The 55,010-nt window shown below is 70.9% G+C and carries 57 protein-coding genes; 28 read left to right on the forward strand and 29 right to left on the reverse strand.

Annotated elements, in window-relative coordinates:
- Positions 1-463, reverse strand: a 463-nt coding sequence (locus tag OKJ99_RS31640; RefSeq protein WP_326021390.1) for an AraC family ligand binding domain-containing protein, incomplete at its 3' end; no start/stop codon positions are given.
- Between the two features lie 146 nt (positions 464-609).
- On the opposite strand from OKJ99_RS31640, the gene OKJ99_RS31645 reads away from it, so the two are divergent.
- The gene (locus tag OKJ99_RS31645; RefSeq protein WP_407700806.1) at positions 610-1,428 is read left to right on the forward strand and encodes a phytanoyl-CoA dioxygenase family protein; all 819 of its coding nucleotides are present in this window, start codon (positions 610-612) and stop codon (positions 1,426-1,428) included.
- A gap of 37 nt (positions 1,429-1,465) precedes the next feature.
- On the opposite strand, the gene OKJ99_RS31650 is transcribed toward OKJ99_RS31645, so the two are convergent.
- A complete protein-coding gene (locus OKJ99_RS31650; protein WP_326021391.1) occupies positions 1,466-1,792 on the reverse strand; it encodes a hypothetical protein in 327 nt (108 codons plus the stop codon).
- A 185-nt stretch (positions 1,793-1,977) separates the two neighbouring features.
- Here OKJ99_RS31650 and OKJ99_RS31655 point away from each other — a divergent pair, with 185 nt between their 5' ends.
- Positions 1,978-2,613: a GNAT family N-acetyltransferase gene (locus OKJ99_RS31655; RefSeq protein ID WP_326021392.1), complete on the forward strand. Its 636-nt coding sequence runs from the start codon at positions 1,978-1,980 to the stop codon at positions 2,611-2,613.
- Positions 2,614-2,688: 75 nt separating this feature from the next.
- On the opposite strand, the gene OKJ99_RS43810 is transcribed toward OKJ99_RS31655, so the two are convergent.
- Positions 2,689-2,766: a 50S ribosomal protein bL37 gene (locus OKJ99_RS43810; protein WP_370443954.1), complete on the reverse strand. Its 78-nt coding sequence runs from the start codon at positions 2,764-2,766 to the stop codon at positions 2,689-2,691.
- Positions 2,767-2,853: 87 nt separating this feature from the next.
- Complete coding sequence (gene cynR / locus OKJ99_RS31660) at positions 2,854-3,795, reverse strand: transcriptional regulator CynR (protein ID WP_326021393.1); 942 nt, start codon at positions 3,793-3,795, stop codon at positions 2,854-2,856.
- Between the two features lie 161 nt (positions 3,796-3,956).
- On the opposite strand from cynR, the gene OKJ99_RS31665 reads away from it, so the two are divergent.
- From OKJ99_RS31665 to OKJ99_RS31680, 4 genes are all read left to right on the forward strand, one after another.
- Complete coding sequence (locus OKJ99_RS31665; protein WP_326021394.1) at positions 3,957-4,466, forward strand: nucleoside deaminase; 510 nt, start codon at positions 3,957-3,959, stop codon at positions 4,464-4,466.
- 67 nt (positions 4,467-4,533) lie between these two features.
- Entirely contained in the window at positions 4,534-5,973 is a 1,440-nt protein-coding gene (locus tag OKJ99_RS31670; RefSeq protein ID WP_326021395.1) for an MFS transporter, read from the forward strand.
- 100 nt (positions 5,974-6,073) lie between these two features.
- Positions 6,074-6,919: a PP2C family protein-serine/threonine phosphatase gene (locus OKJ99_RS31675; protein WP_326021397.1), complete on the forward strand. Its 846-nt coding sequence runs from the start codon at positions 6,074-6,076 to the stop codon at positions 6,917-6,919.
- 102 nt (positions 6,920-7,021) lie between these two features.
- Positions 7,022-8,008: an MASE1 domain-containing protein gene (locus OKJ99_RS31680; protein ID WP_326021398.1), complete on the forward strand. Its 987-nt coding sequence runs from the start codon at positions 7,022-7,024 to the stop codon at positions 8,006-8,008.
- Between the two features lie 7 nt (positions 8,009-8,015).
- Here OKJ99_RS31680 and OKJ99_RS31685 read toward each other — a convergent pair whose 3' ends face one another.
- From OKJ99_RS31685 to OKJ99_RS31700, 4 genes are all read right to left on the reverse strand, one after another.
- The gene (locus tag OKJ99_RS31685; RefSeq protein WP_326021399.1) at positions 8,016-8,774 is read right to left on the reverse strand and encodes a class I SAM-dependent methyltransferase; all 759 of its coding nucleotides are present in this window, start codon (positions 8,772-8,774) and stop codon (positions 8,016-8,018) included.
- A 139-nt stretch (positions 8,775-8,913) separates the two neighbouring features.
- Positions 8,914-9,363 (reverse strand): Fur family transcriptional regulator, encoded by a 450-nt coding sequence (locus tag OKJ99_RS31690; RefSeq protein WP_326021400.1) that lies wholly within the window; start codon positions 9,361-9,363, stop codon positions 8,914-8,916.
- Positions 9,363-9,569: a DUF2180 family protein gene (locus OKJ99_RS31695; protein ID WP_326021401.1), complete on the reverse strand. Its 207-nt coding sequence runs from the start codon at positions 9,567-9,569 to the stop codon at positions 9,363-9,365. The genes OKJ99_RS31690 and OKJ99_RS31695 overlap by 1 nt, the downstream gene beginning before the upstream one ends.
- A 109-nt stretch (positions 9,570-9,678) precedes the next feature.
- Positions 9,679-11,010: a family 43 glycosylhydrolase gene (locus tag OKJ99_RS31700; protein ID WP_326021402.1), complete on the reverse strand. Its 1,332-nt coding sequence runs from the start codon at positions 11,008-11,010 to the stop codon at positions 9,679-9,681.
- Positions 11,011-11,310: 300 nt separating this feature from the next.
- Between OKJ99_RS31700 and OKJ99_RS31705 the strand changes: the two genes are divergently transcribed.
- From OKJ99_RS31705 to OKJ99_RS31725, 5 genes are read left to right on the forward strand one after another with little or no spacing between them, the layout of a single operon-like run.
- A complete protein-coding gene (locus OKJ99_RS31705; protein ID WP_326021403.1) occupies positions 11,311-12,558 on the forward strand; it encodes an ROK family transcriptional regulator in 1,248 nt (415 codons plus the stop codon).
- 19 nt (positions 12,559-12,577) lie between these two features.
- On the forward strand, positions 12,578-13,390 hold the full coding sequence (locus OKJ99_RS31710) for an ABC transporter permease (protein WP_326021404.1): 813 nt from the start codon (positions 12,578-12,580) through the stop codon (positions 13,388-13,390).
- Positions 13,391-13,419: 29 nt separating this feature from the next.
- Complete coding sequence (locus tag OKJ99_RS31715) at positions 13,420-14,199, forward strand: ABC transporter ATP-binding protein (protein ID WP_326021456.1); 780 nt, start codon at positions 13,420-13,422, stop codon at positions 14,197-14,199.
- A 56-nt stretch (positions 14,200-14,255) separates the two neighbouring features.
- The gene (locus OKJ99_RS31720; RefSeq protein ID WP_326021405.1) at positions 14,256-15,242 is read left to right on the forward strand and encodes an aliphatic sulfonate ABC transporter substrate-binding protein; all 987 of its coding nucleotides are present in this window, start codon (positions 14,256-14,258) and stop codon (positions 15,240-15,242) included.
- A 29-nt stretch (positions 15,243-15,271) separates the two neighbouring features.
- A complete protein-coding gene (locus tag OKJ99_RS31725; RefSeq protein ID WP_326021406.1) occupies positions 15,272-16,084 on the forward strand; it encodes an MOSC domain-containing protein in 813 nt (270 codons plus the stop codon).
- A gap of 22 nt (positions 16,085-16,106) precedes the next feature.
- Here the strand turns inward: OKJ99_RS31725 and OKJ99_RS31730 are convergent, their stop codons facing one another.
- The gene (locus OKJ99_RS31730) at positions 16,107-17,084 is read right to left on the reverse strand and encodes a LacI family DNA-binding transcriptional regulator (protein ID WP_326021407.1); all 978 of its coding nucleotides are present in this window, start codon (positions 17,082-17,084) and stop codon (positions 16,107-16,109) included.
- Positions 17,085-17,326: 242 nt separating this feature from the next.
- On the opposite strand from OKJ99_RS31730, the gene OKJ99_RS31735 reads away from it, so the two are divergent.
- The 3 genes from OKJ99_RS31735 (at position 17,327) to OKJ99_RS31745 (ending at position 20,931) form a co-directional block, all read left to right on the forward strand.
- Complete coding sequence (locus tag OKJ99_RS31735; protein WP_326021408.1) at positions 17,327-18,688, forward strand: NCS2 family permease; 1,362 nt, start codon at positions 17,327-17,329, stop codon at positions 18,686-18,688.
- Between the two features lie 47 nt (positions 18,689-18,735).
- A complete protein-coding gene (locus tag OKJ99_RS31740; protein ID WP_326021409.1) occupies positions 18,736-20,454 on the forward strand; it encodes an adenine deaminase C-terminal domain-containing protein in 1,719 nt (572 codons plus the stop codon).
- 165 nt (positions 20,455-20,619) lie between these two features.
- A complete protein-coding gene (locus tag OKJ99_RS31745) occupies positions 20,620-20,931 on the forward strand; it encodes a WhiB family transcriptional regulator (RefSeq protein WP_326021410.1) in 312 nt (103 codons plus the stop codon).
- A 30-nt stretch (positions 20,932-20,961) separates the two neighbouring features.
- Here the strand turns inward: OKJ99_RS31745 and OKJ99_RS31750 are convergent, their stop codons facing one another.
- The 5 genes from OKJ99_RS31750 to OKJ99_RS31770 are packed head-to-tail and all read right to left on the reverse strand — an operon-like array spanning position 20,962 to position 26,912.
- Positions 20,962-22,308 carry a DUF3100 domain-containing protein gene (locus OKJ99_RS31750; protein WP_326021411.1) on the reverse strand — a complete coding sequence of 449 codons (1,347 nt, stop codon included), beginning with the start codon at positions 22,306-22,308 and terminating at the stop codon, positions 20,962-20,964.
- 4 nt (positions 22,309-22,312) lie between these two features.
- Positions 22,313-23,530 (reverse strand): M20 family metallopeptidase, encoded by a 1,218-nt coding sequence (locus OKJ99_RS31755; protein ID WP_326021412.1) that lies wholly within the window; start codon positions 23,528-23,530, stop codon positions 22,313-22,315.
- A gap of 10 nt (positions 23,531-23,540) precedes the next feature.
- Positions 23,541-25,097 carry an aldehyde dehydrogenase family protein gene (locus OKJ99_RS31760; RefSeq protein WP_326021413.1) on the reverse strand — a complete coding sequence of 519 codons (1,557 nt, stop codon included), beginning with the start codon at positions 25,095-25,097 and terminating at the stop codon, positions 23,541-23,543.
- A gap of 13 nt (positions 25,098-25,110) precedes the next feature.
- Entirely contained in the window at positions 25,111-25,980 is an 870-nt protein-coding gene (locus OKJ99_RS31765; RefSeq protein WP_326021414.1) for an NAD(P)-dependent oxidoreductase, read from the reverse strand.
- A gap of 59 nt (positions 25,981-26,039) precedes the next feature.
- Positions 26,040-26,912: a MurR/RpiR family transcriptional regulator gene (locus OKJ99_RS31770; RefSeq protein WP_326021415.1), complete on the reverse strand. Its 873-nt coding sequence runs from the start codon at positions 26,910-26,912 to the stop codon at positions 26,040-26,042.
- Between the two features lie 157 nt (positions 26,913-27,069).
- Here OKJ99_RS31770 and OKJ99_RS31775 point away from each other — a divergent pair, with 157 nt between their 5' ends.
- Positions 27,070-28,116, forward strand: coding sequence for an enoyl-CoA hydratase/isomerase family protein (locus OKJ99_RS31775; RefSeq protein ID WP_326021416.1), 1,047 nt, complete (start codon positions 27,070-27,072; stop codon positions 28,114-28,116).
- Positions 28,117-28,143: 27 nt separating this feature from the next.
- Here the strand turns inward: OKJ99_RS31775 and OKJ99_RS31780 are convergent, their stop codons facing one another.
- From OKJ99_RS31780 to OKJ99_RS31795, 4 genes are all read right to left on the reverse strand, one after another.
- The gene (locus OKJ99_RS31780) at positions 28,144-28,620 is read right to left on the reverse strand and encodes a nucleoside deaminase (RefSeq protein ID WP_326021417.1); all 477 of its coding nucleotides are present in this window, start codon (positions 28,618-28,620) and stop codon (positions 28,144-28,146) included.
- A gap of 64 nt (positions 28,621-28,684) precedes the next feature.
- Complete coding sequence (locus OKJ99_RS31785; RefSeq protein WP_326021418.1) at positions 28,685-29,470, reverse strand: SAM-dependent methyltransferase; 786 nt, start codon at positions 29,468-29,470, stop codon at positions 28,685-28,687.
- A 48-nt stretch (positions 29,471-29,518) separates the two neighbouring features.
- Positions 29,519-31,075, reverse strand: a complete 1,557-nt coding sequence (locus OKJ99_RS31790) for a purine-cytosine permease family protein (RefSeq protein WP_326021419.1) — start codon at positions 31,073-31,075, stop codon at positions 29,519-29,521.
- 30 nt (positions 31,076-31,105) lie between these two features.
- Positions 31,106-32,314 (reverse strand): ROK family transcriptional regulator, encoded by a 1,209-nt coding sequence (locus tag OKJ99_RS31795; RefSeq protein WP_326021420.1) that lies wholly within the window; start codon positions 32,312-32,314, stop codon positions 31,106-31,108.
- 166 nt (positions 32,315-32,480) lie between these two features.
- On the opposite strand from OKJ99_RS31795, the gene OKJ99_RS31800 reads away from it, so the two are divergent.
- The 4 genes from OKJ99_RS31800 to OKJ99_RS31815 are packed head-to-tail and all read left to right on the forward strand — an operon-like array spanning position 32,481 to position 36,948.
- Positions 32,481-33,422 carry a carbohydrate ABC transporter permease gene (locus OKJ99_RS31800; protein WP_326021421.1) on the forward strand — a complete coding sequence of 314 codons (942 nt, stop codon included), beginning with the start codon at positions 32,481-32,483 and terminating at the stop codon, positions 33,420-33,422.
- 16 nt (positions 33,423-33,438) lie between these two features.
- A complete protein-coding gene (locus OKJ99_RS31805; RefSeq protein ID WP_326021422.1) occupies positions 33,439-34,362 on the forward strand; it encodes a carbohydrate ABC transporter permease in 924 nt (307 codons plus the stop codon).
- Between the two features lie 10 nt (positions 34,363-34,372).
- The gene (locus OKJ99_RS31810; protein ID WP_326021423.1) at positions 34,373-35,713 is read left to right on the forward strand and encodes an ABC transporter substrate-binding protein; all 1,341 of its coding nucleotides are present in this window, start codon (positions 34,373-34,375) and stop codon (positions 35,711-35,713) included.
- 32 nt (positions 35,714-35,745) lie between these two features.
- Positions 35,746-36,948 carry a Gfo/Idh/MocA family protein gene (locus OKJ99_RS31815; protein WP_326021424.1) on the forward strand — a complete coding sequence of 401 codons (1,203 nt, stop codon included), beginning with the start codon at positions 35,746-35,748 and terminating at the stop codon, positions 36,946-36,948.
- 18 nt (positions 36,949-36,966) lie between these two features.
- On the opposite strand, the gene OKJ99_RS31820 is transcribed toward OKJ99_RS31815, so the two are convergent.
- Positions 36,967-37,710: a VOC family protein gene (locus OKJ99_RS31820; RefSeq protein WP_326021426.1), complete on the reverse strand. Its 744-nt coding sequence runs from the start codon at positions 37,708-37,710 to the stop codon at positions 36,967-36,969.
- 21 nt (positions 37,711-37,731) lie between these two features.
- Positions 37,732-39,138, reverse strand: a complete 1,407-nt coding sequence (locus OKJ99_RS31825; protein ID WP_326021427.1) for a twin-arginine translocation signal domain-containing protein — start codon at positions 39,136-39,138, stop codon at positions 37,732-37,734.
- 304 nt (positions 39,139-39,442) lie between these two features.
- Here OKJ99_RS31825 and OKJ99_RS31830 point away from each other — a divergent pair, with 304 nt between their 5' ends.
- From OKJ99_RS31830 to OKJ99_RS31845, 5 genes are all read left to right on the forward strand, one after another.
- On the forward strand, positions 39,443-39,859 hold the full coding sequence (locus OKJ99_RS31830; protein ID WP_326021428.1) for an STAS domain-containing protein: 417 nt from the start codon (positions 39,443-39,445) through the stop codon (positions 39,857-39,859).
- A gap of 52 nt (positions 39,860-39,911) precedes the next feature.
- Positions 39,912-40,472 (forward strand): hypothetical protein, encoded by a 561-nt coding sequence (locus tag OKJ99_RS43815; RefSeq protein WP_407700808.1) that lies wholly within the window; start codon positions 39,912-39,914, stop codon positions 40,470-40,472.
- Positions 40,358-40,885 carry a DUF4037 domain-containing protein gene (locus OKJ99_RS43820; RefSeq protein WP_407700809.1) on the forward strand — a complete coding sequence of 176 codons (528 nt, stop codon included), beginning with the start codon at positions 40,358-40,360 and terminating at the stop codon, positions 40,883-40,885. Before OKJ99_RS43815 ends, OKJ99_RS43820 begins: the two co-directional genes overlap by 115 nt.
- 113 nt (positions 40,886-40,998) lie before the next feature.
- Positions 40,999-41,460: a hypothetical protein gene (locus OKJ99_RS31840; protein ID WP_326021429.1), complete on the forward strand. Its 462-nt coding sequence runs from the start codon at positions 40,999-41,001 to the stop codon at positions 41,458-41,460.
- 198 nt (positions 41,461-41,658) lie between these two features.
- Positions 41,659-43,080 carry an MFS transporter gene (locus tag OKJ99_RS31845; protein ID WP_326021430.1) on the forward strand — a complete coding sequence of 474 codons (1,422 nt, stop codon included), beginning with the start codon at positions 41,659-41,661 and terminating at the stop codon, positions 43,078-43,080.
- A 3-nt stretch (positions 43,081-43,083) separates the two neighbouring features.
- On the opposite strand, the gene OKJ99_RS31850 is transcribed toward OKJ99_RS31845, so the two are convergent.
- Positions 43,084-43,398: a hypothetical protein gene (locus OKJ99_RS31850; protein ID WP_326021431.1), complete on the reverse strand. Its 315-nt coding sequence runs from the start codon at positions 43,396-43,398 to the stop codon at positions 43,084-43,086.
- Between the two features lie 328 nt (positions 43,399-43,726).
- Here OKJ99_RS31850 and OKJ99_RS31855 point away from each other — a divergent pair, with 328 nt between their 5' ends.
- Positions 43,727-44,620 carry an LmeA family phospholipid-binding protein gene (locus OKJ99_RS31855; protein WP_326021432.1) on the forward strand — a complete coding sequence of 298 codons (894 nt, stop codon included), beginning with the start codon at positions 43,727-43,729 and terminating at the stop codon, positions 44,618-44,620.
- 4 nt (positions 44,621-44,624) lie between these two features.
- Here OKJ99_RS31855 and OKJ99_RS31860 read toward each other — a convergent pair whose 3' ends face one another.
- The 4 genes from OKJ99_RS31860 to OKJ99_RS31875 form a co-directional block, all read right to left on the reverse strand.
- Complete coding sequence (locus OKJ99_RS31860) at positions 44,625-45,269, reverse strand: Rv1733c family protein (protein ID WP_326021433.1); 645 nt, start codon at positions 45,267-45,269, stop codon at positions 44,625-44,627.
- A gap of 85 nt (positions 45,270-45,354) precedes the next feature.
- Positions 45,355-46,149, reverse strand: coding sequence for a rod shape-determining protein (locus OKJ99_RS31865; protein ID WP_326021434.1), 795 nt, complete (start codon positions 46,147-46,149; stop codon positions 45,355-45,357).
- Positions 46,146-46,517 carry a TraR/DksA family transcriptional regulator gene (locus OKJ99_RS31870; protein WP_326021436.1) on the reverse strand — a complete coding sequence of 124 codons (372 nt, stop codon included), beginning with the start codon at positions 46,515-46,517 and terminating at the stop codon, positions 46,146-46,148. Before OKJ99_RS31870 ends, OKJ99_RS31865 begins: the two co-directional genes overlap by 4 nt.
- A gap of 60 nt (positions 46,518-46,577) precedes the next feature.
- Entirely contained in the window at positions 46,578-46,904 is a 327-nt protein-coding gene (locus OKJ99_RS31875; protein ID WP_326021437.1) for a TraR/DksA family transcriptional regulator, read from the reverse strand.
- Between the two features lie 353 nt (positions 46,905-47,257).
- Between OKJ99_RS31875 and OKJ99_RS31880 the strand changes: the two genes are divergently transcribed.
- Both OKJ99_RS31880 and OKJ99_RS31885 read left to right on the forward strand, forming a co-directional pair.
- On the forward strand, positions 47,258-48,211 hold the full coding sequence (locus OKJ99_RS31880) for a sensor histidine kinase (RefSeq protein WP_326021439.1): 954 nt from the start codon (positions 47,258-47,260) through the stop codon (positions 48,209-48,211).
- 2 nt (positions 48,212-48,213) lie between these two features.
- On the forward strand, positions 48,214-48,990 hold the full coding sequence (locus tag OKJ99_RS31885; RefSeq protein WP_326021457.1) for a response regulator transcription factor: 777 nt from the start codon (positions 48,214-48,216) through the stop codon (positions 48,988-48,990).
- A 123-nt stretch (positions 48,991-49,113) separates the two neighbouring features.
- On the opposite strand, the gene OKJ99_RS31890 is transcribed toward OKJ99_RS31885, so the two are convergent.
- On the reverse strand, positions 49,114-49,410 hold the full coding sequence (locus OKJ99_RS31890; RefSeq protein WP_326021440.1) for a hypothetical protein: 297 nt from the start codon (positions 49,408-49,410) through the stop codon (positions 49,114-49,116).
- Positions 49,411-49,560: 150 nt separating this feature from the next.
- The gene (locus tag OKJ99_RS31895; RefSeq protein ID WP_326021441.1) at positions 49,561-51,129 is read right to left on the reverse strand and encodes an amidase family protein; all 1,569 of its coding nucleotides are present in this window, start codon (positions 51,127-51,129) and stop codon (positions 49,561-49,563) included.
- A 362-nt stretch (positions 51,130-51,491) separates the two neighbouring features.
- Here OKJ99_RS31895 and OKJ99_RS31900 point away from each other — a divergent pair, with 362 nt between their 5' ends.
- On the forward strand, positions 51,492-52,112 hold the full coding sequence (locus OKJ99_RS31900) for a hypothetical protein (RefSeq protein WP_326021442.1): 621 nt from the start codon (positions 51,492-51,494) through the stop codon (positions 52,110-52,112).
- 642 nt (positions 52,113-52,754) lie between these two features.
- Here the strand turns inward: OKJ99_RS31900 and OKJ99_RS31905 are convergent.
- Positions 52,755-53,837, reverse strand: a complete 1,083-nt coding sequence (locus tag OKJ99_RS31905) for a hypothetical protein (RefSeq protein WP_326021443.1) — start codon at positions 53,835-53,837, stop codon at positions 52,755-52,757.
- Positions 53,837-54,445 (reverse strand): RNA polymerase sigma factor, encoded by a 609-nt coding sequence (locus tag OKJ99_RS31910; RefSeq protein WP_326021444.1) that lies wholly within the window; start codon positions 54,443-54,445, stop codon positions 53,837-53,839. Before OKJ99_RS31910 ends, OKJ99_RS31905 begins: the two co-directional genes overlap by 1 nt.
- Positions 54,446-55,010 lie beyond the last annotated feature (565 nt).

A 55,010-nucleotide genomic window follows, 5' to 3' on the forward strand; every position in this document is an offset into this window, starting at 1 on the left:
AGGCGATCGCGATGCCCGCCGGGTCCTGGGCGGGCGGGGCCTCCCCTTCGGCCCAGCGCGCGTCGGCGTGCAGCCGTCGAAAGGCCGCGTCGACCCGGCCGCGCGCCGCTGCCGGCACGCCCGCGACGCAGTACACCCCGCCGTTCCGGCCGTGCTCGCGCAGCCAGGCGGGCCAGGCCGCGCGCGGCTGGAAGTGCACCCACCAGCCGCCCCAGGAACGTACGGAGGGGTCCGTGCGGTAGGCATGGCGGCGGTGGGCGGGGAGCACGGCGAGGTCACCGGGCCGCTGGGCGACCCAGGGGCCGCTTCCCCGCACCTGGCCACGCCCCTCAGCAGTCCACATGAGCAGCCAGTTGGCGGCGCCCGCGGCGCGCGTCACCCGGTAGTCGGCGGGCTGCGAGAACCGCGAGGCGACGAGCAGTTGCGCCGGAGGGGAAGGAGTGTCCGCAGCAGTTTCAGGCATGTGCGCGCTGGTGCCCGTCATTCGGTGTCCGCCGCCCCGGCCGTAGTTTCGGAGCAGTCCGCTTCCGCGCGGACCGCGAGTGCCAGCAGTCCAGCACACGGTCCGCGTGTGCTCAAGAGTTGCCCGCCGGCCGAGAGGAACACCCCGTGCAGACCCGCGAGTTCGACGCCCCCGACTCCATCGCCTTCCAGGAACGGTTCCGTACCCGTGGCTACGCGATCGCCGCCGGCCTCTTCGACGCCGCCGAGACCCGCGAACTCACCGACGAGTTCATGCGCTTGCAGGCCACGGGCCCCGTGCCCGGTCACTTCGAGCCCAGGCCGCAGCCGCCCGGCGCCGCCCTCGACCCCCTCCGCGCGTACCCGCGCGTGATGCAGCCGCACCACTTCAACGCCCTGGCGCGGCGCCGGCTGCTCGACCCGCGCCTCGCGGGCATCCTGGCGGGCCTGTTCGGCGAGGAGCCGCTGGCCGCGCAGAGCATGTTCTACTTCAAGCCGCCCGGCGCCCGCGGCCAGGCCCTGCACCAGGACAACTTCTATCTGCGGGTGGAACCCGGAACCTGCATCGCCGCGTGGGTCGCCCTCGACCACATCGACCGGGACAACGGCGGACTCGAAGTGGTGCCCGGCACCCACCTGATGGACCTGTTCTGCCCGGAGGAGGCGGACGCGAGCGTGTCCTTCGCGCGCGAGTACGTGCCGCCACCCCCGGGCCTCGTCCCCGAGCCCGTCGACATGGAGCCCGGCGACGTCCTGTTCTTCAACGGCACGCTGGTTCACGGCTCAGGACCCAACCGCACGGCGGACCGCTTCCGGCGCTCGTTCATCTGCCACTACGTCGGCCGGTCCACCGAGCGCATCGCCGGCTACTACGGCCTGCGGACGATGGACGGGCAGGTGGTGGAGGCGCAGGAGAGCACCGGCGGCGGCCCGTGCGGGACCGAGTTCACCCCGGCCCCGCACTAGTTCGCCCCGGGCCCGCACTGGCCAACCTGCTCATCGGTCACGCCGTTTCCTGGCCCGGCCTGCCGTTGATCTTGTCGATGGCCTGGCGGGCCTGCTCGCCAGGGGCGCGCCCGTTCGGGGCGGACACGGGAAGGGCCGTGGCGCCCGCCGCCTGGGGCGGCTTCGCGTGGGAGGCGGGCGGGCGGGAGCGCAACCGGTGGCTCACCGCCTCGTCCAGTGTCACGGCCCGCTGTGCCCGCTCGGCGAGCCTGCTCGCCTCCTGCCCGATCGCGGCGACGTCCTCCCACGTCAACCGCAACACCACGGCGAGTTCCGCCTCGCCGTCCGGCAGTGCGTGCAGCGGTGGTTGGCCGGATTCCGACATCTCTACGGTCCTCCTCCACGCCTCACAGCGCGTAGTGAGCAGTGCGTCGCACAGAGATACGCGCGCCCCACCGGGCCCGTTCAGCGTCCACGGCACGCGGTGGGCGGGAAAAGGAGGTGAGCGGCGGCGAGGGCCCCGATAGCGTCACTGCCCCAAAGTCGCGCCGTCGAGAGGAGCTTGATGCCATGCGTCCCTGGCTGGAGATACCCGTCCTCAAGGGAACGCTGGTCGGGCTCGAACCGCTGTCGGCCGCGCACGCCGACGATCTGGCACGGGCGGGCGAAGAGGACCGCGGCAGCTACGACTTCACGCTGGTGCCTCGCGCGGACCAGGTCGGTTCCTACATCGAGGGCCAGTTCGCCCGTATCGAGCAGGGGCTCGTCCCGTTCGCGCAGATCCGGCGCGGCGACGGGCGCGCGGTGGGGTGCACGGCGTACTGGGACCCGCGGTTCTGGCCCGGGCGGGAGAGGAATCCGCGCGCCGTCGAGATCGGCTTCACCTGGCTCGGCGCGTCCGCGCAGGGGACCGGCCTCAACGCCGAGGCCAAACTCCTCCTGATGACTCACGCCTTCGAGGAGCTCGGGGTGGCGCGGGTCGATCTCAAGACCGATGCCCGCAACGAGCGTTCACGACGTGCCCTGCAGGCCCTGGGCGCCACCTTCGAGGGCGTCCTGCGGAACTGGTCGATGTCGTGGGCCCCGGGGGAGGAGGGGCGGCTGCGGGACTCGGCGATGTACTCCGTCGTCGCCGAGGAGTGGTCGAGGGTCAAGGCCCGGCTGGCCGCACGCGTCGCCGGCCACGCGGACGGTCATCCCGCCTGAGAACCTGAGAACCTGAGACACGAAAGCGGGGCGGCAGATCGCTCCGCCGCCCCGCTCTCTCGCTGCCGTCAGTCCTCAGGACTGCGGACGGCTGCCGTGGTTGGCGCCGTTCTTGCGACGGGCCTTCTTCTTACGACGTCGCTTCGAGGACATCGATACCTCCCAGGGTGTGGTGTTTCTTGTCGTTCTCCCTGGATCTGTCCAGGCAACGTGCGTGCTCATACCCGTGATCATGCGCGCTTAATGTGTGTTCTGGATCACACGAGTTTGAGGCTCGGGCGGCCGGAACGGATGGGCCTCGACGTGCTCGCGGACGAGCCCGGCGAAGGCGTCGGCCGCGGCGCTCCGGTAGCCGTCCGCGCGGCTGAGGAGGGCGGCCGTACGTGAGGGCAGGGGAGGGTCGACCGGGAGCGGGGTCAGGTGCGGATGGCCGTGGGTGACCGGGTCCGGGAGGACGGTGGCCAGGCCGGTGCGCTGCACGATGTCGATGAGGGTCTGCAGGGAGTTGGCCTCGACTGCGATCAGGGGCCGCACCCGGTGCTCGGCGAAGTACGCGTCGATCCGGCCGCGGGTGGCGAAGTCCTGGCCGAGCAGCGCCAGATGCAGCCGGTCCAGGTCGGCCGCCGTCCACGGCCCATCCGTCGCGCGGGCGGAATCGGCCCCGTCGCCCGTGACCAGACTCAGGTCCTCCGTGAACAGCGGCTCCACCGCGATCCCCGCCAACTGGCCGCCCTGAAAGGCGATCCCCAGGTCGCACGCGTCCGCGAGCAGCTCGGCCTCCAACAGGTCCTGCGTCAGTTCCCGCACGGCGATCGTGATGCCCGGATGCCTCTCCCGCAGCGCGGCGATGAGCGGCCCGACCAGATACGCGGTGAACGTCGGCGTCACCCCCAGACGCAGATGCCCGCGCGACAGATCCCGTACGTCGTGGATCGCACGCTCCCCGGCGGCCAGGTCCCGCAGCGCGCGCCGCGCGTGGTCCAGATACGCGCGCCCCGCGTCGGTCGGCCGCACGGTGCGCCCGCTGCGATCGAGGAGCTGCACGCCCAGATTCCGCTCCAGCTGTCTGACCTGCTGGGACAGGGTCGGCTGGGAGATCCGCAGCGCCTCGGCGGCGCGGGTGAACCCCGCGTGCTCGACCACGGCCATGAAGTAGCGCACCTGACGCAGCTCGACGGACATACCTCCAGCGTAGAGGCATGTATAGAGAAGGCCAATACAACTCATGCCCATTGAGTCTTTGACGCTATAGACCCTGCTGATGCACGGTGAATCCATCGGCCCACTCCTCCGGGAATCATCCGGGAGCGGCTGGTTCGGAACGGCACGAGAAGGAGCTCTCCATGGACGTCAAGGACTTCGCCCAGCGCACCATCGACATCGCCCGCGACAATGTCGCCGACGGAGGGCGCCCCTTCGCCACCGTCATCGTCCGGGACGGCGAGATCATCGCGGAGAGCCCCAACCAGGTCGCGCAGACCAACGACCCCACCGCCCACGCCGAGATCCTCGCCATCCGCGAGGCCTGCACCAAGCTGGGCACCGAGCACCTCACCGACGCCACGATCTACGTCCTCGCCCACCCGTGCCCGATGTGCCTGGCCGCGCTCTACTACTGCAGCCCCGCCGAGGTCGTCTTCGTCACGACCCGCGACGCCTACGCCCCGCACTACGTCGACGACCGCAAGTACTTCGAACTCGACACGTTCTACGGCGAGTTCGCCAAGAACTGGGACGAGCGCCGGCTGCCGATGACCTACGCGCCGCACGCCGACGCCGTCGAGGTCTACCGCGAGTGGCAGCGGCGCAACGGCGGCGAGCGCCGCGTCCCGGGCGCCCCCACCGGCGCCTGACCCCCTGGCGGGGTGCGAAGATCATCCCGCCCTCTCCGGAACCGGACACCACGGACAACCACACAAGATGACACAGGACTGCGCCGCGACCGCGGCCACCGTTGCCCCGGCACAGCCCGCCCCGCCCCGCCGCTGGTGGGGCCTGGCGGTGCTCGGGCTCGCCCAGCTGATGATCCTGCTGGACGCGACCATCGTGAACGTCGCGCTGCCCTCCATGCAGCGCGACCTCGCCATGAGCGACGCGGCCCGCCCCTGGGCCATCACCTCGTACACCCTCGCTTTCGGCGGACTGCTCCTGCTGGCGGGCCGGATCGCCGACCTCGTCGGCCGCAAGCGGGTCTTCCTGACCGGCCTGGCCGGCTTCGCCGTCGCCTCCGCGGCCGGTGGCATGGCCCCGGGATCCGGGACGCTGTTCGCGGCGCGCGCCCTACAGGGGGTGTTCGCCGCGCTGCTGGCCGCGAGCGCCCTCGCCCTGATCACGACGACCTTCCCTGACCTGCGCGAACGCCGCCGCGCCATCGCGATCTTCGGCGCGCTCGGCGGCGCGGGCGGCGCCCTCGGAGTCACCCTCGGCGGCGTGCTGACCCAGACCGCGGGCTGGCGCTGGTGCCTCTACGTCAACGTCCTCTTCGCCGGGGCGGCCCTCGCCGGCAGCGTGCTGATGCCCCCCGACACGGCGCCGCGCACCCGCGGCCGCCTCGACGTGCCGGGCGCGCTGCTCGCCTGCGGCGGACTGACCCTGCTGGTCTACGGGTTCAGCGCGGCCGAGAACAGCGGCTGGACGGGCCGTCCCGTGGTCGCGGCACTGTCGGTGGGCCTGGTGCTGCTGCTGATCTTCGCCGGCTGGCTGCGCAAGGCCCGCACCCCGCTCCTTCCGCCGCACCTGCTGCGCGACCCGGCCCGGGTGGCGGCGCTCGTGGCGGGGGCCTGCCTGATGGCGGCGCAGCTGTCCCTCTCGCTCTTCCTCACCTTCCATCTGCAGACCGTCCTTGGCTGGTCGGCGGCCCGCACCGGCCTCGGCTTCCTGCCGCTGAGCCTGATCACCACGCTGACCGCGACACAGCTCGGCACCCGTCTGCTGCCCCGGCTCGGCGCGCGCGTGATGATGGCGAGCGGGCTGTGCGTCGCTGCGTCGGGCCTGTGGTGGCTCAGCCGCCTGACGGTCGGCGCCGATTACGTGACGGGCATCCTGCCCGGACTGGCCCTGTTCGGCATCGGCATGGGCGCCACCTTCCTGGCCCTGATGACCACCGCCACGTCCAACCTTCCGCCGGAGGACTCCGGCATCGCCGCGGCCGCCCTCAACTCGGCCCAACAGGTGGGAGGCTCGATCGGCTCCGCCGTCTTCAACACGGTGGCCGCGGGTGCGGCCGCCGCCTTCGTGGGACCGCACCGCACCGCACTGCTGCACGGTTTCACCACCGCGGTGCGCTGGCCGCTGGTCGGCCTGCTCCTGGCCGCGCTCGGCGCCGCGGTGCTGGCCCGGCCACGGCGTACCGGGAGGTAGCGCGGGCACGGAACGCCGTACCGCTCGCGCGGGCCGTTGACGTGCGACCGGGGCGGTCCGCGGGCACAGTGGGGGAAAATCTCCTGGAACGGGGCGAACGATGTTCCGCAGCGAGTCCCTCGAGGACGGTCAGCAACTGCTGACCAAGCTCGGTGCGCTCACCGCCCGCGCGCGGGAGCTGGCGCAACTGCAGCGCTCACGGGTCGAACTGGCGGTGGCACTGCAGCGCGGCATGCTGCCCCGCGACCTGCCCCACCCGGAAGGCGTGCACCTCGCCGTGGGCTACATGCCCGCCAACCACGGGCTCAACGTCGGCGGCGACTGGTACGACGCCTTCACCATGGCCGACGGCTGCATCGGCCTGTCCATCGGCGACGTCCAGGGGCACAACATCCAGGCGGCCGCGTACATGGGACAGGTCCGGGTCGTGCTGCGCGCGCTGGCCTCCGTCACCGGGGACCCGGGGGAACTGCTCGGCCGCACCAACGACCTCCTGGTCTCCCTGGACACGGACCTGTTCGCCACCTGCACCTTCCTGCGGCTCGACCCGGCCAGCGGCACCCTGGAGTGCGCGCGGGCCGGTCACATCCCGCACATCTGGGCCACCGCCGACGGCCGGTCCGGTATCGACGAAGAGGAGGGCGGGCCCCCGCTCGGCGTCCTGGAGGGCGCGTCCTTCCCCGTCGCCTGCCATCGGCTCACCACCGGTGGTGTCTTCGTGCTGCCGACCGACGGCGTGGTCGAGGGTCCCTCCCTCGACCTCGACGAGGGTCTCGGCAAGGTGCGCCGGCTCGCCGAGGTCACCGCCGCGGCCGGCCTCGGCGTCGACACACTCGCCGGGGGTGTCATGAAACTGGCGGATTCGGTGGGCCACGAGGACGACGCCGCCGTCCTCGTCGTCGGCCACGACGTCGGCTCCGCGGGGCGGCGCCCGCCGACCGGCTGAGGGGTCCGCGCACGCACACCGGCGGGCGGTTTCGCGTGGCCGAGGAGACCCGGGCGGTGTCTGATGGCTGCTGTGGTGGTTTCTCGGCGGTTCCGGCCGGTCATGGAGATGGCCCTGAAGGCACTTGCCGTGGCTGCCTGCTATTACGCGGCAGGGCGCCTCGGCCTGCTGGGCCGGGTCGGCGTCGAGGGCGTGGTGGTCACCCCCATCTGGCCGCCGACCGGCGTCGCTGTCGCCGCCCTGCTGGTGTTCGGCGTGGGGGTCTGGCCCGGTATCGCCCTCGGCTCCTTCCTCGTCATCACCTCCCTCACCACCCCCGACCTCACCTCGATCGTCACCGTCGCGGGCAACACCGCGGCGCCGCTCTGCGCCCTGCTGCTGCTTCGAGCGGTCGGATTCCGGCCCGATGTGTCACGGCTGCGCGACGGGACCAGCCTGGTCTTCCTCGGCGGGCTCGGCGCCATGCTGATCAGCGCGACGGCCGGCGTCGCGCCCCAGGTGTGGACGGGGTCGCTGGCCACCGGGGACTTCCTGCCCGTGTGGCTGGCCTGGTGGGTGGGCGACGCCATGGGTGTGCTGCTCGTGACCCCGATGCTGCTCGTGCTGTGCCGGGGCACGCTTCTGCCGCGGCGGCACACGGCGGGGCGGATACCCGTCCGGCGCTGGGTGGAGGCCGGGTGCCTGGGGATCGCGGCCGTGCTGCTCGTGCCGTACGCCGTGTTCAGCTCGCCGAGCATGCTCTTCCTCAACTTTCCGCTGCTGATCTGGGCGGCGCTGCGCTTCGAGCTGGCGGGGAGCATGCTCTGCGCGCTGTTCGCGTCGGTGCTCACCACGTTCGCGGCGCACGAGGGCCGGGGCTCGTTCCTCGACCTGTCCAACATCGAGGTCATGACCAAGCTCCAGGCCTTCAACGGAGCCGCCGCCCTGACGGCCCTCCTGCTGTCCGCGCTCGTCACGGAGCAGCGCGCCACCCGGCACTCGGTGCAGCACGCCTGCAACGAGCTCGCCGAGCTGCTGGAACACCTCGCCGCGGGCGAGGACCCGACGGAGTCCTCCGGCCGACGCGCGCCCGAGGCCCCCGACGAGTGACCCGGGCTCAGGGCCGCCGGGCGGTCAGCAGCTCGAAGGGCGGATTGGCCTCGTAGTCGTCCCAGAACCCCGCGGGGAACGCCGCGCGGCCCTCGGCCGAGACGGCCAGCGGCGACCAGGCGACGTCGGTGAAACCGGCCCGCGTCAGGGCCTCGGCGTAGACCTCGCGGCGCGGGAGACTGGCGACGAAGGAGACGGGCTCGGGGTCCACAAACGCGGTGACGCGCACCCGCGGACCCACCTCGACACGGCTGCCCTCGAGCTCGCAGTGGAAGCCGTACGGGCGCGGGCTCGGACCGTCGAAGTCGTAGTCGGGGCTCTGGCTGAGGGCGTAGAGGGTGCCGCCGGGGCGGACGGCGGCGTGGATGGTGCGGCACATGGCCGTCATCGCGTCGAGCGTCTCGGAGTAGTTGAGCAGATTGACGGCGGTGGCGATGTCGTAGCCGCGCCCGCCGTGCGCGTCGGTGGTGGCGACGTCGCCGACGGCGTACCGCACGCCGAGCGGGTCGGCGCTCTCGATGCGGCGGGCGACGTCGACCATCTCGCCGGAGACGTCGATGCCGCACACGTCGGTGGCGCCGCGCCGCTTGAACAGGCGGCTGTAGAAGCCGGTGCCGCACGCGAGGTCGACGACGGACCTGCCCCTCACCTCTCCGACGAAGTCCAGAAAGCTGGGCACCTCCACATAGCGGGCCAGATGGAGGGCCTTGAAGCCCTCGAACGCCTCGCCGATCCGGTCGTACTGCTGCTCCGCGCTCGTGCTCACGCTGCCTCCCCGTATGGGTTCGGTGATGTCTGGGAGCAGTCATATCGCGGGACACCGCCGGGGCCGACTGTCAGGAGCCACAAAGATCGCGGCGTCGGCTCGGGCGCGGGCACAAGGCCCGCGCTCCGGATCCCGGGTGTCAGACGGGTCGCTCCGAGGCCCGGCGGCAGTCCGCGCACCGGCCCCACCAGGTGACCTCGGCCTCGTCCACGGTGAAGCCGCTGTCCTGGACCGGGTCGAGGCAGGGGGCCGCGCCGACGGCGCAGTCCACGTCCTCGATCCGGCCGCAGGTGCGGCAGACCAGGTGATGGTGGTTGTCGCCCACGCGCAGTTCGAACCGGGTGGGGGAGCCCGCAGGCTCGATGCGGCGCACGAGGTGGACCCGGGTGAGGTCTTCCAGGACGTTGTAGAGCCCCTGGCGGGACAGGCCCGCGGAGGACCCCTCGGGCCCGGACCGTGCGATCCGCTCCTCCAGGTCGGCCGCGGACGCGTGCGGCCGGCCCCGGAGCGCGGCCAGCACCGCGCGCCGCTGCGCCGTGCTGCGCAGGCCCGTGCGCCTGAGCAGCTCGCCCACGTCCTGGCCGGTCACTACGCGGCCTCGGCGGCCAGGCAGGTGCGGCAGACGACGCGCCGTCCGGCGAGGCGGCTGGTCGAGCGGCTCATGCCGTTGGCCCGCTGGACGTGGGTGGCGAGCACGCGCGCGTGGTCGTGGCAGGTGGCCAGGCCGCAGCGGGTGCAGATGCCGATGCCGGTCGAGTCGGGACGGTTTTCCTGGATGCAGTCGTAGCAAGCCATGTGGGGGCCTCCGTGGGGATTTGTCACCAGAGGTGGCAGGCGTCACTGGCTGCGCTGATATGTACCTCGGTTCCTCTTAAGGTACGTCCCAGTTTGGATCGAGTCCAATCTAGGTCCGCTTCACGTACAGGCGGTTGCCCTGCGGCCCGGTCCACTCCAGGCGTACGACACCGGCCACCGCGGCGTCGCCCGAGCGGGACGGGTCGGCCCAGTAGCCGAAGGCGGGATTGCGGAAGAACGTCGCCCACAGGCCGCCGTGGTGGTCCTCGAAGAAGTTGTTGTGCCCGGCGCCGACGCCCGCGGTCCAGCGCTTGGAGTACGGACCCTCGAGGCGGTCGGCGACGGCGACGACCGCGTCGTACTGGTACTGCGTGCGGCCGGTGCCCGCCGGATCGTAGGCGTGGCGCGTGCCACCGTCGGGACCCGTCGAGGAGCGGTCCCACGCGGCGTGCACCAGGAAATACTTGCCGCCGTACTTGAAGACGTACGCGCCCTCCAGATACGGCTCGGGCGCGTACGGGGTCTGCTGGAACGCCGGGAGGTTCGTCGTCGGGACGATGTCCTCCATGTCGTCGCGGAACTTCGCGTAGACGTGGTTGTGCAGCACCAGCCAGGCGTCGGGCCCCTCGCTGTAGAGGCCGCCGTCGATGTGGTGGTACGCGCCGGGCTCGATGAAGGCGGGCCCGCCGGGCACGACGTCGCCGAACGGCTTGTCGAGATTGCCGTCGACGAGCCGGTAGGGACCCTCCACCCCGCCCTCGCTCACGAGCATGAAGGAGCCGACCTTCTTGGAGTGGTCGCCCATGCACGCGACGAGGTACCACTTGCCGCGGAAGCGGTGCAGCTCGGGCGCCCAGGCGTTGGCCCGCTTGCCGAACTGCTCGTCGTGCCAGTACTCCTGCCACGGCGCGACCACCGTGCGCCCCGGCCGGTTCTCGTCCACGAACTCCGGCGACCACACCTTGCCGCGCTCGGCGCCGGGCCGGATGCCGGTGGTGTCGGCGAGGCGCCACGGGCCGTGCAGTGACGGAGCGGTCCACACGAAGATGCCGTCGTTCCAGGGCCCGGCCGCCGAGAGTCCCGGCACCCGGGTGGTGCCGGTGGCCACGTAGAGCGGGCGGCCGTCGACGGTGAAGCAGTTGACGTAGGTGTCGCGCATCCATACGCGCCCCAACTCCTCGTCCCGAGGCCGCAGTTCGAGCGGCAGGATGAAGGAGTTGTCCTCGCGCGGCCAGAGATCCTCGCGGGTGTCCGCGAGCCCGTACGGTTCGAGGGCGGGCCAGTTGGGCGGATACGGCCGCCCCGCCGGGGGCCGGGCTGGCTGTGCTGGCTGTGCGAACGCGGGGCCCGCGGGGAGTGCCACCGCCCCCATGGTTCCGGCGATGCCGGCCAGCACTCCGCGGCGGCCGATGTGTGCTGCGTTGATCTCTTCCCGGGTCATCAGGCGTGGCTCCTCGGCTGGTCGGTCTCGGGTGTGCAGCATGCTTCAGCGTGGCCACGAATTAAGTCAAGAGCACCTACATAAATGAGTGCGAGAGTGGCAGACCGGGGGCCGCGAGGGTGCTGGTCAGCGGCGAGTGTTGCAGTCGTGTGGCGTTCCCCGAACGTGCTGCGGCCCGGTCACATGTGGTGCCCTGCTGTGTCGTCGCAGGTCAAGTCCGGTGTGGGGGAGTTGTGTTGGGGGTAGGGGGCGTCGCGAGTATTTCGTTCCGACTCATTGACGAAAATCGTCGGCCCTCACATGCTGTCCGGCATGCACGAACACGACGGCCCGCTGACGCGGCTCCGGCGCGGCCACGAGCAGTCCGTCCTCGAGCTGCTGCGCAAGCAGGGCCCCCTGAGCCGCGCCGAGTTGAGAATCCGCAGCGGGCTCTCCCGCACCACGCTCCACGACATCGTCGCCGGTCTGGTGGGCAGTGGTGCCGTGGTCGCGAGCACGCCGCAGGTCGAGACGCGCAAGCGCGGCCGCCCGGTGGAGAAGCTCAGCCTCAACCCGGCCGCGGGCGAGGCGGTCGGCATCGACTTCGCGCGCCGCGCCGTGCACGTCGCGGCCGTCAACTTCGCCCATGAAGTGGTCGGTTCGGCGAGCGAGTCACACGCCCCGGACCTCTCCTGGCCCGAACGCGTCGCGCTCGCGGAACGGCTCCTCGACGCCCTGGCCACCGGCCCGCCCGATGCCGATGCGGGCGATGCCGATGGTCAGGGCCGGCCCCTCGGCGTGCACCTCGACGCGCTCACCGCCATCGGGGTCGGCGTCGTCGGGCCGATCGCCGACCCCGGCAGCGAACACGCCCACGCCCAGGGCATCGACGGCCTGCCCGACCTGCTGCGCAAACGGTTCGGAGCGCCGGTCCTGCTGGACAATAACACCCGGCTCGCCGCCCTCGCCGAAGCGGTCTGGGGCGCGGCCGCCGACAGTAGCGACGTGCTCTACCTGCGCCTCTCGCACGGCGTCGGCGGCGGCCTGGTCGTGGGCGGCGCCCTGCACCGCGGCCGGTACGGCCTGTCCGGCGAGTTCGGACACATCACCGTGGACCCGATGGGCCGCACCTGCGAATGCGGCGGCACCGGCTGCCTGGAGACCCGCGCCTCCCTCGACGCGGTGCTGTACCGCTACCGCGAATCCGGCGGCCGGGCCCAGGACCTCGCCGCCTTCCTCGAAGCCGTCGCCGCGGCCGAACCGACCGCGCTTCAGGTGCTCGAACGCGTCGGCAGCGACGTCGGCGGTGTACTCGCCGCGGTCTGTCACGTCGTCGGCGCGGGCGTCATCGTCGTCGGCGGCGAACTCACCGAGGCGGGCCCCGCCCTCCTCGACCCGGTCGAACGCGCCCTGCGCCGGCACCTGATGCCGATGGCCCACCACCACGTGGACCTGCGCCGCGCGACGCTCGGCGAGGCCGGCAGCGCACTCGGCGGCATCGCCCTCGTCCTCCACGAATCCCCCCTGCTCACCCAGTACCCCCGGCCCGTCCCCGAGGAGCACGCGTGAAGCCATCAGCGAGGAAACCATGGCTGTGATCACCCCCGCTCAGAAGACCACCGCCGAGCCCCGGCGGCAGCAACCGCGCCGCGGCCGCGGCCGACCCCTGCTCCTGAACGTCGTCGCCGTGGCGGCGGGAATCGCCGTATGGGCCGTCGTGGCCGCCCTGGGCTGGGTCGAGAACCTGCCCACGCCTGCGGCCGTGGCCGAGAAGGCCGGCACCATGATCTCCGACGGCACCCTGGCCGACGACGTCTTCGCCAGCCTGCGCCGGGTCCTGTTCGGCTACGCCCTCGGCGTGCTCGCGGCGGTGCCGGTCGGCTTCCTCATGGGCTGGTACCCCACGGTGCGCGCCCTGGTCGAGCCGTACATCCAGTTCTTCCGCACCATCCCGCCGCTCGCGCTGATTCCGCTGGCCGTGGTGCTCCTCGGCATCGGCGAGGTGCCGAAGATCGCCGTGATCTTCCTGGCCTCGTTCATGGCCTGCGTCGTCTCCTCCTTCCAGGGGGTCGTCGACGTCGACAAGACACTGATCAACGCGGCCCGGGTGCTCGGCGCATCGGACCGCACCATCTTCGCCAAGGTGGTCGTCCCGGCCTCCACCCCGTTCATCCTCGTCGGCATGCGCATCGGTCTCGGCGCGTCCTGGGCGACCGTGGTCGCCGCCGAACTCATCGGCGCGCAGGAGGGGTTGGGCTACCGGATGCAGAAGGCTTCCACCTGGTTCGAAATGGACACGATCTTCGTGTCCCTGATCTCCATCGGTGTGCTCGGACTCGTCATGGACCGGCTCCTGCTGCTGGCCGAACGGCGGCTCACCGGCTGGCAGGAGCGTCGATGAACGACTACGCAGCGCACGACGGGACGACGATGGACAGCAAGATCAGCTTCCGGGACGTGGTGAAGACCTTCCCGCTCAAGAGCGCCACCTTCACCGCGCTGGACGGGATCAGCCTGGACATCGCCGACCAGGAGTTCGTCACCGTCGTCGGCCCCTCGGGCTGCGGCAAGTCCACCCTGCTGAGCATGGCCGCCGGACTCCAGGAACCCGACTCGGGCGCCGTCCTCGTCGACGGCACACCCGTGTCAGGTCCTGGGCCCGACCGGGGCGTGATCTTCCAGCAGTACGCGCTGTTCCCGTGGCTGACGGTCCGCCAGAACGTAGAGTTCGGGCTCAAGTTGGCCTCCGTGCCCACCGCGGAGCGCCGCCGCCGCGCCGCGGCGGCCATCACCCTCGTCGGCCTCGACGAGTTCGCCGACGCGCTGCCCAAGACGCTGTCCGGCGGCATGAAGCAGCGCTGCGCCATCGCCCGCGCCTACGCGGTCGACCCCCAAGTCCTTTTGATGGACGAGCCGTTCGGCGCGCTCGACGCCCTGACCCGGGTACAGCTGCAGGACCAGCTCCTCACGACCTGGAGCCAGGAGAAGCGCACCGTCCTGTTCATCACCCACGACGTGGACGAGGCGGTCTACCTCGCCAGCCGCGTCGTCGTGATGGCCGCGAGGCCCGGCCGCATCCACCGCGTCATCGACGTCGACCTGCCCTACCCGCGCACCGAAGAGATCCGGCTCTCGCCCGAGTTCCGGCGCATCCGCAACGAGGTGTGGACCTCGGTCTACCACCAGGACGCGCCGGCCGACGCCGCCTGACACACCGTCACCCCCCCGCCCCTAACCCCGCGTACCACCCCGAGAGGACGTCCAGCATGCCCAGAAGCAGGATCAGGCGCACCACTCTGACGGCGCTGCCCGCCGCCCTGATGCTCTCGCTCTCCGTCACGGCCTGCTCCGGCAGCGCCTCGGAGGACGACAACACGGTCCGCTTCGGCTACATCGCCGACTACAACGGCGCCAGCCTGCTCGCGATCGCCGAGAAGCAGGGCCTGTGGAAGAAGGCGGACCTGACGGCGAAGGTGAAGTCGTTCAACAACGGCCCCGTGCAGATCCAGGCGCTCAGCGCCGACAGCCTCGACTACGGCTACATCGGCCCCGGCGCCATGTGGCTGCCCGCCTCAGGCAAGTCCAAGGTCATCGCGATCGACACCCTCACGTATGCCGACCGTGTCATCGGGCAGCCCGGCATGAAGTCCATGAAGGACCTCAAGGGCAAGCGGGTCGGCGTGCCCGAGGGCACCTCCGGGGACATGATCCTCAACATCGCGCTGGCGAAGGCCGGGATGACGACCAAGGACATCACCAAGGTCAACATGGACCCGTCCACCATCGTCTCCGCCTTCTCCTCCGGAAAGATCGACGGCGCCGGCTTCTTCTACCCCGCCATCGACACCATCAAGAAGAAGGTCCCGGGCCTGCACGAGATAGCGAGCACGAAGGACACCAAGGACTCCTTCCCCACCGCGTTCGTCGCCGGCAACAAGGTGCCCGAGGCCAAGAACAAGAAGGTCATCAAGGTGCTCCAGCAGGCCAACGACTGGCGCCAGGAACACCCCGAGGAGACCATCGCCCTCACCGCCAAGATGCTCCAGGTCACCGAGGCCCAGGCCAAGGCCGACGCCTCCCACGTCGAGACCCTCTCCACCAAGGACCTCGTCGACAAGACCAGGAGCGGCGAGGTGGACACGTGGCTGAAGGAACTTGGCGACTTCTTCGTCCGCAACAAGCAACTGGACGACAACACCGACCCGGGGAAGTATTACGTGGCCGATCTGTACTCGGAGACGTACGCCAAGTAGGCAAGTAGGCAAGTAGGGGAGCCCGACGCATGACACCCGTTCCAGCACTCCAGGTCACCTCGCTCACGACCACCGCCATCAAGGGACTGGGTGTCGTGCCGCGCGACGAGGTCGAACTGACGAGAACGGGGGTCGTGGGTGACCGGGCCTTTCTCCTGGTGGACGCGGAGGGCAACCTGCTGTCCATGACCCGCACGGGAGCCTGGGCCGGACACACCGCCCACTACGCGTCCGAGTCCGGGACCCTGACCGTGACCTGCCCGGACGGCACCGCGGTCACCGACGAAGTACGCCTCGGTGCCGCGCTGGAGGTCGACTTCTTCCGGCACCACACGGTGCCCGGGCGCGTGGTCGAGGGGCCGTGGGCCGGGCTCTTCTCGGACCGCGTGGGACAACCGGTGCGGCTGGTGCGCCCCGACGCCGACAACGGCGGCGTGGACCTGCGCCCCGTCACGCTCCTCGGCGACGCCTCCGTCGCCGAACTGGCCCGCAGGTCCGACCTCGACGCGGTCGACGCGCGGCGCTTCCGCATGACGCTCGGCTTCTCCGGCGGCGCACCCCATGCCGAGGACACGTGGGAGGGGCGGACGGTGCGCGTCGGCGGAGCGGTGCTGCGCGTCGAGGGCCCGGTGAAGCGGTGCGGCGCGGTGAACCGCGACCCGGTCGACGGCTCCGGGGGAGTGCGGGCGCTGTCCTTGATCAAGGGCTACCGGGGCCTGGGCCAGAGCACGTTGGGCCGCGGCGTCCTCTTCGGTGTGTACGCGGACGTCCTGGCACCGGGCCGGATCGCGGTCGGCGACACACTGGAACTGGACGCGGAACCGGCGGCGTTGAGCCATTGAGCGGGCCCGCCGAGGCCACCCTTCAGGACACCCGCGGCGGCGCCGTCGACGCGCGGAGCACCGGCGCCGCGGGCACCCGGGACGTCACCGTGCGCCGCTGCCCGTCGAGCAGCTCGTGGAGGCGGGTCACGGCAAGCCTTCCGACCTGCTGCAACGGCACGTCGAGCGCGGTCACCGGCGGAGTCGTCGCACCGAGCGTGCTCAGGTCGTCGGCCGCCGCCAGGCTGATGTCCTCGGGAACGCGCCGCCCGGTCGTGCCGAGCCCGTGCAGCAGCCCCAGCGCGAGATAGCTGTTGTACGCCAGGACGGCCGTGGCGGCGGCGGGCAGGGAGCGCGAGGCCTCGATGCCCGCGTCGAACGTGGGCGGCAGCGGGCCCAGCACATGGACATGGGCGCCCGCCTCCGAGGCCTGCGCGGTGAGCGCCGCGCGCCGCTGCGCGTCCGCCCAGGAGCCCGCGGGCCCGGACACGTAGGCGATCTCGCGGTGGCCCAGGTCCAGCAGCCGGCCGAGGAGTTCGGCCAGGCCCGCCGCGGTGTCGGCCACGACGGCGGGCAGTCGGCCCACCTGACGGTCGACGAGCACCAGCGGCTGGCGCCGGAAGCGCTCGCGCAGGGCCGCGTCCGTGCCCACCGGAGTCACCATGATGAGCCCGTCGGCCTGCTCGGACAGCCGGTCGGCGAGGGCGGCCTCGCGCTCCGCGTCGTACTCGGACACGGCGATGAGCAGATGGCTCTCGGTGTCCTCCGCCGCCTGCTGCGCGCCGATGACCAGGGGAGCGAAGAAGGGGTTGGAGAGCGTCGGCACGATCAGACCGACCAGGCCCGTGCGGCCGGTGGTCAGGGCGCGGGCCGCGGCGTTGAGCTGGAAGCCGAGCCGGTCCGCGGCCTCCCGCACCCGCAGCCGGGTGCCCTCCGCGACCATGTCGGGGCGGTGCAACGCCCGCGAGGCGGTGGCCTTCGACACCCCCGCCGCGTGCGCCACGTCCATGAGCGTCGCCACTGCTGCCCCCTGCTCGCCGTCCCGATCGGTGGTCCCGACCCGGGGCCGGTGTCCCGAGGTTTCGCCCGGGCCGCTGTTCACTTTCCCTTTATGCCGTGCCATGATACCTGCAACCGGTCTCTGCAACCGGTTGCAGAGACCGTACCCAGCCGGGTGCCCGCACGCCCCGCGCCCTCGCGCCCCCCCTCGCGCCGACGTCGCCGCAGACCGCCCTGCCCACCCCTCATCACGCCGAGGTCCCCATGTCCACCACCGCTCCGCCCTCCGGCGAGCAGGCCGAGGCCGCTCCCGAGCCCGCGTCGCTCGTCGAGCGGCTCTTCCGCGTCCGAGGCCGCGGCAGCAGCCCCCGCACGGAACTCGTCGCAGGCGCCTCGATGTTCATGGCCGCCGCCTACGCCGTCGTCGTGGTCCCCGGCCAACTGGCGGGCGCGGGCGTGCCGCACGGCGCCGCGACCACCGCCGTCATCATCGCCATCGCGCTGGCGACCCTGGCCATGGGCCTCATCGCCAACCTGCCGTTCGTCGTCGCGCCCGGCCTCGGCGGGGTGGCACTGATCGCCTTCACCATCGTCGGCCAGGACCACGTCCCGTGGGACACGGCGCTCGGCATGGTGTTCTGGTCCGGCGTCGCCTTCCTGGTGCTGACCCTGCTCGGCATCCGTGACCTCGTCACGCGCCTGATGCCGATGAACCTCAAGTACGCCATCAGCGGCGGCCTCGGCCTCTACATCGCGCTCATCGGCTTCCGCGACGCCGGCCTCGTCGTCGGCAACGCCGACAAGGCCGCCCTCGCCGTCGGCGACCTGTCGAAGCCCGCTGGACTGCTCGCCCTGGGCGGCCTGCTGCTGCTCACCGCGCTCGCCGCGCGCAAGGTGCCCGGTGCGTTCCTCATCACCATCGCGGCGGTCACGGTCGTCGGCATCCCGCTCGGGGTCACGGACGTCCCCGACAGCCTCTTCTCCGCCCCCGCCTCGCCCGGGCCGCTGCTGTTCCACATCGACATCCTCGGCGCGCTCAAGCCGGAGTACTTCCCGTACATCTTCGCGTTCTTCGTGTCCGAGTTCTTCTCCATGACCGGCACGCTCCTCGCCGTCTCGGGGCGCGCGGGGCTGCTCGACAAGGACGGCAACATCCCCGGCTCCCGCCGCCCCTTCCTCGTCGACTCGGTCTCCGTGATGGGCGGTTCGGCCGTCGGCGCCCCGTCGATGACGGCCTACCTGGAGTCGTCGGCCGCCGCCGACGCGGGCGGCAAGACCGGCCTCGCCTCCGTGTGGGCGGCGTGCGGCTTCGCGCTGCTGCTGCTCGTCACACCGTTCGCGACGCTGATCCCCTCCGCGGCCACCGCGCCCGTGCTGATCTACATCGGCCTGAACATGCTCGGCGCCCTCAAGAACGTCGACTTCAAGGACCCGACCAACGCGATCCCGGCGGCCCTCACCGTCGCGACCACGCTGTTCTTCGGCAACTTCGGGACCGGCATCGCGGTCGGGCTCGCGGCCCACGTCCTGGTCAAGACGGTCAGCGGCCGGGTCCGCGAGGTGCCCTGGCCGCTGTGGATCGTCATGGTCCCGCTGGGCTACTACTTCTACACACTCGTCCCGTGACGGCGCCCCGCCCGTGTGACGACACCCTTCCGAAGGAGCACGACCCCATGAGTGAGCAGCACGACCTCCGGATCAGCGGCGGGCGCGTGGTGTCCACCTTCACCGGCGAGGAGTTCGCCGCGGACGTCCTCGTACGCGGCGAGACGATCAGCGCCGTGCTGCCCCCGGGTACCCCGGCCGACGCCCGCGAGGAGATCGACGCGAGCGGCATGCTGGTCGTGCCCGGCTTCGTCGACGCGCACATGCACATCGAGAGCGCGTTCCTGACGCCGCAGGAGTTCGCCGCGGTGACGCTGGCGCGCGGCACGACGACCGTGCTCGCCGACCCGCACGAGATCGTCAACGTCGCGGGGCGCGACGCCATGCGCTGGATGATCGACGCGGGGCGGGAGACGGACCAGACCCAGCTGTGGGGCGTCCCCTCGTGCGTGCCCGCCCTGGAGGGCCTGGAGCACGCCGGGGCCGCGCTGTCCGCCGACGACATCGCGGAGATGCTGCGCTGGCCCGGCGTGATCGCGCTCGGCGAGGTCATGGACTACCGGGCCGTCGTCGCGGGCGACCGCAGGATGCACGAGATCACCGCCGCCGCCCGCGCGCAGGACGTCATCCTCGACGGCCACTGCCCGAACCTGACCGGCGCCGAACTCAGCGCCTACCTGGCCACCGGCGTGGACTCCGACCACACCAAGAACCGCACCGAGGTGGTCCTGGAGAAGGCCCGCCTCGGCATGACGATGATGCTGCAGGAGAAGTGCCTCACCGAGGAGGTGGCCGAGGCGCTCCTCGCCCTGCCGCAGCTCCCGCCGCTGTGCCTGGTGACCGACGACCTCGCCGCCGACCACATCGTCGACAAGGGCCACCTCGACCACATCGCACGGGTGGCCGTGGCCGCCGGATTCCCCGCGCACGTCGTCCTGAAGGCACTGACGTGGACGCCGGCCCAGCGCCTGCGCCTCCACGACCGCGGCGTCGTCTCGCCGGGCAAGCGCGCCGACCTGGTGCTGCTGCGCGGTGAACTCGCCTCGTTCGACCCGGCGTTGGTGCTGTCCGGCGGCCGGGTCGTGGGCCGGGACGGCGCGCCCGCACGCTCGGCCGAGGGCGCCGGGACACCGGCCGTCGCGCCCCTCGACAGCCGCGTCGACGTCGAACCGCAGGACGCCGACACGTTCCGCTGGACCGTCGACCTGCCCGACGGTGTGCACACCTTCCGTGCCATGCGGGTCAACGAGCGGGACACCTACACCGAGGCGGCGGAGGTCCAACTCCCGGTCCGCGGCGGCGAGGTGCAGTGGGAGGGCCGCGCCGTCGTCGTGCGCGTGCGCAATCGCTACGGACGTGAGGGCGCGGTCTTCGCACCCCTCCTCGGCCGCGAACTGACCGACGGCGCGGTGGCCTCGACGTATGCCCACGACAGCCACAACCTCCTGACCATCGGCACCTCCCGCGCCGCCATGGCCACCGCCGCGGCGACCGTCGTCGCCAACGGGGGAGGCGTCGCCGTCGTCAGCGGATCCGAGGGCGAGTCGATCGCGGCGCGCATGCCGCTGCCGGTGGGCGGTGTGCTGTCGGCGCGCCCGGCCGGGGACGTCGCCGACCAGGCGGCAGCGGTGCGGGGCGCGTTGGAGAACTGGGGCTGGCGGCACCTCAACCCGTTCATGAGTGTGTCGACCCTGACGCTCGCCGTCTCACCCGCCCTCAAGATCACCGACCGTTCCCTGATCGACGTCGTGCGCCGCGAGGCCGTGGGGGCGACGCCGGGAAACTGACCCGCGCCGGCCGGCCCCGAACGGCCCGCAACTGCGCGCCTTTTGTCCGCTTCAGATCGTCAATTGACCGTGTGTTCAGAGGGGGTGGGGTGCGCGAGCTGCACGTATGGCCTAAAGTGACGACTTGACTACACTGTGAGGCGACACGAACAGGGGGCGGGAGCAGTGCGCGACGAGCAGGTTTCCAGGTGGGAACGGGCGGCATGCCGGACAGCGGACCCCGACGAGTTGTTCGTCGAGGGAGCCGCGCAGAGCAGCGCCAAGCGCATCTGCGGCGGCTGCGTGATCAAGACCGAATGCCTGGCCCACGCGCTGGATCAGCGGATCCAGCACGGGGTCTGGGGCGGGATGACCGAGCGCGAGCGGCGCGCGCTGCTGCGCCGGCGGCCGACCGTCACCTCGTGGCGGCGGCTGCTCGAGGCCGCCCGCGCCGAGCACGAGCGGCCTGTCCGAGCGGAGCACGCGGGGGTGTCGTGAGGGGCGTTTTCGGGGCCTGATCCGAACGACCTAGCCCCACGCCCCGAGCGTGAACTCGGCGATGACGACCGAGAGCAGGAACGACGCGGTGATGGCCACGAGCCCGACCGGGACGATCTTCCAGCCGATGCGGCGCAGCAGCGGCAGATCCTTTCCGAGGGAGAGCCCCGCCAGCGTCAGCATGATCGTCGCGATGGACAGGAAGTCCACCGACGCCACAAGGCGGTTCAGCGTGTCCGAGGCGAAGAACCACGGACTGGACACGTACGCGCCGACGGTGGTGATCCACACGATCGCCGAGACCTTCCGGCTGACCTTGGCCAGCACCAGCCCGACCAGCACCAGGGCCAACAGCACGGCGTAACCGCCGATGATGTCCAGGCCGACGTGCCCCGCCGCGACGGACGCGGTGCCGATGCCGAGCACCGTCAGCACACCGAGCGACAGCCACAGCGGGAGCTTGATCTCGCCCGCGGACGAAGCCACCTGCTCGCGGAAGGCGCGGTTCTCCGCCGCGCTCCGCTCGACCTCGTCCGGTGTCGTCTGCGCGGCCTCCGTCGCCTCCGAGCGCCCATGGCGCGTCAGGAAGCGGTAGAAGCGGTCGGCCAGCGGCAGCGCGAGATAGATGCCGACGTACACACCGAGGATCGTCGTGATCAGGTTGGAGACCGCGGCCATGCCCAGGATGGCCTGCTCGTCGCCGGGATAGGCGGCCACGATGCTGGCCGACGACGCGGCCATCATCGACCCGGAGCCGACACCGGCGCCCATCGCCAGGGCCAGCGGGTCGAAGATGTTCCAGTTCGACACCAGCGAGGTCAGCAGCGTGATGAAGACCGCTCCGAACATCGTGCCGAACACATACATGGCGAGGACGCCGCGGTACTGATCGGAGTCGGGACCGTACTTCTCCGAGACCATCGCGAACGACGGCTCGCGGTCCAGCGAGAACGTGGCGCCCACTGTGGCCTTGCCCATCCGCAGCAGCACGGCGAGCGGCAGCGCGATGGCGACGGTGCCGAGGAGATGCCCGATCTCCTGGAGCAGCAGCGCGGGGCCGGCGTCGGCGAGCGTCGGCAGGCTGGGGCCGATGTTGAACGCCAGCCGGGCCACCAGGATCATCACGGCGACACCGACGAGCGCCGCCGCCACCTTCTGCAGGTCGATGCCCAGCGGCCGGAACTTCTGGATCGACACCAACAGGCCCAGCAACAGGCCCCACACCATGGGGAAGATGATGATGGAGCCGATGCCCAGGTCGATGTCGAGCTCGCCGATGAACTGCACGACCAGCGCGATCACCAGGGCGAGCCCGGCGATGGGCAGCGTCTGACGGGTCCGCGTGCCGCGGTCGTTCGGCTTGACGAGGGTGGACATGTCGTCACCCGGCCCTTCTGATGTCACGGTGGTAGGCGGCGCCCTCGAACCGGGCACGCTGCTCGGGATCGCCCGCCGCGTCGACGACGGTCCACGCGAGCGCGCGGGCCGCTTCGAGCATCAGCTCGTACGCCGCGTCGGTGTCGGCGACGGCGGCGAACCCGTGGGAGTGGATGGGTACTTCGGCCCCGGGGATGCTCAGCCAGGGGTGCAGACTCGGGATGACCTGGCTGACATTGCCCATGTCGGTCGACCCGCCGCCGAGCCGGCCGCCGGACGTGGTGTCACGACCGAACGACTCCATCGCGGCCGTCCAGTACCCGGCCAACGCGTCGTCCTGGAGGAGCGGTTCGTACAGCGGCTCGGTCGCCTCGATCACCACCTCGGTGCCGCTCGCCAGGGCGGCCCCCTCGAAGCAGCGCCGCACGCGGGCGAGGAGCGCCTCGTACTCGGGCAGGGTGAACGCCCGGCACTCGAAGTCGACGACCGCGCGCTCCGGGATGATGTTGGTGGCCACGCCCGCCTCGGACACGAACAGGGCCACGCGATGGTCACCGGGGATCTGCTGACGCAGCAGCCCGATGGCGACCTGCGCGATGGTGGCACCGTCGGCCGCGTTCACACCCTGGTGGGGCGCGGCCGCGGCGTGCGCGGCACGCCCGGAGAACACCGCACGGTAGCGGCCGACCGCCTGCGCGGTCGTCCCCGCCGGGTTGTACGAGACACCGTCCTGCACCGGGTGCACCATCAGGGCCAGGCCCACACCGTCGAACGCGCCCGCCTCCAGGAGCAGCGACTTGCCGCCGCCGTGCTCCTCGGCCGGGGTGCCGATGGCCTTGAGCGTGATGCCAAGCTCGTCGGCGTACGGGGCCAGGGCCAGGGCCGCGGCCACCGACGCACCGGCGATGAGGTTGTGCCCGCAGGCATGGCCGACCTCGGGCAGCGCGTCGTACTCGACACACAGCGCCACGGTCAGATCGCCGCTGCCAGCGGTCGCGGTGAACGCGGTGGGCAGGCCGCCGGTGCCGTGCTCGACCGCGAGCCCGCCCTCGGCGAGCAGCGCCGTGATCGCCGCGGCGGCCCCGGTCTCCTCGAAGGAGAGCTCGGGACGGGCGTGCAGGCCGCGGGCGAGCGACAGCACCGGCCCCTCCCATTTCGAGACACCGGCCGAGGTGTCCTTCTTGAGTCGGTCGCCTTCGGCGACGGTGTGTGTCCGGCTCATGGAGGACTCCTCAGTAGCTCAGCGACGGGAACGGGGAACCGGCGGCGCGCGTGGGCGTCCACACGGCCTTGGTCTGGGTGTACTCGTCCAGCACGCCGGGGCCGGAGGACCGGCCGTGCCCGGAGTCACCGAAGCCACCGAAGGGCACGGCGACGTGGATCGTCTTGTACGAGTTGATCCAGAAGGTACCTGCCTTCACGGAGCGAGCCACATGGTGGGCCCTCTCGACGTCCTGGGTCCAGACCGCTCCGGCCAGCCCGAAGGTGGTGGCGTTGGCGCGCTCGATGGCCTCGGCCTCGGTGAAGAAGGAGTCGACCCCGACGACCGGACCGAACACCTCGGTGGTCTCCAGTACGTTGGCGGGGCTGACCCCGTCCAGGACGGTGGGCAGCACCCAACGCCCCTCCGCGAGCGCGGAGTTGGTGACCTGGGTGGGAAGGTTCACCGCCGTGGCCCGGCGGGCGCCGCCCGCGATGCCCGCCTCGACGAGCGAGGTGACCGTGGCGAACTGCGACTCGGTGATGATCGGGCCGACCTCGGTGTCCGGGTCGAGCGGATCGCCGACCCGCAGCCGGGCCGCCCGCTCCGCGACACGTGCCACGAACTCGGCGTGCACCGACCGCTCCACCAGCAGCCGCGAACCGGCCACACACGACTGCCCGGCCCCGGAGAAGATCGCGGACACCGCGCCGTCCGCCGCCCGGTCCAGGTCCGCGTCGGCGAACACGAGGTTGGCGCTCTTGCCGCCGAGCTCAAGGACCGTCGGAATGCCCGCGGCCGCCGCCGCGACGGCCACCCGCCGACCGGTGCCCACCGAGCCGATGAAGGACACCTTCCCGACCCGCTTGTCGCTGGTGAGGGTGGCACCGACCGTGGAACCCAGGCCGGTGGCGACGTTGAACACACCGTCCGGCAGACCGGCCTGGTGTGCCAGCTGAGCCAGGCGCACCGTGGAGGCGGGGGTGAACTCGCTGGGCTTGACGACGACCGCGTTGCCCGCGGCGAGCGGCGCTGCCGAGTTCCAGCCGCCGGTGAACAGCGGTGCGTTCCACGGTGTGATCGCCACGACGACACCCCACGGGACCCGCTCGGTGTACGTGTGCCAGTTGCCCGGCACCGGGATGGTGTGTCCCAGCAGTTTGTCCGCCCAGCCCGCGTAGTAGCCGAACATCTCGGCGACCTTGGCCGCCTCGCCGCGGGTGTCGCGGATCGGCTTGCCGGTGGTGGCGGACTCAAGCGTGGCCAGTTCCTCGACGTGCTCGGAGACGGTGCGCGAGACCTCGCGCAGGATCGCCGCCCGCTCGAAGGGGTCGGTGGCGGCCCACACTTCGGCCCCGCGGACCGCGCTCGCCAGGACGGCGTCGGCGCCCTCGGTGCCGGCGTCGGCGTAGTCGGCCACCCACTGAGAGGTGGCGGCGGACGTGAGGCGGACGGCCTCGCCGCGGCCGGCGACGACACGGCCGTCGACGAACGAGCCGAGGCCCTGCGGGAAGTGGGCGTCCAGGGCCGCGCGGGCGGTGGCGGCACCGGAGGTGGCCGGGCCGATCGGGAGAGTCGTGGTGTTCATGGTGCGTCGGTCCTTAACGCGTGAGGGTCGGTGCGACGGTACGGGCTATCTCGGAGAAGTCGGCGGCCGGGCCGAGGTCGGCCAGGGCCTCCTGCCACCGTTCGCTCGCGGCGGCCAGCAACCGAGGTGTCTCACCGCGCTGCTTCGCGGTCTCGACGGCCAGGGCGGCGTCGCGCGCCATCAGCCCGAGCGAGAACCCGGAGTCGTACGTGCCGCTGAGCACCCAGTCCGGGTACATGGCGGCGGACGCCTTGCTGGCACCGGACGCGCCACTGATGCCGGCGGCGGAGGCGGCCGGGTCGACGCCGTAGGACTTCGCGACGGCCAGGGCCTCGCCGACCGCCACCAGGTTGACCGCGGCCAGGATGTTGTTGAGCAGCTTGACCACGTTGCCCGAGCCGGGGCCGCCGAGGTGTCGGAACTGGCCGGCGGTGAGGGCCTCCAGGACGGGCCGCGCGGCATCGAGGGCGTCCGGCTCCGCGCCCACGAACGCGGTCAGCCGACCGGCGACGGCGCCGGTGCGCCCACCGGAGACGGGCGCGTCGACGAACGACACACCGTGATGCGCCGCTCGCGCCGCGCACGCGGCCGATGTGTCGGGCCGCGACGTCGTCGTGTCGACGACGGCCACGGTGCCCGGGCTCGCCAGCAGCACAGGCAGGCTCGCCTCGACGACCTGGGCCGACGGCAGGGACAGCACCACGTACGGCGTGCCGGCGAGCTGCTCCAGCGTGTCGACGGCGTCCACACCGGCTTCCCGGGCGGTGGCCCGCGCCGCGGGAGAGGGGTCGTACCCGCGAACCTGCCAGCCGCCGGCGACCAGGGCCGTGGCCATGGCACCGCCCATCGATCCGAGGCCGACGACGGCGATGTGCTTACTCATCTGTGCTCCTTGCGGGAGGGCGGGGGCGAAGAGGCGCGCGGCCCCCGTCGCTCGGGGTGTCAGTCGAGATAGATGTCCAGGTCCCGCCAGAGCTGCTGGGTGCGGCGGATCGCGGCGCGGCTGCGCTCGGGCCGCGCCTCCTGCATGCCGGCGAGCAGCCCGTAGACGACCGACGTGGCGGCGGTGACGGACTGGAAGAACGAGATGCCTTCGGACGGCACGATCAGCAGGTGGTCGGCGATGTCGGTGGCGAGCCGCCCACGGCGCATGTCGGTGATCGCGACGACGGTGGCTCCGGCCTCGTGGGCGGCCTCCGCGGCGGCGATGACCTGCTTCGTGGACCGCCACATGTTGACGACCAGCAGCACATCACCCGGACCGACGCTGTTCACGGCCGAGGCCAGGTGCACACCGGCGCGGTTCTCCAGCGTGATCGGATATCCCATGGTGGAGCCGAGGTGTGCCATCACGGTGGCGGGACCGGCGAAGGAGCCGACACCGACGACGAGGATCGACCGGGCCTCGGCGAGCGCCGCGATGGCGGCCTCGGCCTCCGCCGCGGAGTTGCTCTCGAGGGTCTGGCGCAGGTTCTCGACGTCGTGCGTCAGTGCGTCGTGCAGCGGGCTGCGGTGCTCACCGTGCTCGGTGAGCGTGTCCTCGGTGGAGATCTGCACCAGGTAGCGTGCCCGCAGCTCCCGCTGCAGGTCGGGCCAGCCCTGGTAGCCCAGGGTCTGCGCGGCCCGGACGACCGTGGAGCTGTTCACGTCCGCCCGCTCGGCGATCTGGGCGATCTCGGCGTACGAGGCGAGCTGCGGATTGCGCACGATGACATCGACGACGCGGGTCTGCGCCTTGGACAGGGGCACGTCGGGCAGGGCGTCGCCCAGCCAGTCGGCCTGGCCGGGGTTCCTGGGGGTGCGAGGTGAAGGCACGGGCGTTGCTTTCTGAGAGAACGAGCAATCTGCAAGTGCGATTGCATAAACGTACCTCGCAATTCCAGTTGCGGGAACCCCTGCCTGCGCCCGCCGTCCGCGCGACCTCAGGTGATAGAGATGGTCCTGCCGTGATCTTCACCGGAAGGAACCACCGTTGAGCTCCGACGCCGCCCCCGTGCTGCGGGCCGTGGAGGGACGCGCCGCGTACCTCACCCTGAACCGGCCCCGGGCCCTGAACTCGCTCACCCACGCCATGCTGCGGTCGATCGCGGAGGCACTCGACACCTGGGCGGGCGATCCCGCCGTCGGGACCGTCGTGCTCCAGGGCGCGGGGGAGCGGGGCCTGTGCGCGGGGGCCGACATCCGGCTCTTCCACGACGACGCGCGCAGCGGTGACCACCGTGCGTCGCAGGCCTTCCTGCGCGACGAGTACCGGCTCAACTCCCGTATCGCGCACTACCCGTTGCCCTACGTCGCCGTCATGGACGGCATCGTCATGGGCGGCGGCGTCGGGCTGTCCGCGCACGGCGGCATCCGTGTCGTCACCGAACGCTCGAAGGTCGCGATGCCCGAGGTCGGCATCGGCCTGGTCCCCGACGTCGGCGGCACGTACCTGTTCACGCGCGCGCCCGGACACCTCGGCACCCACCTCGCGCTCACGGGCATGGCGATCGGCGCGGCCGACGCGATGCTGTGCGGCCTCGCCGACCACTACGTACCGTCCGAGGCACTGCCCGGGCTGCTGCGCGAGCTGGCCGACGCGGAGCCGACCGAGGCCGTCGCACGCCACACGCAGCAGGCACCGCCCGGTGTCCTCGCCGAGCAGCGCGCATGGATCGACGAGTGCTACGCCGCGGACACGGTCGAGGAGATCGTCGAGCGGCTCTTCGCCACCGGCGATGTCGCCGCCAAGGAAGCCGCGGACCTGATCCTCTCCCGCTCGCCCATGGCCGTGAAGGCGACGCTGGAGTCCCTGCGCCGCGCGGCCCGCCTCGACTCGCTGGAGCAGGCCCTCGACCAGGAGTACCGGGTGATCTGCGCCGCCCTGGACACCCACGACCTGCCCGAGGGCATCCGCGCCCAGATCATCGACAAGGACCGCGACCCCCACTGGTCCCCGGAGACCCTGGCCGGGGTCGAGTCCGCCGACGTGGAGCGCTACTTCGCGCCACTGGGGGAGCGGGAACTGGGCCTCGGCTGACCGGTCGGACGGGGCCCGGGGCGGGCCTCAGGCGCCCTGCGCCAGCCGCCGGTGGAGCTCCTTCACGGCCGGCACCAGCTCGTCCACCGGCCCCTCGACCTTCACCGACGGGGCGACCTCCTGGACGGGCAGGGCGTTCACCGGGCCCTGGGGCCGCCCCCACTCGGCCAGCCACCCGGACAGCTGCGCCGAGGACGCCACGTACACGATCCGGTCGAGCCCGACCCAGGCATGGGCCGCCGAGCACATGGGGCAGTGCTCACCGGAGGTGTACACGGTGGCGGAGGCACGCTCCTCGGGGGTGAGGTGCTCGGCCGCCCAGCGCGCGAGCTCGAACTCGGGATGCCGCGTCGAGTCACCACCGGCGATCCGGTTGCGGTCCTCGGCACGGACCTTCCCCGCACCGTCCACGAGGACGGAGCCGAACGGCTCGTCACCGGCGTCCAACGCCTCGGCGGCCAGCTCCACACACCGGCGCAGATGGTCCAGTTCACGCTCTTCCACGGCGGCCTCTTTCACTCCGGGCAGGGACCTTTGTCGTAGCCATCCTGTCAGCGCGTCACGTGGTTCACATGACGCGGGCGACACCGACGTAGAAGCCGCTCAACTCCTCGGCGGGCGCGGGCCCGGACCTGTACCACCGGGTCGCGGTCACCAGGCCGGGATCCACCAGCTCCAGGCCCGCGAAGAACGGCTCGACCTCGGCCCGCGTCCGCATCCGCAGCGGGATCGCGCCCCTGCGGTAGGTGTCGGTCACCGACTTCACCAGATGCGGGTGCTCGTCGGTGGTGCCGTGCGACAGCACCAGGTAACTGCCCCGCGGTAGCGCGTCGACGAGCGTCCGGGTCAGGCCGTAGGGGTCCTCGTCGTCGCCGATGAAGTGCATCAACGCGATCATCGACAGGGCGACCGGGCGCGAGAAGTCCAGGAACGTACGGGCGTGGTCGAGGATGCCCTCGGGGCGGCGGACATCCGCCTCGATGTAGTCGGTGGCGCCCTCGGGACTGCTCACCAGCAGGGCCTCCGCGTGCCGCAGCACGATCGGATCGATGTCGGCGTACGCGACCCGGGCGGACGGCACGATGCCCTGCACGATCTGGTGGAGGTTGGGCTCGGTCGGGATGCCCGTGCCGATGTCGAGGAACTGGTCGACGCCGTTCCCGGCCAGCCAGGCGGCGGCGCGGTGCATGAACGCACGGTTGCGCAGGGCGTTGTGCCGCGCCTCCGGCGGCAGTTGCTCGCCCACCGCCCGGTCGACCGGGTAGTGGTCCTTGCCGCCGAGCAACCAGTCGTAGACACGGGCCGGGTGCGGTCTGCTCGTGTCGATGCGGTGCTCGGAGGGCTGTTCCGTCATGTCCGACTCCAGGTGTGTGCGAAGCGGGGCTGCGGGGTGCGGCGTCACTCACGCGGCGCCGGTCGGCGTCTTTGCCGGTACGGTCCCCGTGATCGGCGGCACCTCCGCCTCCGAAGCGCGCACCAGGCGCGGACCGTCCGGTCCGTACACCGCGCGCGGCTCCGGGAAGGCGAACAGCAGGGCGAGATAGACGACGGCCGCGAGGACCAGGCCGACCGGCAGGGAGATGTCGGTGCCGCCCGCGAGCGTGCCGAGCGGGCCGACGAACTGGCCCGGCAGATTCGTGAACAGCAGCGCCAGGCAGGCCGAGACCAGCCACGCCGTCAGACCGCGCCAGTTCCAGCCGTGCGTGAACCAGTAACGCCCGCCCCGCTGACGCCGGTTGAAGACCTGGAGCGCCTCCGCGTCGTACCAGCCGCGCCGGGTCACGTAGCCGAGCGCCATCACCACCATCCACGGCGCGGTGCACGTGATGATGAGGGTGGCGAACGTGGAGATTGACTGGGCGAGGTTCAGGGCGAACCGGCCGACGAAGATGAACGCGATCGACAGGGAACCGATGAACACCGTCGCCTGCACCCGGCCGAAGCGGGGGAACACGGACGAGAAGTCGAGGCCCGTGCCGTACAGCGCGGTCGTGCCCGTCGCCATCCCGCCGATCAGCGCGATCAGGCACAGCGGGAGGAAGTACCAGCCGGGGGAGATGGCCAGCAGCCCGCCGACGTAGTTCGGGGCCGCAGGGTCCAGGTACTTCTCCGCCTTCGCGGCGATCACCGACGCCGTGGCGAGGCCGAACACGAACGGCAGCAGCGTCGCGATCTGCGACAGGAACGCCGCACCCATGACCCGCCCGCGCGGCGTGGCCGCCGGAATGTAGCGCGACCAGTCACCGAGGAACGCGCCGAAGGACACCGGGTTGGACAGCACGATCAGCGCCGAGCCGATGAACGACGGCCAGAACATCGGCGTCGACGTGGAGGCGAACGCACCCGTGTAGCCGGGATCGAAGTCCCCGGCGAAGGCGAACACACCGAGCACGAACAGCGCGGAGGCGGCCAGCACCGCGATCTTGTTCACGAACAGCATGAACCGGAAGCCGTACACGCACACCGTCAGGACAAGACCCGCGAACACCGCGTACGCGACGCCGTACGAGACGTCCGACTCGGGCAGGCCCGCCAGCCGGTGCGCCGCGCCGATCAGCGCGTCGCCGGACGACCACACGGAGATCGAGAAGAACGCGATCGCCGTGAGCAGCGACAGGAACGAGCCGACGACGCGGCCGTGCACGCCGAGGTGCGCGGACGAGGAGACCGCGTTGTTCGTGCCGTTGGCCGGGCCGAACACGGACATCGGCGCCAGTAGCAGCGCGCCCGCCACCAGGCCCAGGACCGTCGCGGCGAGCCCCTGCCAGAAGGACAGGCCGAACAGGATCGGGAACGCGCCCAGCACACACGTGGCGAAGGTGTTGGCGCCGCCGAAGGCGAGACGGAACAGGTCGAGGGGACCGGCCGTGCGGTCCGCGTCGGGAATCCGCTCGACACCGTGGGCCTCAACTTCGGTGAGACCGGGGGACGTTGTGGCCTCGGGTGTCGCGTCGACCATGCGTAACCGCCTTATGGATCTTGCCGGACTTCATCGGGGAGACGGTATCCGTGTCTGCTCGGCGGCGCGGGGGCCGGGTCCCGACCCGGCGGCCCCCAGCACCAGCACCTGAATCGCCAGCACCGCCCCGCCGCGCGCCCAGTCGTGGAAGTCGGAGACCTTCGTCTCCAGATTGACCGGGTCGGCCGCCGGATGGCGGTTCGCGCGGATCGCCTCCTCGATCACGGGCGCCGCCACATCGACGAGACCGACCCCCTCCCCGGCGAGCAGGATCTTCTGCGGCATCGCGAAGTTCGCGATCTGCGCGACGAGGGTGCCCAGCGCGCGGGCCGCCTCGTCGACCACCCGGGCCGGGAGCGGCTCGCCCTCGACGGCGCGCGCGAGGATCTCCTCGTACGTGGCGTCCTCGCCCGTGGTGGCCCGCACTTGGCGGCGGATGCTGGGGATCGTCAGGAGGGAGACGGCGCTGCCGCGCCGGCCGTCGGCGGAGAGCGGGCCGCTGGGGTCGACGATCCAGAAGCGGCCCACGCCGCGCCCGTCCTCGGCGGTCTGCACCCGCCGGCCACCGCTGACCAGCCCGTACCCGAGCCCCGCGCCGATCGTGAGCACGGCGAACCGGTCCAGACCCCGGCCCGCCCCGAACCAGCTCTCGGCCTCGACGAGCGCGCTCACATCGTTCTCGACGACCACGGGCAGCCCGGTGCGCTCGCGCACGAGCCGCCCGAGCGGCACGTCCCGCCAGCCGAGGAACGCCGACTCGTCGACGACGGAGCGGTCCTGCGCGCGGCCGCCGAGTCCGATCCCGATCCCGCACAGCGAGGGAAAGTCCCGGGCGAACGCATCGGTCAACTCACCGATGGCCGCGACGACTTCAGCCGGTTCGCGGCTCGCGAGCGGCGCGTCGCGGCAGGTCACGATGTCGCTCCTGAGCGTGGTGACGACACCGTAGACCGTGTCCTCGGTGATCTTGAATCCGGCGAAGGCGCGGGACTCCGCCACGATGTCCAGCGGCCGGGACGGCCGGCCCTGACGGGACTCCGAGCGCGCCGGGCCCTCCGGCGCCTCGACCAGCAATCCGGACTCGGTCAGCGGCTTGGTCAGCCGGGTGAGACTGCCCGCGGACAGGTCCAGGCGCCGCGCGAGTTCACTGCGCGACAACGGCCCACTGGTGAGCACCTCCAACGCCACGGCGCGCTCGCCCGAACTGAGCGGCACCCAGGTGTCCGCCTGCGCGTTCATCGCCAACTCCTCTCCCCATTCCTTCTATTACGAAAGGAATGACGTCACCCTAAGTCGCTGCGACCCCGTTCAGGTAGTCGCTGCACGCATCTTGACGGTTCGAAAGTTCTGCCGCGAAAGTAACGAAGCCGAGGACGAGGCCGAACCCCAGACGAGGGAGTCCCCGATGACTGTCGCCTCCAGCAGCCCGCCGAGACACCTGCCGCTCGCCGACAGTGCCCCGCGCCAGAAGCCCAAACGCCCCCTCGGGGACGGTGCGATCGCCGCACTCTTCATCGCCCCGGCCATGCTCGGCTTCGCCGTCTTCCTGCTGTGGCCCACCCTGCGCGGCATCTGGCTCAGCTTCACCCGCTTCAACCTCCTCACACCACCGCAGTGGGTCGGCCTCGCCAACTACGAGCGCATGGTCAACGACCCCATCTTCTGGGACTCGTTGAAGGTCACCATCGAGTACGTCGTCATCAACATCGGCGTACAGACGGTGTCGGCGCTCGCCATCGCCGTCCTGCTGCACCGGCTCACCCAGTCCTCCCTCCTGCGCGGCATCGTCCTCACGCCGTACCTGATGTCCAACGTCGTCGCGGGCATCGTCTGGCTCTGGATGCTCGACACCCAGCTCGGCATCGGCAACGAGATCATCGCCGCCATCGGCCTCGACCGCATCCCGTTCCTCGCCGACGAGACCTGGGCCATCCCCACCATCGCCCTCATCAACGTGTGGCGGCACGTCGGCTACACCGCCCTGCTCCTCTTCGCGGGACTCCAGGCGATACCCCACGACATGTACGAAGCGGCGCGCGTCGACGGGGCGAGCGAGTGGCGGATGTTCACCCGCATCACCATGCCGCTGCTGCGGCCGGTCCTCGCGGTCGTCCTCATCATGACCGTGATCGGCTCCTTCCAGGTCTTCGACACCGTCGCCGTGACCACGGCCGGAGGCCCCGCCAACGCCACCAACGTCCTGCAGTTCTACATCTACGGCTCGGCGTTCGGCCGCTTCCAGTTCGGCTACGCCTCCGCGATGTCCGTGGCCCTCCTGGTCGTCCTCAGCGCGATCACCATCGTCCAGTACCGGATCACCCGGGCCGGACACACCGACCTCGGCTGAAGAGAGGAGCACCGACATGGCCACCACCGCACTCGCGGGCCCGCGCACCGTACGGCCGAAGCGCCGCCGCATCTCCTTCGGGCGCGCCGTCGCCTGGACCGCGATGGGCGCGATCGTGCTCGTCACCCTGCTGCCGTTCTACTGGGTGCTGCGCACCGCGCTCTCCTCCAACCCGGGCGTCGCCGCCGACCCGACCTCCGTGCTCCCCGTCGACCCGACGGGCGGCGGCTTCGAGCGGGCGCTGGGCCTGCAGTCGACGAAGGAGGCCGTCGCCCAGGGCGGCGCCGGCGGCGGGCTCGACTTCTGGCGCTACCTGCTCAACTCGATCGGCGTCTCGACGCTGATCACCGTCTGCCAGATCCTGTTCTCCGCCATGGCCGCCTACGCGTTCGCGCGGCTCAACTGGCGGGGCCGCAACACCGTGTTCGCCCTGTTCCTCGGCGGACTCATGGTGCCGACCATCTTCACGCTGCTGCCCAACTTCGTCCTCGTGAAGGAACTCGGACTCATCGACTCCCTCCTCGGGATCGCGCTGCCCACGATGTTCATGACACCGTTCGCCGTCTTCTTCCTCCGCCAGTTCTTCATGAACATCCCGCTCGAGGTCGAGGAGGCCGCGCTCCTGGACGGCGCCGGACGCATCCGGATCTTCTTCCGGGTACTGCTGCCCATGGCGTCCACCCCCGTCATCACCCTCGCCGTCCTGACGTACATCACCTCCTGGAACGACTACTTCTGGCCGCTGATGGTGTCGTACAGCGACAGCTCCCGCGTCCTCACCGTCGCCCTCGCGATGTTCCGCGCACAGACCCCGCAGACCGGCTTCGACTGGTCCGGGCTCATGGCGGCGACCCTCATCGCGGCCCTCCCGATGCTGCTGCTCTTCGGGGTGTTCGCGCGCCGGATCGTCAGCTCCATCAGCTTCACCGGACTCAAGTAGGAGGCACCGGATGCGATTTCGTACGCTCGTCGCGCTGACCGGAGCGCTGGCGCTGTCGCTGACCGGGTGCGCGGGAAGCGACCCGGCAGCCCGCTCGTCGAGCACCGTCACGTACTGGCTGTGGGACGCCAACCAGCTGCCCGCCTACGAGGCCTGCGCCAAGGACTTCGAGAGACAGAACCGCGGCCTGGACGTGAAGTTCACCCAGATCGGCTGGGAGGACTACTGGACCAAGCTCACCGCGAGCTTCATCTCCGGCACCGAGCCGGACGTCTTCACCAACCACATCCAGAAGTTCGGCCAGTTCGCCGACCTGGAGGTGCTCGAACCCCTCGACGACCTCGGCATCAAGGACACGGACTACCAGCCGGGCCTCGCCGCGAACTGGGCCGCCCAGGACGGCCACCAGTACGGCGCGCCGAAAGACTGGGACACCGTCTCGCTCTTCTACAACAAGAAGATGCTCGACGCCGCCGACCTGTCCGCCGACGACCTCGACGCGCTGAACTGGAACCCCAAGGACGGCGGCACCTTCGAGAAGGCCATCGCCCATCTCACCGTCGACAGGAACGGCAAACGCGGCGACGAACCCGGCTTTGACAAGCACCAGGTCAAGACCTACGGCCTCGCCACCAACGGGGCAGGGGACGGCGACGGCCAGACCCAGTGGAGCCCGTTCACCGGCTCGGCCGGCTGGTCCTACACCGACAAGAAGCGGTGGGGCGAGGAGTACCGGTACGGCGACAAGACCTTCCAGTCCGTCATCGAGTGGTACTTCGGCCTCGCGAAAAAGGGCTACATGGCCCCCTTCACCGACTGGAACGGCAGCCTGAACCAGGCCAACGCCCAGTTCGCCGCAGGCCACGCAGCCACCGCCTTCGACGGCGCCTGGATGCTCTCCACCTACGCCGGGTTCAAGGGCATCGACTTCGGCACCGTCCGCAACCCCACAGGACCCACCGGCAAGCGCGCCACCATGATGAACGGCCTCGCCGACTCCGTCACCAAGGGCGCCCGCAACAAGACGGGCGCCAAGAAATGGGTGACGTACCTGGCCTCCGACGCCTGCCAGAAGACGGTCGGCAGGTACGGCATCGTCTTCCCCGCGACCCCCTCGGGGACCGACACGGCCGTCGCCGCCTACAAGAAGAAGGGCATCGACACCTCGGCCTTCACCACCCCGGTCGACGACCGGCGGCACTACCGCACCTTCCCCTTCCCGATCACCAACTACGCCGCCGACGTGTACGCCCTCATGCACCCTGCGATGCAGGACGTCTTCGGCAACGGGGCGCCCGCGAGCCGCCTCGACGACACCAACGACCAGATCAACCTCCTGCTCGACCAGTGACCCCCGAAGCACGTACCGAAAGGCATGCGCACATGACGTTCACCCTCGGCATCGTCGGCGCCGGACAGTTCGCCGGCGGCTTCGCCAAGCTGTTCCTCGCCCACCCCGGCGTCGACGCCGTCCACGTCACCGACCTGCTGCCGGAGCGAGCGGAGCAACTGGCCGCGAAAGAGGGCCTCGCCGGAACCTTCCCCTCGTACGAGGCGATGCTGGAGTCTCCCGACATCGACGCGGTCGCCATCTTCACCCAGCGCTGGACCCACGGCCCGCTCGTCCTCCAGGGCCTCGACGCCGGCAAACACGTCTACTCGGCCGTCCCGATGGCGATCACACGGGACGAGATCGCGGCGATCATCGACGTGGTCCGCCGCACCGGCCTCACCTACATGATGGGCGAGACCAGCGAGTACAACCCGGCCACCGTGCACGCCCGCAACCAGATCGCCGACGGCGCCTTCGGACGGCTCTTCTACGCGGAGGGCGACTACGTCCACGACATGGACCTCGGCTTCTACGAGGCGTACCAGTACAGCGGCGGCGAACGCTGGAAGGAGACCGCCAGTTACCCGCCGCTGCTCTACCCGACGCACGCGGTCGGCGGAGTGCTCGGTGCCTGGCGGACCCACGCGGTGAGTGTCTCGGCGATCGGTGTGAAGGACGAGCGCGGCGACGGCGTCTTCGACACCGAGGTCAGCCAGTTCGGCAACGACATCTCGAATGCCACCGCCCTGTTCGAGGTCGCCGGCGGCGGCTCGTTCCGCACGAACGAGTTCCGGCGGGTCGGCTACCCCTCGCACATCAGGGAGTCACGCTTCCGGTTCTTCGGCACGGACGCCAGCATGGAGCAGCTCGCCACGGTCAGCTTCTGGCAGGACAAGAAGGGCGTGCAGGAGATCACCGAACTCCTCGAACCGAAGCCGTCGTTGAGCCCGGACGACCCGTCGCTCGAGAAGATCGCGCCCGCCCTGCGCGCCGCGTTCACCTCCGGCTCGGCCCCCGTCCACGACCGCTCCCGGCTGCCCCGCGTCTACGACGACATGCCCAACGGCCACGAGGGCAGCCACCACTTCCTGGTGGACGACTTCGTGACCGCGGTCAACACCCGCACCCTGCCGTCGGTGAACGCGTGGGTGGCCGCGCGCTACACACTGCCGGGCATCGTCGCCCACGACTCGGCGCGCCAGGGCGGAACGCGCCTGGAGATCCCGGACTTCGGGGACGCGCCGGAGGCCTGAGGAGGACCGGCCAGGGTGTCAGCCCCGCCCGAGGACGCAGAAGTCGTGCCCCTCGGGGTCGGTGAGACACGTCCACGGGACGTCGCCCTGGCCGAGGTCGATGTCGGTGGCGCCGAGGGTCTTCAGGCGGGTGACCTCCGCCTCCTTGTCGTCACCGGCGTACGGCAGCAGATCGAGGTGGACGCGGTCCTCCACGGTCTTGCCGTCGGCCGAACGAAGGAACTCAAGATACGGCCCCACGCCCTGAGAGGAACGCAACGCCGCCCGATCATCAGCCACTTCGTGCACCGTCCAGTCCGTGGCCCCGCCCCAGAACCGGGCCATGGCCCGCGGGTCCGCGCAGTCGACCACCACGGCGGCGATCGGCCCGGTGTCCCGGTAGACCTCCCGGGGCTCAAGGACGCAGAACTCATTGCCCTCCGGGTCGGCGAGCACCGTCCAGGGCACCTCGCCCTGACCGACGTCGGCGGGAGTCGCGCCGAGCTTCTTCAACCGCGCGACCGTCTCCGCCTGATGAGCGGGGGAGGTGGCCGCGAGATCGATGTGCACACGGTTCTTCGTCGCCGTCTTGGCGTGCGCAACGGTGACCACGTCGATGCACACGGCACTCGCGTCCGGCCACACGAAGCCGCCGCCGGGCTCCACATTGGTCACACCGGGCGCCTCGCTGGACACACCCCAGCCGAGCGCCTGCGCCCAGAACCGCCCGACGAGGGCGTCGTCGACCGCCTTGATGTTTACCTGAACAGGTCTCAGTGCCATGCGGGCGACCCTATGCAGCCGTCACCGCCACCGCAGCCGGTTGCCCGTCGTGTTGCGGGCGAGGAACAGGGTGAGATACGCCTGGCCGGCCATGGCGCCGATGCGGTGCTCGCGTCCGTAATAGGTGTTCTCCGCGTCGGCGCCGTACGTGCGGCCGTCCGCGAAGCGGGACATGAGGGTCAACTGGTCCTGGTTGTGCAGCCGTTCCCACTTGGCGGCGGCCGGGTCGATGCCGGTGTCCTGGCCGGTGAGGGAGACGAGCAGGTCGAAGTTGCCGAAGTAGAAGGGGAAGTGGGTGCCCCAGTCGTTGCCCTCGGGGTAGTAGATCTCCGGCGAGTTCGCACGGTAGATGGGGCTGGTGCCGCCGTCGGGCAGCGCGAACGGCTTCTCGACGAGCGCCGCGTACGTCCGGTCGATGTTGTGCAGCGCGGCACGTGGGGCGGCCCGGTTCGCGAGGCCGAACACGAAGCCCTGGTAGAGGCTCTGGTCGAAGGCGACCATGTACAGCGGGTGCAGGCGGGCGTGGTTCTGCAGGGTGCCGTCGTCGGCGATGTTCGTGCCCCGGAGCCAGCTCGACAGCCGGATGCCGTTGATCGTCTCGTCGCTCGTGAGGTCCGCGGGGCAGGCCGCGGCGGCCAGCAGCAGCTCGATGTTGCGGCGGGTCCAGCGGGCGTGGTGGGGGTGGCCGGGCATCATCACCGCGGCGAGGGAGAGCGCGGCGGCACTCCAGTTCTCCTCCTCGGCCTTGCTGTCGCCGGGGGAGACGACGGTGCCGTCGGTGCGGGTCATGTAGAGCTGGTGGCCGCTGGTGCCGACGAGGAAGATGTCATTCCCCGTGGTCAGCCGGTCGGCCTCCCAGATCAGCATGGCCGCCACCTGGCCGCGATCGGTGGCGTCGAGCGCGTCCCACATCAGCCATCCGGCGAGCGCCGTGTAGTACGCCCACAGCGCGGTCTGCCAGTCGCCGCCCCAACGCGTGGCGGCGTCGGTGTTGTTGGCCCGGTGGCGGGCGGCGAGGGTGCGGATCAGGTTCCGGGTCCGGATGGTGGCGTTGGCGGCGGACAGCGTCCGCTCGTCGTAGGTGCGGGTGGTCAGCGCGGTGGCGGCGGCCACGGCGGCCATCGCGGGCAGCCGCACGGCGCGCTCGTCGGTGCCCTTCAGGTCGATGTACCCGTCGGGCAGGTACCGCGTGTAGGTCGCCGCGTACCAGGGGCCGATGAGATAGCGGGAACTCCCGGCGAGGATCTCCTTGACCCGCCTGCCGGCGGCGTCCGCTCCGGGGTACGTCCCCAGATTTCGCCAGTCGATGGGCACGACATCGTTGTCGACGGCCTCGGCGGGACCGGTGCCCGCGAAAGCGGCAGCGGCCCCGATCGCGCCGGCGGCACCCAGGAATCTTCGGCGGGACGGCAGGGGAAGCGACGGCACAAGGACACTCCTGTCTGGGACGACTCAGGGCGGCTCAGGGCGACTCAGGACGGGTCTTCAGCTCGGCCGATCCTGGCAGCGCCACCGGGGCGGCACAAGGGTCTACACCACTTGCGCTGTGCTCAGGCGGTTACCTGGACGGTCGCCCGATCGGGAGACCGGCCCGGGAGGCCGGCTCGCGGCCGGTGCGCCAGGGAGCGGCGCAGGACCGCGCCTCGGTATGCGTGGAGTGGTAAGGAGGGGGTAGGTGCGCCGCCGAGGCGCTGCGAGAGGAATCGGCACCTCGTCGGCCGAAGGGACGGTTATGGGGCAGGCTCGGGTTCGGTTCCCTGTGCGCTGGGAGGACGGAGGTGTCCTGGTCGTACAGGTCGTGGGCCGGTTCGACGCCGATGCCGCGGCGGAGCTGGGCGCACTGATGGGGCGCCTGGACGCCACGGGCCAGTCAGGCCTGGTGGTGGACTTCCAGGACGCCGAACACTGCGGGGCCGACGGAGCACGCCGGTTCGTCGAAGCGGGCCTGGACATGACGGCGGGCGGCGGCGCGCTGGCCGTCGTGGCGGACGCCGCCCAGCAGACCGTGCTGCGCGCCGCGGGGGTGGACCGCCTGCCCCTTGGCGTGCACGACGATGTCGCCGCGGCCCTCGAAGAGGTTTCCGGCCGGCCGGCCGACACGCTGGGGGACCGGGACGCGGACGCGGGATCGGACTCCGCGCTGCGATAGCCCTGCGGCCCGAAGCGCACCGGCATGCAAGGGCGTCCAGCACAGTGGTGCCATGACGAACTCCGGCGCCCGGTTCATCCCCGGCATCGAACTGTCCAGGGCCCTGTACGAAGAGGCGGTACGGCCGATCCTTCGGGAGGCGTTCCCCGGACTGCGCCACGCGGCCGCCCGCATCGGCAGCGGATCCGAAGTGCTGGGCTTCGACACACCACGGTCCGCGGACCACGAATGGGGTCCACGGCTGGAACTCTTCCTGACACCCGAGGACCGGGCCGAGCATGGCGCACGCATCCACGATGTCCTGGCACAGCGGCTGCCCAAGCACGTACGGGGCTGGCCCACGCACTTCCAGGAGAGCGGGAACCCGCTGGACCCGGTCGGCCACATGCAAGCCACCGACGGCCCGGTCAACCACCGCGTCGACATCCACACGCCGGACGACTGGGCGGCCGATCGCCTCGGCCTGAACTCCGCCACCGCGGAACCGAGCGTGAGCGCATGGCGTGCCAGTGGCAGCGCATCTCCCAGGAAGAGGCGTTCGTGGGGCGCTGCGCGGAGAGCGGCGACGACATCGGATCGGCCGTCGTGGCAGGCCGCCTCGTGCGCGACCTGATGCGCCTGTGCCTGCTCCTGGACCGACGCTACGTTCCGTCCACCAAGTGGCTGGGGAGCTCCTTCGGCCGGCTGTCGGTGGCGGGCCCGCTCACCCCGTCGCTGCGCGGCGCGCTCGCGGCCACGGATCACCCCACCCGGGAAGCGCACTTGTGCGACGCCTACGAGACCGTGGCCATGCTGCAGAACGCGACCGGCCTTGCCGCCCCACTGGACCCGACTCGACGGCCCTACCACTCCCGCCCCTTCCTGGTGCTGCACGCCGACCGCTTCGCCCAGGCGCTGGCCGGCACCCTCACACACCCGGCCCTGCGTGAACTGCCTCTGGTGGGAGGCGTGGACCAGTGGGCGGACAGCACCGACCTGCTCCACCAGTCCCGTGCCGTGCGCGCCGCGGTGCACGCGATCCGGTGAGCCGACCGGTGTGCGAGGCCGACCGGAAACCGCACAGGAGCGGCGTGAACTGGCCCTGACGAACCCTGGGATGGCCGGGCACCATGGTCCGGTGGTCGGACGGGAGGGCCGTCGTGAGCGCGAGGGTGCGTGACGTGGTGCGGGACGTGGTCGCCGAGGTGGCGCCGGACGAGGTCCTGCTGCTGGACAAACTGGCGAACCTGGACGAAGGCCGGGTGACCCGCCTGTTCGCGCGGACCGTCGAGGACGGTGAACCGTACGAATGCGGCCACGTGGACGTCACCGCGCCCGTCACCCCGGTGGTGTGGCTGGCACTGGACGAGGCCGCCCGCAGCACCACCTGCCGGACCGCCGACCGTCGCACCGCCCGCCGGAAGCCACTTCTGCGCCACCTGTTCCGCCGCCCGGCCCGGCCCGCTCCCGAACTCCGCTGCCTCTCCGCGGCCCAACTCGATGCCGTACGCCACCTGGTGCACGCCCACGCGCATTCGGCGCGGCTCGGCGAGGACGCCGCGCAGGCCCTCGCGGACTCGGTGGTCTCGCGACTGGCACTGGAACTGACCGATGCGAGCTGAGGCCACCACTGCACCACAGGCGGCTCTGGGCGGGTTCGCCCGCATGTGACCCCGCCCCGCTGGGCGCGTTGACGACCGCCCCGGGGAGATCCCGTGAAGCCCAGGAATGCCCCCGCCGCTTCCGGGCACATGCGTCCTACACCTAACTGGGTGGCCGAGCCGATCCGGCCACCGCACAGGGAAAGGACCCACGTCGTCTTGACGTCTCAAGCCGCGCGTACAGCCGAGGAGTTCTCCGGCCCCGGAGCCGGCACCCGTGACCCACGCCGCTTCCTGTGGCGACTGACCGCGGCCACCGGCGGCGGCATGTTCATCGACGGGTTCGTGTTCGCCTCCGTCGCCTCCGCGCTGGCCGGCAGCGCGATGTCCCGCGAGATCGGCGTCACCCTCACCTGGGCCACCCTGATCTCGTCGTCGACGCTCGTCGGCACCTTCTTCGGCGGCCTCTTCCTCGGCTATCTGACCGACCGGGTCGGCCGCCGCCCGATGTTCACGATCGACCTGTCGGTGTTCCTCGCCAGCGCGGTGCTCATGCTGTTCGTGACCGCCCCCTGGCAGGTCATGGTCCTCGGCCTGGTGATGGGGCTCGCGGTGGGCGCCGACTACTCGATCGGCTCCCCGCTCCTCGCCGAATTCGCGCCACGCGCGCGGCGCGGCAACTACCTCGGTGTCCTGGAGATCCTGTGGAACGTCGGCTACGTGGTGGCGTACCTCATCGGGTACCTGATCAACAGCCACTGGCCTTCCGCCTGGAACATCACGCTCGCCGCGAGCGCCGTACCCGCGGTGATCTGCCTGATGCTGCGCCACGGACTGCCCGAGTCCCCGCGCTGGCTGATGTCAAAGGGCCGCCGTGAGGAGGCACTTGAGGTCCTGACCCAGTCCTTCGGCGCCACCGGGACACGTACCCCCGACGCCGACACGGCCGACATCCACGCCGAGCGGGCCGAGGACACGCGCTACTCGATGCTCTTCTCCCCGGACTACCTTCTGCGCACCGTCTTCGTGTGCACGTTCTGGATATGCATCGTGCTGCCGTACTTCGCCCTGACGTTCTTTCAGCCGACCGTCCTCACCGCGATCGGCATGGGCAGGTCGGCGCTGGCCGGGGCGCTGCTCGGGACGATCATCGCGCTGGCCGGAGCCGTCACCGGCTGGTTCCTGGTCGACAGGGTGGGCCGCCGCAAGATCCTGATCTGGCCGATGTTCGGCTGCGCGCTCGCCCTCTTCCTGGTCGCCCTCGGCCACCGGCTGCCGCTGTGGGCGGGCACCGCCTGCTTCTTCGGCTACCTCTTCTCGTACGGGATCATGAGCATCCTGCCGGGCGTCTACCCCGAAGAGGTCTTCCCCACCGCGATCCGCACCTCGGGCGTCGGCCTCGCCTCCGCCGCGAGCAGGATCGGCGCGGCCATCGGCACCTTCCTGCTGCCCCTCGGCCTGGAACACCTCGGCCTGGGCTGGTGCATGGCCGGCATGGGCGTGGTCTCCCTCATCGGAGGTGTGACCGCGCTCGCCTGGGCCCCGGAGACGAACGGCCGCCTGCTCACGGACACCGGCCACCGCACCCAGCGCGGCCGCCGCCTCGTCGCGCCCGCACCCGCGCCGGCGGGGCAGGGGTAGGCGTCAGGACCGCGTGAGGGTGTACGAGAGCTGGTAGTTGGCGCCGTCCTTGGTGAAGTTCAGGATGCCGCTGCCGTCCTCGGACAGCGTGTGCGAGCCCAGAAAGTCACTGCCGTCGCCCGGGAGACCATCGGCCTCGTGAAGCGTGATGGTGACCTCGTCCTCGAACGCGTGGTACTCGTCGATGGCGTACTTCTGGCCACCGCTCATGCTCGGGAGCAGGATGTTCTGGCCGTTCACGGCGAGCTTGGGGTCGTCGTGGCGGAGCCAGTCCTCGGTCTCGATGCACTTGAGCGTCTTCAGGTGGAGATTGGCCATGGTGTTGCTCCCCGTTCTGGCGATCGGTCTCGCGTCGGCTGGTCGGCCGTACCCCCGCAGGTAAGCATCGTGAACTGCGGGCCTTCTTGCCGGGCGCGGGGTCGATACGCAATCTTCACGAGTGCGGCACGGGTTCTGGGGCCGGGAGTTGGGAGTGGGCGGGCTCGTGTGTTCGTATGTGGCGGTGATTGAGAACGGCCCTTCCGAACCCGAAGACCAGACCCCGACCGTAGAAGAATGGGACACCCCCTCGGACCGCAAGGCCCGCAGGGCGCGTCGACGTGAGGCGCGCAAAGTACTGCGTTCCCCCGCTCGTACGGCAGCGAAGGTGACGGCGACCCTCGTCGTGGTGCTCGCGTTCCTCGCGCTGGGCGACCGGTGGACCGTGCTCTACGCGGAGAACATGGCGGCGAAGAAGGTCCAGGAGGCGTTGAAGCTGCACGCCCAACCCGAGGTGCACATCGACAGCTTCCCCTTCCTGGGGCAGGTCCTCATGGGCAACATCGACCATGTGGAGGTCAACGTGCCCCACGTGCCCGCGGGACCGGTCTCGGTCGCGCAGGTGAAGGGCTCGGTCGACGACATCCGGATCGTCGGAAGCGTCCCGTCCTCCGTCAAGGGCGCGGTGCTGAGCAAGGTGCGCGGCGACGTACTCCTCGACTTCGACGACCTCAACCGCGAAGTCGGCGCCTCCCAGGTCAAGTTGGCCCCCGGAAAGCAGCGGAACACGGTGCAGCTCAAGGGCGGTCTGCCGGTGGCAGGCAAGCAGGCCAGGATCGAGGGCCGTGCGCACCTGGAACGGACCGGAGAGCACGGTCTGGCCCTGTCGGTGGAGGACACTCGCATCGTGGTGCCGGGACTGCTGACGTACACGCCGGGCCAGGGCGGTGGTCTGCAACTGACGGCTCCCGTGGTCAGCAGGATGGACCAGCGTGAGGCCGAGCAGGCGACAGGACAGCCGCTCCGGCCGGGCCGGCTCCTGCGGGGCGGCGCTCTGGACGCGCTGGCCGAACACCCTGAGCTGCTCAAGCCCGCGGGCGTCGATCCGTCGCTGATCGAAGGCCTGCAGAAGCTGCAAGAGCCGAAGGTCGCGAAGAAGATGGAGTTCGCCGCACAGCTGCCCAAGGACCTGCCGGGCGACCTGCGGCTGCGCGACGTCGCCGTCACGGACGACGGCATCCGCGCTCAACTGTCCGGCAGGGATGTCCCGTTGGGGACCTGACGGATCAGGGACGGGTGCTCCAGCGGGGTGCGGTACTCGCCCAAGCGGCGTCCCATTGCGCGAGGTTGTGCCGCTGGATGAGCCGACTGGTCGCGGCGTGGACCGCGAGGCCGGTGAGGGGGACGGCGAGGAAGGCGAGGAGCGCCCAGCCCATGGTGTGGTTGCGGATCTGTTCCGTACTCGAAGGGGGCCGGGTGAGCCTGCCCTCGGTGTCGGTCCAGACCAGGACGGTACGGCCGGCCGGCAGCCCGGGTGCGACATCGGCTTTCCCGGTGCGTGTGTGGCCGTGCGGGTCGGTGTAGCGGACGGGGACCGGGTAGCGGGCCTCCTTCGCCTCGTCCGATCCCGGTTCGGGGTGACGCGGGGCGTCGTGGGTGAGAGTGGCGGGGCGCTGGGTACGGGTGAGCGCCTCGTGTTGGGCGGTGCTCTGGTAGTGGCGGTGGGCCCTGTCGCCGGCGGCGAACAGCGCGGCCGGCGCGGTGGCCAGTACGGCGAGGGCCAGGGCGAGGGTGATCCAGGCGTGCAGGCGGTCGCTGGGCCGCCGGAGCGGGGTGCGCCGCCACCGCCACAGCAGGACGTGGAGGCGGCGGCGGTGTGCGGCTCGGGGGTCGGTGGGTGGTGGCTGGGCCGGGGGATTCCCGCCGGTCATGGTGGTGCCTCCTTCCTGGTGGCGGGAGCAGCCGCGCGAGCACGTCCGGGCGCTCTTGGCTGGTGTGCCGGGCCGGGGTAGCGGATTAGCGCGGCCGGTCTGGTGGGTGGGTGTGTGCGGTGGCGGGGTGGGTGTGTGCGGCCTTGAGGAGTTGTGCGGCGCCGCGGACGGCGGCGGTGTGGGGCGCGGGGACGGGACGCAGCGGCACGTGCAGCCGGTCGGCGAGACGGTAGGTGATGTCGGGGTGCAGGGCACCGCCGCCGGCCAGCAGAGGGCCCCGGGCCATGGCGTCGGTGGTCAGGGAAGTGCGGTCCTGGCGCAGCATCGAGGCGGTCATGTCGGCGAGGGCCTCGCCGATCCGTGCGGGCCCGGTCGTCCGGTCGCGGGTGTCTTCGGTGCCCAGCGCGGTACGGCGTGCGTCGTGGACGGCGCCGTCGGCGAGGAGGACCACCTCGGTGAGATGGGCGCCGATGTCGATGACGATCAGCGGCCGGGACAGGTCGGAGCCCGCGGCGTGGGCGATGGCGCGGGCAGTGGGGATGGTCAGCACGCTGCGCGGACGCAACGCCTGGACGGCCGCGTGGGCCTGGGACCGGTAGGCGAGTCCGTCCAGGACCGGTGTGGCCACCACGATCAGCGGGCGGGCGAAGCGGGGCAGCCGGTGGGCGAGGAGCCGCTGGAGCATCCGTGCGGTGCCGGGCGCATCGATGATGGTGCCGCGCTGGATGGGATGGATGGCTCCGGCACCGGGGAACGTCACGGTCGGCACGTCGAGGATCAGCCCCCGTCCGGAGATCCAGGCGCGGGTGCGTGCACTGCCCATGTCGAGGGCGATGCCGTGGTGTTGCCGGAGCCAGGACCGGTGACTGAGGAGAGTCATGGGCCGGCCTCCGGTACGTGTGGGCAGCGAGCGCAGTAGCGGGCCTGCGGCACGATCATCAGGCGGTCGCGGTCGATGGTGCGACGGCAGCGGTGGCAGTGTCCGTAGCGGCCCTCAGCGATGCGGTCGAGGGCGGCCTCCACATCGGTGAGGACCATACGGGCGCAGGCCGCGAGCGTGTGGTCGACCTGTGTGCGGGCGGGGGAGTGCTGCTGGAGGGGCCGACCGGTACGGGAGGCCGCAGCGGCGAGCCGGCGCAGTTGGTCCTCGCGGAAACGCCGCTGTTCCTGGAGGTTGTCCCGCAGGGCTGCGAGGTCCTGGAGCGACAGCCGCGCGGTGTGGTCGCTGATGGTCTGATGGTTCACCACTTCACCCCTTGGGACAGGGCGGGAGGGACAGGAGCCGACGGGAGGGAGAGGGGCGGCGGGTCAGGTGGCGGTACGGCGTCGGCAGGTGACGCAGTACTGGGTGTAGGGGAGGATTTCGAGGCGTTCTTCGGGAACGGGGGTGTGACAGCTCCGGCAGGTGCCGTACGTGCCGTCTTTGACGCGGGCCAGGGCGGCATCGATGTCCTGCAACGTCTGCTCGATCGCGGTCTTCTGCGTGGACATCAGCTGCTCGTCGGTGTGGCCGTCCGCGGCGAGGGCGTGGAGCTGGGTGAGGCTGGTGGTGCGGGCGTGTTCGAGACGCCGGCGGGTTTCGTGAGAGGCGGGCCGCTCGGGGCGGGGTTCGGTGCGGGATGCGTCGAGTGACACGGTGCAGGGGTCCTTTCACGGCCGGGGATGTGCGGGAATGCCGCGTGCCGGGCCGTCGGGGCCCGGTCACCTTCCACCCTGGCCGGGACGCCGGAACAAACCCATCGGGCGCGGGCCCCATTTCCCCGGGACACGGGCTCCATCTGCCGCCCGGCGGTGCACCCGTGACGGAGGGGATGGGGAGACCGCACCCCGGAATGTGGGGCCTGGACCCCATCGCCGTACGGGCCCGGGCCGGGGGATGCTGGTGGGTGCTCGGTCGTCGGCCAGGACCGCGGTTCCCACCCAGGGCGCGCGATGACCGACAGTAGAGCCGTATGCGGTCGGTGTGTTGTTGAGGGAGGGGTTTCGCGGTGTTGCTGTTCTGGCGGGTGTTCGGGCTCAATACGGTGGTGCTGGGCCTGGCCACGGCTCTGTTGTTGTGGGCCCCGGTGACCGTCTCGGTGCCGATTCTGCTGACGGAGGCCGTCGTCCTGGTGGTGGGCATGGGGGTCATGCTGATCACCAACGGTGCTCTGCTGCGGTGGGGGCTGGCGCCGTTGGCCCGTCTGACCGCTCTGATGGCGACGGTCGACCTGTTGCGTCCCGGTCAGCGGCTTCCGGTGGCGGGCAGCGGCGAGGTTTCCGGGCTGATCCGTGGTTTCAACGCGATGCTGGAGCGGTTGGAGGCCGAGCGGGCGGCGAGCAGTGCGCGTGTGCTGCTGGCGCAGGAGGCGGAACGGCGTCGGATCGCGCAGGAGCTGCACGACGAGGTCGGTCAGAGCATGACCGCGATCCTCCTGGTGTTGGGGCGCGCCGCGGACGACGCAGACGGACCGCTGCGGGAGGAGCTGTACCAGGCGCAGGAGATCACCCGGGGGAGCCTGGACGAGGTACGGCGCCTGGTGCGGCGCCTGCGCCCCGGTGTCCTGGACGACCTCGGCCTGGTCAGCGCGCTGACCTCGCTCACGAACGACTTCTCCGCTCATACCGGGTTGCGGGTGGTGCGCCGGTTCGATGCCGGTCTGACGGTGCTGGACGACGAGGGGGAGCTGGTGTTGTACCGGGTGGCGCAGGAGAGTCTGACCAATGCCGCCCGCCACGCGGATGCCGAGCGCCTCGAAGTGGCCCTGGAGGACACCGGCGGCGCGGTGACACTGACCGTCACCGACGACGGCCGGGGTATCGAGACGGTGTGTGAGGGCGCCGGCATCCGAGGCATGCGTGAGCGGGCCCTGCTGATCGGCGCCGACCTCGACATCACGTCCACGCCGGGGGCCGGCACCCGCGTCCGGCTCACCGCCCCCCTTTCCAGGAAGCAGCTGTGACCATGCCCGACCCGTCCAGGACGACCATGCCCGACTCGGCCCAGGCGGATGCGCCCGAGCGGCCCGAGTCCGCCCGGCCGGAGGCGCCCACGACGTCGAAGGTGTTTGGTGTGTCGGGAGGGTCGGCAACGTCGCCCGTCCGGATTCTGCTGGCCGACGATCATGCGTTGGTGCGCCGCGGGGTGCGTCTGATCCTGGACCGGGAGCCGGACCTCGAGGTGGTCGCCGAGGCGGGGGACGGCGCGGAGGCCATCGAAATGGCGCGGACCCACGAGGTGGATCTCGCCGTCCTGGACATCACGATGCCCCGCCTGACCGGGTTGCAGGCGGCCCGTGAACTGGCCGCGCGACACCCGGGGTTGCGGATCCTGATGCTGACGATGCACGACAACGAGCAGTACCTGTTCCAGGCGCTGAAGTCGGGGGCGTGCGGGTACGTCCTGAAGTCGGTCGCCGACCGGGATCTGGTGGCCGCGTGCCGGGCGGCGGTGCGCGACGAGCCGTTCCTGTACCCGGGGGCGGTGACGGCGCTCATCCGCAACTACCTGGACCGGGTCCGGCACGGCGAGGAGGCCTCCGGCGACCTTCTGACCCCGCGCGAGGAGGAGGTCCTCAAGCTGGTGGCCGAGGGCCATTCCTCCAAGGCGATTGCCGAACTCCTCTTCATCAGCATCAAGACGGTGCACCGGCATCGGGCGAATCTCTTGGGCAAGTTGGGTCTGCACGACCGTCTGGAGTTGACCCGGTACGCGATCCGGGCCGGTCTCATCGAGGCGTGACTGTCCTGGCCCGGGCCCATGTGACGGGGCACGCGGTGCGCTGCGTTCGACCAGGGGCAGGGTCGTGGGCGCGTTCCGTCGATCCGGTCCCATGGTGCGAGGGAGGTGGCGGTGCCCCCGGTGTCAGGGGCTGTCCCAGAGGCCTTCGTCGGTCTCCACGACGTCGATGTCGCAGCCCGCGCACATCCCGGTCGACCGGCCCTGGCCGAGCGGGATGACGTCCATGGCGTCCTCGTGCGGGCATGCGTCCTGGTCGAGGGGCCGGGCCAGGGCGGCGGCGTAGGCCGCGGGCGTTCCCGGTTCGGGTTCGATACCCAGGAGGTCGTGCTCGAGGATTGCGATGCGGCTCAGGTCGGGGCGTTCGGGGTGCTGGGTGTCAGGTCTGCCGGGGTGGCGATGTTTTCTGTACCAGGGGGGCATGGGTCCACGATCCGCTGTTTTGTGCATCGTGGTCTCTTTGGTTAGCCGATCTAGGTGAGCGCGAGTGGGGTACGAAGACGACGGAGGGCACTGATCGAGCGGTCGCATCGACGACGTCGTACCCGGAATCAGACGGGTTCGAGGGATGGGTCACCGGCCGGCGTCGGTGCCCACTGACGGCAGGTAGCGCGGTGCCCGCCATGCGGAGAGGCGGGACTCCATCGACGCGCCCAGTGACAGCAGCTGGCCGTCCTGGTGGTCTCCGGCCATCAGCAGGATGCCGACGGGCAGCTCACCCACGAATCCCGCGGGTACCGAAAGGGACGGGTATCCGGAGACGGCCGCGGGGGTGGACGACGGGATCACGTCGTTGTCGCCCCGCACGCAATCGGTCGTCCACGCGGGCGGGTTGGTCGGCGAGGCGATGGCGTCCAGGTGGTGGGCGGCCATGGTCTCGTCGATGGAACGCCGGGAAAGGTCCTTCAACTCCGCCCGCATGGCCCGATATTTCGGGTCGGTGGTCGACGGCGCGGCGAGGGCCTGCTCGAACAACTCCTGTCCGGCAAAGCACGTCTGCTCTGCGGAATGGGTGCGGTTGAACTCGATGAGCCCGGCGAGATCCCGCGGCCCGTTGCGGGTGGCGAGGTAGGCGTCGATGTCCCGGTGGAACTCGCTGAGCAGCGCCGGGAATTCGAGGTCGGCAAGCCGCTTCTGATACGGCGGCGTCACCTCGACGACCTCGGCGCCCGCCGCGCGCAGCTTCTTCGCCGTACGGGTCATCAGGGCGTCCACGTCGGAGCCGAGCGTCGGCAGCCGCCACAGGCCGATCCGCTTGCCCCGCAGGCCGTCGGGGCCGGGCAGCGCGTCCGTGCGGCCGGGCGCGCCGGCGGCGCGCACGTCGGCGTCACCGCTGATCACCGACAGGGTGAGCGCGGTGTCGGTGACGTTGCGGGCCATGGGACCCGCGGTGTCCTGCTCGGCGGAGATCGGGACCACGCCGTCCTGGCTGACCAGGCCGAGGCTGGGCTTGTGGCCGACCACCCCGTTCATGCCGGCGGGGCACACGATGGAGCCGTCCGTCTCGGTGCCGATCGCCACCTGGGTCAGCGTCGCGGCGAGCGCCGCGGCCGAACCGGAGGAGGACCCGCAGGGATTGCGGTCCAGTACGTACGGGTTGTGGGTCTGCCCGCCCACCGCCGACCACCCCGACGTCGGCTTTTGCGCACGGAAGTTCGCCCACTCGGAGAGGTTGGTCTTGCCGAGGACGACCGCACCGGCTCTGTGCAGCCGCGCCACCAGGTCGGCGTCGGTACGGGGCGGTTTCTCGGCCAGCGCCAGCGATCCGGCCGTCGAGGACAGCCCGCGGGTGTTCACGTTGTCCTTGATCAGGACGGGGATGCCGTCGAGCGGGCCGCGGACGGCGCCGCGCCGGTGTCGGGCGTCGCTGGCGGCGGCCTGGCGCAGCGCTGTCGGGTCGGTGCGCAGCACCGCGTGGATCTTGGGGTCGACGGTTCTGATCCGCCGGAGATAGGCGGTGGTCAGCGCCGACGGGGTCAGCGAACCCTTCGCCATGCGCGCCTGCAGTTGCGGGATCGTCACCGTGTCGAGGTCGACGCCCAGCGACCTGTCCGTGCCGGCCGCCGACGGTAACGGCGCGGCGACGAGAAGGGGCACCGCCAGCAGGAGGGCGCCCAGCGTTGTAACGCCTTTCTTCCTCATCTTCCTCACGTTCCTCATGATGCGTAGCGCACTACACACGGACACGACCCCGCAAGGCCACAGCACCGGCCACGTGTCTGTCGTCGGGTCCGGCGGTCCGGCCTGTGGCGGGCGGTCGGTGGTGCTGCCGGGTCGAGGGGGTGGGTCGTGCGGTGGCGCGGCTGGGGAGTGAGTGTGGGTGGTTATACGCCTGTTTGGTTGTATCTGTGACACGCCCGGGGATTCGGGGGAAGTGTGTGGTCAGGGGGGTGTGGGTGGGCTGGCTGGGTGCAGCTGAACGTATTGTTCCGATTGCGTACGGTATGCACTCCTCGCAGGGTTGCCGGGAGTAGTGCTCGTCAACCGCGACAAAGGATTGATTCATGCGCATTTCCCGGAAAGCCGGTCTTCTTGCCTCCTCCGCCCTGTGCGGGGCGCTCGCGCTGGGGGCGGCCGGCCCGGCGTTCTCGTCCGTCACGGATGCGCCGGCCCGCAGCGGGTCCAGCGAGTCCGTTGCCCCGTTGCCGGGTGCTGAGGCATTGGCGAAGCAGAACACGGCGCTGGCGGGGGCGGGGGCTGTCGTGCAGCCCGTGACCGATCTGGTCGCCGGTGTACTCAAGGCCCCCGACGGCAAGCTCCCCAAGGACGAGGCCACCAAGCACGCGGCCGACGTCAAGAAGGCGCTGGACGGCCTGGCGGCCGGCGCGAAGGCCGCGACCGACAAGGCGGGCGCGCCGGGCGCCCGCGCGCAGGCCCCCGGCCCCGAGCTCGTCGCCAAGGCGGCGGCGGACCTGCAGACCAAGGTGGACGCCCTGGTGAAGGCCTCCGCCGCCGGGGACGCGAAGGCGACCGCGGCCGCGCTGCAGGCGACGTTGACGGGCACGGTCAACGTGGTGGTCGCGATCGTGCTGGGCGGTGACCTGCCGGCGCCGGATCTGAAGGGGCTGCCGAAGCTGCCGACGCTGCCGGGCGTGGACCCGGCGCAGACGCTGCCGTCGCTGTAGACGCCCGCAGCGCCTCAAGGTGAGGGGAGGAGCCGGCCCGTTCGGGGCCCGCCCCTCCCTTCCCCATGCCCCGCACCGTTCAGCTCACCGGTGCCCGTGAGAGCGCACCAGCAGGCTGCTGGTGCATGTCGCTGAGAGCCCATGACTTCAAGCGGGTCCAACTTCCCACCCTCAACTGGCGCGGAACCTGACCCGGGGACCAAACACCAACCCAAGGACCAAACACTCAGTGAGGCGGCTCGACGCCCGAGTGCCGCTTCTGCTCCAGGGCAGCCGCACATTGCGCTGCAGCCGTGTTGCATGGCTTCCCGGCGGCAACCGAGGTGCATGCCGGCATGCCGTGCTCCGACCGAACGCTGACCTGCTGGTCGTCGCTCTCGTCCGGGTCGGTGAGGATTCCGCGCATCGGCGAGGGCGTCTCGGAAAGCACGTCACCCATGCTGAGTCCCGGGACGCCACTTCAGCTCGACTGTGGGAATCCGGGGTCCTCACCCGGGTCAGGCAAATCCTCGCCGGACCCGGCCGCGCCACGAAGTGCGTCAGCCGTCGGCTCTGTCACCGTCTCGAGTGCCGTGATGCCGGCCCCGGGTGACATTCAGCTCGCATCCTGCACTGCAGCATCTGAGCTGCCCAGTCCGACGGTTACACCGCTTCAAGCTGCCGCGTTCGGGCCGTGCCGGAGCGCACCACGTAGATGCCGCTGCCCAGAGGTTCCTCGACGGACCGCTGCCGCAGGTCGTCGAGATCGAGGTCGACCGGCCACAGCGTCTGTACCGACCACCGCACACCGGTCATGTCGACACCGGCAAGGTCGGCACCGCGAAGGTCTGCGCTGATGAAGTCGTTGAGGAAGTCGCGCAAGTCCGAAGCGGTCAGGCGGGGAACGCCCCGGACGGCGAGCTGGAAGTTGAGCCTTTGCCTAATCTGGATGGCCTGCCAGAGCTGGAACTGAGCGACAGCGCCGCGGGCCGCGACGCAGCGGTCCAGTAGAGAATAGGCGCTCGCGAGCGCCTTCTCGACGGCGGCAGCGAGCAGACGCTGCGCCTCACGCAGCGGCAACTGCTCCGGCGTGTACCACGACCGGCGGCGTGTGTAGCGGACCGTTGCCAGGGTGCGGGCTGCATCGCTGGCGGTGTTGCAGGAGACAGTGAGCTCCATGGAGGAGAAGTCGACTTGCTTTATCGCTGTCTCCACGTTCCGGTTGGGGAGAGTTGTGAGGCTGCGGGCCGCGCGCGCGAGGTGCAGGGTTGTCTCCATGATGTCGGAGAACTCGATGTCCCCCTCCGCTTCTGTCAGCTGACTGACCAGCTTCGAGGCAAGGTCGCTGACGCCTTCGATCTGCTGGGTCATGTCCTCTGCGGCCTCCAGGGATTCGCGGAACTCGATGACCTGGGGGTCCTGGCGCAGTTGCATCCGGACGGCCGGCTCCACCTCCAGGAGGTCAACGCCGCGGTGTTCCGTCCCGCGCCGGTCCCATGAGGGCCGGGACGTGGGAGCCGGCGCGGCGGGGAGAATTGCGGCCAGCCCGCCGGTGACGTCCAGGTGGCCATCGAGTTCCGCCGTCTGCTGTTCATGGTCCGCGTGCAGCAGGATCTCTCGCAGCCCGGATTCGAGGTCGAGCATCGCATCGAGACCGTCGAGCAGTTGTGTGTACTGCGGCCGCAGTTTGTCTGTCACGCCCGTCGTCCCGAAGACATCGAGGGGGGTAACCCGCTGCCCGGCCATCACGTTTCCTCCCACTCGCGGACCAGGGCCGTCGCTGTCTGCCTGGCCTTCTTCAAACTTGCGCGGACAGCCTCGCAACTGAGCCCCAACTGCTGAGAGATCTCCGCAGGCGTGAAATCGCTCAGGGTCCAGGCCAGGATCTGGCGCTGGCGCGGGGGCAGTGTGCGCAGTACCCGCAGGGCGTCATAACGCGACTCCCACTCGCTCACTCCATCAGGACGCGGGAGAAGCGACGAGGGCTCGGGGAGTTCTTCCACCGGGCTTTCCCGTGTGTCCGAGAACTTCCGGATCAATTCGCGCGACGCCACTTTGTACGCCCACGCCCTGTGGTGCCCGATCTCGCTCCACCGCTGGTACAGCTTCTCCATCGTGGCCTGAGCGATGTCGGCTGCATCACTCAGTGACGCGTTCTGGTTGATGAGGAAGGCAACCAGACTCAGTGACGCGTTCTGGTTGATGAGGAAGGCAACCAGACGTTTCACGTGCAGCCGGTAGAACGCGGCGAACTCCTCGTCGACGAGGCTTGCTTGGCGCTCGTGGACTGCCTGCCGGGGTATCGCCCTGGACACGGTGGGCCGTGGGCGGCGGGAACCTGCCTCCTCGTTCAAGTCGACTCACCGCCACCGCCACCGCCACCGCCACCACCGGCAGCGCGGACCCGGATGCGATGCCCGTCGGGGCTCTGGGTGCTGAACTCCCACCGTGCTGCGCGCGCCAGCACGCCAACAGCCGCCGTGATGCACTGCTGTCGAGCCATCTCGTGCCGTGTCCGCCAGCGCAGGCGGAGCCACAGCGACAGGACAGCACACCCCTTCACAGTCGCCATCGAGATCACCGTGAGGGTGATAGCGGTCAGGTCCACGCCTCTCTACTCCCATCTCGTCCACGGAAGACGCCAGTTGGTGCCCGGTCATGAGCTGAGAGCCGTGCGAGGCCTTGATCGTGAACCCGAGTTTTAAGATTCTTTTCTCGGGAGTGCGGCTCGACCGTCATGCGTTAGCTCTGACCTGCGGCAAAACGCCCCATCGCTTTCTCGGAAACGGGGTGCCGGTGTGGAGGCCCGTGGCGTGAACGAAGCCGGAGCGTCGTCTCGCCTGGATGCGAAGGGATCTCGTCACAGGACCCGCGAGGCCCGCAAACCGGTTGATTGCACGGAGGCCGGGGGAGGGGCGG

Origin of the sequence: Streptomyces endophyticus, from assembly GCF_035798155.1 — a bacterium.
Classification (GTDB): Bacteria; Actinomycetota; Actinomycetes; order Streptomycetales; family Streptomycetaceae; genus Streptomyces; species Streptomyces endophyticus.

What these genes read in the sequence shown, in the direction of transcription:
- OKJ99_RS31650 (WP_326021391.1), bottom strand. Translation starts at nt 1,792, where the DNA reads ATGTCGGAATCCGGCCAACCACCGCTGCACGCACTGCCGGACGGCGAG.
- OKJ99_RS31655 (WP_326021392.1), top strand. Translation starts at nt 1,978, where the DNA reads ATGCGTCCCTGGCTGGAGATACCCGTCCTCAAGGGAACGCTGGTCGGG.
- OKJ99_RS43810 (WP_370443954.1), bottom strand. Translation starts at nt 2,766, where the DNA reads ATGTCCTCGAAGCGACGTCGTAAGAAGAAGGCCCGTCGCAAGAACGGC.
- cynR (WP_326021393.1), bottom strand. Translation starts at nt 3,795, where the DNA reads ATGTCCGTCGAGCTGCGTCAGGTGCGCTACTTCATGGCCGTGGTCGAG.
- OKJ99_RS31665 (WP_326021394.1), top strand. Translation starts at nt 3,957, where the DNA reads ATGGACGTCAAGGACTTCGCCCAGCGCACCATCGACATCGCCCGCGAC.
- OKJ99_RS31670 (WP_326021395.1), top strand. Translation starts at nt 4,534, where the DNA reads ATGACACAGGACTGCGCCGCGACCGCGGCCACCGTTGCCCCGGCACAG.
- OKJ99_RS31675 (WP_326021397.1), top strand. Translation starts at nt 6,074, where the DNA reads ATGTTCCGCAGCGAGTCCCTCGAGGACGGTCAGCAACTGCTGACCAAG.
- OKJ99_RS31680 (WP_326021398.1), top strand. Translation starts at nt 7,022, where the DNA reads ATGGAGATGGCCCTGAAGGCACTTGCCGTGGCTGCCTGCTATTACGCG.
- OKJ99_RS31695 (WP_326021401.1), bottom strand. Translation starts at nt 9,569, where the DNA reads ATGGCTTGCTACGACTGCATCCAGGAAAACCGTCCCGACTCGACCGGC.
- OKJ99_RS31700 (WP_326021402.1), bottom strand. Translation starts at nt 11,010, where the DNA reads ATGACCCGGGAAGAGATCAACGCAGCACACATCGGCCGCCGCGGAGTG.
- OKJ99_RS31705 (WP_326021403.1), top strand. Translation starts at nt 11,311, where the DNA reads ATGCTGTCCGGCATGCACGAACACGACGGCCCGCTGACGCGGCTCCGG.
- OKJ99_RS31710 (WP_326021404.1), top strand. Translation starts at nt 12,578, where the DNA reads ATGGCTGTGATCACCCCCGCTCAGAAGACCACCGCCGAGCCCCGGCGG.
- OKJ99_RS31715 (WP_326021456.1), top strand. Translation starts at nt 13,420, where the DNA reads ATGGACAGCAAGATCAGCTTCCGGGACGTGGTGAAGACCTTCCCGCTC.
- OKJ99_RS31720 (WP_326021405.1), top strand. Translation starts at nt 14,256, where the DNA reads ATGCCCAGAAGCAGGATCAGGCGCACCACTCTGACGGCGCTGCCCGCC.
- OKJ99_RS31725 (WP_326021406.1), top strand. Translation starts at nt 15,272, where the DNA reads ATGACACCCGTTCCAGCACTCCAGGTCACCTCGCTCACGACCACCGCC.
- OKJ99_RS31735 (WP_326021408.1), top strand. Translation starts at nt 17,327, where the DNA reads ATGTCCACCACCGCTCCGCCCTCCGGCGAGCAGGCCGAGGCCGCTCCC.
- OKJ99_RS31740 (WP_326021409.1), top strand. Translation starts at nt 18,736, where the DNA reads ATGAGTGAGCAGCACGACCTCCGGATCAGCGGCGGGCGCGTGGTGTCC.
- OKJ99_RS31750 (WP_326021411.1), bottom strand. Translation starts at nt 22,308, where the DNA reads ATGTCCACCCTCGTCAAGCCGAACGACCGCGGCACGCGGACCCGTCAG.
- OKJ99_RS31755 (WP_326021412.1), bottom strand. Translation starts at nt 23,530, where the DNA reads ATGAGCCGGACACACACCGTCGCCGAAGGCGACCGACTCAAGAAGGAC.
- OKJ99_RS31760 (WP_326021413.1), bottom strand. Translation starts at nt 25,097, where the DNA reads ATGAACACCACGACTCTCCCGATCGGCCCGGCCACCTCCGGTGCCGCC.
- OKJ99_RS31765 (WP_326021414.1), bottom strand. Translation starts at nt 25,980, where the DNA reads ATGAGTAAGCACATCGCCGTCGTCGGCCTCGGATCGATGGGCGGTGCC.
- OKJ99_RS31785 (WP_326021418.1), bottom strand. Translation starts at nt 29,470, where the DNA reads ATGACGGAACAGCCCTCCGAGCACCGCATCGACACGAGCAGACCGCAC.
- OKJ99_RS31790 (WP_326021419.1), bottom strand. Translation starts at nt 31,075, where the DNA reads ATGGTCGACGCGACACCCGAGGCCACAACGTCCCCCGGTCTCACCGAA.
- OKJ99_RS31795 (WP_326021420.1), bottom strand. Translation starts at nt 32,314, where the DNA reads ATGAACGCGCAGGCGGACACCTGGGTGCCGCTCAGTTCGGGCGAGCGC.
- OKJ99_RS31800 (WP_326021421.1), top strand. Translation starts at nt 32,481, where the DNA reads ATGACTGTCGCCTCCAGCAGCCCGCCGAGACACCTGCCGCTCGCCGAC.
- OKJ99_RS31805 (WP_326021422.1), top strand. Translation starts at nt 33,439, where the DNA reads ATGGCCACCACCGCACTCGCGGGCCCGCGCACCGTACGGCCGAAGCGC.
- OKJ99_RS31810 (WP_326021423.1), top strand. Translation starts at nt 34,373, where the DNA reads ATGCGATTTCGTACGCTCGTCGCGCTGACCGGAGCGCTGGCGCTGTCG.
- OKJ99_RS31815 (WP_326021424.1), top strand. Translation starts at nt 35,746, where the DNA reads ATGACGTTCACCCTCGGCATCGTCGGCGCCGGACAGTTCGCCGGCGGC.
- OKJ99_RS31820 (WP_326021426.1), bottom strand. Translation starts at nt 37,710, where the DNA reads ATGGCACTGAGACCTGTTCAGGTAAACATCAAGGCGGTCGACGACGCC.
- OKJ99_RS31830 (WP_326021428.1), top strand. Translation starts at nt 39,443, where the DNA reads ATGGGGCAGGCTCGGGTTCGGTTCCCTGTGCGCTGGGAGGACGGAGGT.
- OKJ99_RS43815 (WP_407700808.1), top strand. Translation starts at nt 39,912, where the DNA reads ATGACGAACTCCGGCGCCCGGTTCATCCCCGGCATCGAACTGTCCAGG.
- OKJ99_RS43820 (WP_407700809.1), top strand. Translation starts at nt 40,358, where the DNA reads ATGGCGTGCCAGTGGCAGCGCATCTCCCAGGAAGAGGCGTTCGTGGGG.
- OKJ99_RS31850 (WP_326021431.1), bottom strand. Translation starts at nt 43,398, where the DNA reads ATGGCCAATCTCCACCTGAAGACGCTCAAGTGCATCGAGACCGAGGAC.
- OKJ99_RS31860 (WP_326021433.1), bottom strand. Translation starts at nt 45,269, where the DNA reads ATGACCGGCGGGAATCCCCCGGCCCAGCCACCACCCACCGACCCCCGA.
- OKJ99_RS31865 (WP_326021434.1), bottom strand. Translation starts at nt 46,149, where the DNA reads ATGACTCTCCTCAGTCACCGGTCCTGGCTCCGGCAACACCACGGCATC.
- OKJ99_RS31885 (WP_326021457.1), top strand. Translation starts at nt 48,214, where the DNA reads ATGCCCGACCCGTCCAGGACGACCATGCCCGACTCGGCCCAGGCGGAT.
- OKJ99_RS31890 (WP_326021440.1), bottom strand. Translation starts at nt 49,410, where the DNA reads ATGCCCCCCTGGTACAGAAAACATCGCCACCCCGGCAGACCTGACACC.
- OKJ99_RS31895 (WP_326021441.1), bottom strand. Translation starts at nt 51,129, where the DNA reads ATGAGGAAGAAAGGCGTTACAACGCTGGGCGCCCTCCTGCTGGCGGTG.
- OKJ99_RS31900 (WP_326021442.1), top strand. Translation starts at nt 51,492, where the DNA reads ATGCGCATTTCCCGGAAAGCCGGTCTTCTTGCCTCCTCCGCCCTGTGC.
- OKJ99_RS31905 (WP_326021443.1), bottom strand. Translation starts at nt 53,837, where the DNA reads ATGGCCGGGCAGCGGGTTACCCCCCTCGATGTCTTCGGGACGACGGGC.